Origin of the sequence: Streptomyces sp. NPDC017225 (assembly GCF_044331465.1) — a bacterium.
Lineage (GTDB): Bacteria > Actinomycetota > Actinomycetes > Streptomycetales > Streptomycetaceae > Streptomyces.
Window position 1 is genome coordinate 98672 of record NZ_JBIRNE010000012.1, and the last position, 54466, is coordinate 153137.

Below are 54466 nucleotides of genomic sequence, written 5' to 3' on the forward strand. Positions count from 1 at the left end.
GTACTGCTCGGGGGAGGAGAGATAGACGGCACGGCCGGTGCGGACCACCTCGGCGGCCGGGTAGTCCGTCTCCAGCGGCATGTTCACGAACGGGTTCATGTCGTTCTGCGGCTGTCCGTGGTGGCCGATGACCGTCAGGCGATCGCCCGACACCCCGAAGACCGCCAGCCCGTCCGGGGTGAACCCCGGCATCGACAGGCCCGCCGCGACCCGCAGCACCTCCTCGGTGGACCGCGCCTCGGCCAGCGCCCGGCCCGCGTCCAGCAGGAAGGCCTCCCGTGAGCGGCGCCAGTCGCCGGTGACCGCGCTGCGCCCGGCGGGGGTGCCCGGGGTCGGCTCGGCGACCTCTTGCAGGGTGCCGATCAGCTCGTACGCCTTGCGCACGGGGTCGAACGACGGCTTGGAGCGGCTGCGGACGATCCGGACGATGTGGCCCTGCTCGTCCATGATGCGGATCCGGACCTCGGCGAGGGTGCTCTCGGCGACGGCGAGCTGGACCACCCCGGTGATCTCGTTCCAGTCCACCGGATGCAGCCGGGCCCGTACCTGGGCCTCGGTGTGACTCGCCCGTTCCGGGGGCAGCCCGAGCAGCCGGGCCGCCTCCGCGTCGACCGTGACCGTCCCCGCGGCGGTGTCCCAGTGCCACAGACCGGTCGCGAGGGCGGCAAGGACCTCCCCCACCTCGGGCAGCGGCTCACCAGTGCGCATTCATCCACTGTAGGAAGAGGTGATCGGACACTGCCACCGGTCGACCCCGGGCCCGCGTCGCGTCAATGGGGAGGAGGAGAGCTGTGCCCGGCCGGTACGCTGGGGGTTGTTTCACGCTGGGGTTGTTTCACGTGAAACGCGGAACACCATCCCCGATCCACGAAGGCTGGATGAACGACGATGCATCGGTACAGGTCCCACACCTGCGGCGAGCTCCGCTCCTCTGACGTCGGCACCGACGTCCGGCTGAGTGGCTGGCTGCACAATCGGCGCGACCTGGGCGGCATCCTCTTCATCGATCTGCGCGATCACCACGGCATCACGCAGCTCGTCGCCCGTCCGGGCACCGCGGCGTACGAGGCGCTGGACAAACTGACCAAGGAATCGACCGTTCGTGTCGACGGCAAGGTCGTCTCCCGGGGCGCCGACAACATCAACCCCGACCTGCCCACCGGCGAGGTAGAGGTCGAGGTGGGCGAGGTCGAGCTGCTCGGCGCCGCCCAGCCGCTGCCGTTCACCATCAACGCCGAGGACGGGGTCAACGAGGAGCGGCGCCTGGAGTACCGCTTCCTGGACCTGCGCCGCGAGCGCATGCACCGCAACATCATGCTGCGTACGTCGGTCATCTCCTCGATCCGCAGCAAGATGGTGGCCCTCGGCTTCAACGAGATGGCGACGCCCATCCTCACCGCCACCTCCCCCGAGGGTGCCCGCGACTTCGTGGTCCCCTCCCGTCTGCACGCGGGCCGCTTCTACGCGCTGCCGCAGGCGCCGCAGCAGTTCAAGCAGCTGCTGATGATCTCCGGCTTCGACCGGTACTTCCAGATCGCGCCCTGCTTCCGTGACGAGGACGCCCGCGCCGACCGTTCGCCGGGCGAGTTCTACCAGCTCGACGTCGAGATGAGCTTCGTCGAGCAGGAGGACGTCTTCCAGCCGGTCGAGCGGCTGATGACGGAGCTGTTCACGGAGTTCGGCAACGGCCGTGAGGTCACGTCCCCCTTCCCGCGGATCCCGTTCCGCGAGGCCATGCTGAAATACGGCTCCGACAAGCCGGACCTGCGCGCCAAGCTGGAGCTCGTCGACATCACCGACGTCTTCGCGGGCTCGGAGTTCAAGGCCTTCGCCGGCAAGCACGTCCGCGCGCTGCCGGTGCCGGACGTGGCGGGCCAGTCCCGCAAGTTCTTCGACCAGCTCGGCGACTACGCCGTCACGCAGGGCGCCAAGGGCCTGGCCTGGGTCCGCGTCGGCGAGGACGGCGCGCTGACCGGCCCGATCGCGAAGTTCCTCACCGAGGAGAACGTCGCGGAGCTGACCAAGCGGCTCGCCCTGGCCCCCGGCCACGCGGTGTTCTTCGGCGCCGGCGAGTTCGACGAGGTCTCGAAGATCATGGGCGCGGTGCGGGTCGAGGCCGCCAAGCGCGCCGGGCACTTCGAGGAGAACGTCTTCCGGTTCTGCTGGATCGTCGACTTCCCGATGTACGAGAAGGACGAGGAGACGGGGAAGATCGACTTCTCCCACAACCCGTTCTCGATGCCGCAGGGCGGCATGGACGCCCTGGAGAACCAGGACCCGCTGGACATCCTCGCCTGGCAGTACGACATCGTCTGCAACGGCGTCGAGCTGTCCTCCGGCGCGATCCGGAACCACGAGCCCGACATCATGCTCAAGGCCTTCGGAATCGCGGGCTACGACGCGGAGACCGTCGAGCGCGAGTTCGCCGGCATGCTGCGCGCGCTGCGCTTCGGCGCCCCGCCGCACGGTGGCATCGCCCCGGGCGTCGACCGCATCGTCATGCTGCTCGCCGACGAGCCCAACATCCGCGAGACGATCGCCTTCCCGCTCAACGGCAACGCCCAGGACCTGATGATGGGCGCGCCGACCGAGCTGGACGAGACCCGGCTGCGCGAACTGCACCTGACGGTGCGCAAGCCGCAGCCGAAGTAGTCCGCCGACGGCACGGCACGGCACGGCACCGCGTAGGGCCCGGCACCGGATCGACCTCCGGTGCCGGGCCCTACGTCGTCGTCACGCCTGGTCCTCGCTCCGGTAGAGCGGCAGGTCCCGGGTCGGGATGGTCCAGTCGGCGATGGTGACGTCCTCGCCGTAGACGAAGTCCTTGCGGGTGGCGTAGCGGGGGCCGTCGGGGGTGGTGTGGATGTCGGTGAGGACGGCGCCGGTGCCTGTGCGGGGGTCGAAGACCGCGTAGACGGGGATGCCGAGCAGGGGGTAGTCGCGCACTTTGCCCACCCAGTCGTTGCCCGGGTTGGAGCGGGAGACGACCTCGACGGCAGCGATGAGCGACCGGGGGTCGAACGATCCCTCGATGTCCATGTCCTCCTCGGCGATCACCATCAGATCGGGCCGCCGCATGACGCCTTCGGGCTCGTCCTCCACGTCCGGCTCACCGGTGTGCGCCACGATCTCTTCCGGCATCACCTTCTCCAGGCGCTTCCGGAGCCGCAGTGTGGTCAGCTCGTGCCGACCGCTGGGCGACATCATGTCGTGGACGATCCCTTCCTTGGTGATCTCGAACTTGCCGGGCAGCGTGTCGTCCGAGGACTGAACGAAGTCGCGCATGGCCCGGTAGGGGTGGGAGGCGCCCTGCTGCGCGTTGTCGGGTGCGATGGTCATGGCGCTCGCTCCTCGTCGTGTGTGCCCACGGGCTCGGGCAAGGATCGTCGAGTTCATGCTAGGCGTCCTCCGGGTGATCGGTTCGGCAGTCGCGGCAGCGGCCGGGATCCGGGGCGCGGAAGGGGCGGTCGCAGCCGTCGCAGGTCTGGAACGGGTGCCGGGGCTCGGGGGCCTGCGGGGCCGGTGGCCGGAGCGGTGGTGGGGGCGGCAACTGGGCGGTCAGGCGGTGGGCGAGGAAGGCGGCCGGCCGGATCAGGGGCTCGAGCGGCAGGTTCTCGGTCAGGGCGTGGCGTACGGCGGTGGGGCTGACCTCGCGTTCCAGCCAGGCGGCGACGCCCGGGGCGAGGTGTTCGGCGTCGGTGGCCGAGAGGAGGAGGCGGGGGTCGCGGCGGCGCAGGCCGGTGAGGACGTCGACGGCCGCCTGGAGGAGGGCGGGGGCGGGACACGACGGCTGGGGCACGGCGGGGAGGCGCTTGCGCGGCGGCGGCTTCTCCTGGGCCGCGCGCCGGGCGGAGGGGCGGGATGCCGTCTCCCGTGCGCCGCCGCTGCTGTGTCCGGGCCTGTTGCAGGAGACCGTGCGGGTGACGATCCGGCCGGTGGACGTGCGCGTACACGTGCGTCGCAGGTAGCCGTGTTTCTCCAGCTCGCGCAGTCCGGCGGCGATGCGGGTCGGGCCCTCGGGGAAGCGGGCGGCGAGGCTCTTGATGTCGACGGAGGTGCCCTGCCGCACGGACTGGATGTAACAGGAGAGCCCGATGGCGAGCAGGGACAGCTCCTTGTGCTGGACGAGGTGGTTGCCGACCACCGTGAAGCTCTCGGTGTGGCGGACGTTGTCGTGGACGACGCCCGCGAGCGGCTGCTCGTGGGAGTGGTCTTCGTCCGGGGTTCCGGACGTGGCGGGCATGGGCGCGTTAGGGTGCTGGGCAGTCATCGGGAAGCGATCTCTTCCTTGGTGGCTAGGCCCTCGCATTGGGATCCCACTCCCGGCGAGGGCCGTCGCATGTCTGGTGGTGTGTCGCCGCTGAGCGTAGGGCAGACAACCGGTCCCGAATCCAGCCAAGTTGGCATATTCACTCGCCGGAGTGACCGCGCCCGGCGGGAGGGAGGGGAGGGGCTTGGTGGGTTGCTTTCTCCCCAGTTGGTGGTTCATAGGGGGCGCGGGTGCGACCGGAACCCGCCCCGTCGTGTTCCGGCGTTTTCTGGGGCGGGAGGGCGAGTTCGGCCCAGACCGTTTTGCGGGGCGGCAGGCCGGGGGTCACTCCCCAGCGGTCGGCGAGGGCCGCCACGAGGGCCAGACCGCGACCGGACTCGTCGGCGGGGCCGGTGGGGCGCAGGCACGGCAGCCGGTCACCGCGCGTGTCCGTGACCTCGATGCGGAGGGTCTCGCCGACCACGTAGAGCAGGAGCTGGAAGTTCCGGCCCGGGACGCGTCCGTGGGTGGCTGCGTTGTTCGCCAGCTCGGCGACGATGTGTGCCGCCGGGTCCAATGGCAATCCCCAGGCGCGCAGTTGTTCGGTTGTCAGCAGCCGGGCGAGACGGGCGCCCCGGGGCGTGGGGGACAGCAGGAGGCTGAAGTTGCGGACGCGTCCGCCGGGCTGGGCGAGTTTCTGATTCACGTCACTCAGCGTGGCCGCAGCTGCGTACCGTGAGGAGTGATGACGCCGTTGCGTACGGTGACTGTCTGGCGGTTGTCCGGTGGTGTCCGGGCTTGTCAGGGCGGTGCGTGCGGGTAGGGCGTGGCTGGTACGAGGCGGCACGACGGAGGGGCGCGCGCATGTCGGTGGACGGTGAGGTTCGGCGGCTCAGGACCGAGGCTGACGAGCCCGGGTGGGAGGTGGACCCGGACGACGAGTGGGGCGTGGCGGTGGTCGCCACCGTGGGGCGGCAGCTGAAGCTGCGCCGGGAGGCCGTGGGGATGCGGGCCGGGGAGTTCGGCAGGGCCGTGGGGTACGGCGAGGATCTCGTCTACAAGATCGAGGGCGGGAAGCGGATTCCCCGGCCGGAGTACCTGGAGATGGCCGACGAGGTGCTGGGGGCGGGTGGGCTGCTCGCCGCGATGAAGGAGGACGTGGCGAAGGTCCGGTACCCGAAGAGGGTGCGGGATCTTGCTCAGATGGAGGCGCGGGCGGTGGAGATCGGGGTGTACGAGAACAGCAACATCGCTGGTCTCCTGCAGACTCCGGAGTACACCAGGGCGCTGCTTGAGTCTTGGCAGCCTGCCTACACACCAGAGGACCTGGAACGCCGAGTGGCCGCCCGTATCGCTCGCCAGGCCGTCTACGAGCGGTCTCCTGCGCCCGCGCTGAGCTTCGTCCTGGAAGAGGGGACGCTTCGGCGCAAGGTGGGAGGCACAATGGTTCGACGGCAGCAATTCGAACGCTTGCTGGAGGTGGGGCAGATGAACAGTGTCACTCTCCAGGTGATGCCGATGGAGAGTGGACCGCACCCCGGCATGAGCGGCAGGATCGAAGTGCTGAAGTTCGAGGACGGCACGGCGGTGGGACGCTCCGACGGGGCGTTCAACGGACGCCCGACGCACGATCCGAGGCAGCTTCGCATTCTTGAGCTGCGGTACGGCACCATCCGGGCGCAGGCTTTCCCGCCAGGGGAGTCGCTGTCCTTCATCGAGCAACTGCTGGGAGACACATGATCCGCAAGGCCCTCGCCGGTGACGCCTCCGAACTGGCTTGGTTCAAGAGCAGTTACAGCAGCGGCCCCGACGGCGACTCCTGCGTCGAGGTGGCGACCACCCCCGGCACCGTCCACGTCCGCGACTCCAAGTACCGCGACGCGAGCCCCCGCCTCGCGGTGGCGCCGGAGGCGTGGGCGGACCTTGTGACATACGCGTCCGGAAGCTGATTTCTCAACCGCGCGTTCCCCGGGTCCGGTTGTCACCGGGCGCGGGGCGCGTTGTACGTTCGAGCTCAGTGGACGGTCAGCTGCGAGAAGCTGATCGTGAGGGTCTCCGTCGGTGTGCCGTTCGCTCCGGCCGGGGGCTGGTCGATCCTGGTGACGCTGGGGTCCGCCATCTCGTACCGCTTCACGGGGTTGTTCTGGTAGTCGAGAATGACGAGGGAGACGGTCTCGGGCGTGGTCTCTCCGGCCGTGAACCTGGTGAGCTCCTCGGACCTGGTCTCGCCGCGAACGATCACCGCCTCCCCACCCGCGCCGGCGCCGGGGATCAGGCTGCGACCGGCCCTGCCGTTCTGCGACTGCTGCGTGGTCTGCTCGTCTTCTGCCATGCGCAGGCTGGAGACCTCCGCGAGGTACTCGACGTCTCGGCCTTCCATGTTGAAGGCGAAGTTGTGGGAGGTGAGGGCGTCCCCCGCCAGGATGTCCTTCGTCTTCACCTCCTCGGTCGCGCTGGAACGGGGCTTCGCCTCGGCGTCGGACGAGCTCGCGCCCGACGATCCCGCGTCCGACGAGCCGCTGCCGCATGCGGTCAGCAGCCCCAGGGAGAGCAGCCCCGCGGTGGCCGCGACTGCGATGCGACGGTGGCGAAGGCGGGTGGAGGTGGAGCGGGCCATGGTGAATTCCCTGTGTCGTCGGACGTCCCGTACCGGGCGTCACTGACACTTTCAACCCGCTGTACAGCTTGCATTGTGATCATGTCACGGGCTTGCTATCGAGGCTTCGGACGGTGACCGCTTCAAGGGCGTGGCAGCCGGCCTCGCGGCCTGCCCCGTCTCCTCGTACCGGGCGACCTACCGCGCCACGAACTGGGTCAGGATCGCCTGGACCTCGTAGATGTCGACGCCCTTGGTGAAGGTCTTCTCGATGGGGGTCTGGGAGCCCGAGAGCCAGATCTTCAGTTCGGCGTCGAGGTCGAAGTGGCCGGCCGTCTCGACCGAGAAGTGCGTGATGCTGCGGTACGGGATCGAGTGGTACTCGGTCTTCTTGCCGGTGATGCCCTGCTTGTCGACCAGGATCAGACGCCGGTCGGTGAGCAGGATGGTGTCGCGGATCAGCAGGTAGGCGGCGTGGATCTGCTCTCCGTGGCCGAGCAGACGCGCGTAGTCCTGCTGCGCCTGGGCCGGGTTGATGCTGTGTGCGTTGCCGAACAGTGCCATGGCTGGTGCCCCCTCGTGAGCCGGTGTGCTCGTCCGATCTTCGCAAAACGGAAGGCCCGGGAGAAGGTCTGCCTTCTCCCGGGCCCCGTGCTGTAGCGAGCGCGTTACGCGGTCGGCTTCTCCTCGAGACGCGGGAAGAGCACCGCGCCCTTGGTGACCGTCGAGCCGGCCGGCAGCCGGCCCCAGTCCGCCGCCTCCTGGACCCTCTGGTCCGCGAGGGCGCCGAGGGACGCCTCGGCGCCCAGGGAGTCCCAGAGCTTCTGGGAGGTGTCCGGCATGATCGGGTTGAGGAGGACCGCCACCGCGCGGAGCGACTCGGCGGCCGTGTAGAGGATCGTCGCCAGGCGGGCCTTGCCCTCGTCCGACGTGTCCTTCGCGACCTTCCAGGGCTCCTGCTCGGTGATGTAGCCGTTGACCTGCTTCACGAAGTCGAAGACGGCCAGGATGCCGCCCTGGAAGTCCAGCTCCTCGCCGATCTTCCGGTCGGCCTCCGCGACGGCCTTGGCCAGGCCGTCGTGGATCGCCTTCTCCGCGTCCCCGTCGGCCGCCGAGGCCGGCAGCGCGCCGCCGAAGTACTTGCCGACCATGGCCGCGACGCGGGACGCGAGGTTGCCGTAGTCGTTGGCCAGCTCGCTGGTGTAGCGGGCGGAGAAGTCCTCCCAGGAGAACGAGCCGTCCTGGCCGAACGCGATCGCGCGCAGGAAGTACCAGCGGTACGCGTCCACGCCGAAGTGCGAGGTCAGGTCCTGCGGCTTGATGCCGGTCAGGTTGGACTTGCTCATCTTCTCGCCGCCGACCATCAGCCAGCCGTTCGCGGCGATCTTCCCGGGCAGGGGCAGGCCCTGCGCCATCAGCATCGCCGGCCAGATGATCGCGTGGAAGCGGAGGATGTCCTTGCCGACCAGGTGCACGTCGGCCGGGAAGGTCGCCTCGAACTTCTCCGGGTTCTCGTTGTAGCCGACCGCCGTGGCGTAGTTCAGCAGGGCGTCGACCCACACGTAGATGACGTGCTTGTCGTCCCAGGGGACCGGCACGCCCCAGTCGAAGGTCGAGCGGGAGATGGAGAGGTCCTGGAGGCCCTGGCGGACGAAGTTCACGACCTCGTTGCGCGCGGACTCGGGCTGGATGAAGCCCGGGTTGGCCTCGTAGTGGGCGAGCAGCTTCTCGCTGTACTCGCTCAGCTTGAAGAAGTAGTTCTCCTCGCTGAGGATCTCCACCGGCTTCTTGTGGATCGGGCACAGCTTCTGGCCCGCGTACTCGCCCTCGCCGTCGAGCAGCTCGCCGGGGAGCTTGTACTCCTCGCAGCCCACGCAGTACGGGCCCTCGTAGCCGCCCTTGTAGATCTCGTCCTTGTCGTACAGGTCCTGCACGAACTCCTGGACGCGGTCGGTGTGCCGCTTCTGCGTGGTGCGGATGAAGTCGTCGTTCGCGATGTCGAGGTGCTCCCACAGGGGCTTCCAGGCCTCGGTGACGAGCTTGTCGGCCCAGGCCTGCGGGGTGACCCCGTTCGCCTCGGCCGTGCGCATGATCTTCTGACCGTGCTCGTCCGTGCCGGTGAGGTACCACACCTTCTCACCGCGCTGGCGGTGCCAGCGGGTGAGCACGTCGCCTGCGACGGTCGTATAGGCGTGGCCCAGGTGAGGAGCGTCGTTGACGTAGTAGATGGGGGTCGAGACGTAGAACGCCTTCGCCCCCTGCTTCTCGTTTCCAGTGGCCGCCATGGTCGAAATCCTACTGGTCGGATGGAGATCGACTCACACGCGTTTCGGGGGGCGGACAGGGTGATCGTCCCCTGTCCGCCCTTGTGGGCCTTACGGGCGCCAGGTGGCCAGTACGCCTTCGTAGAGCTCCTTGTCGGTGAGGTCCCTGGGGGTCTCGCCGGCGAGGAAGTGGGAGGCGTTGCCCGTCTTGAGCTTGCGGAGGTAGTCGAAGGCCTTGTTCTCCGGGTCCCCGAAGGCGACGAAGGAGAAGTGGACGTCCGGGTGGTCGGCCGCCGCCTTGGCGAGCGACTGGGTGGCGGGGGTCTTGGCGTCGGGGGCGCCGTCGGTCTGGAAGACCACCAGGGCGGGGGTGCCGGGTGCTTCCTTCCCGTGGTGGGCGAGGACGGCCTCCACGGCGGCGTGGTAGCTGGTACGGCCCATGCGGCCGAGGGCGCCGTGCAGCTCGTCGATCTTGTTCTCGTGGTCCGTGAGGGTGAGGTCGCCGGTGCCGTCCACCTCCGTGGAGAAGAACGTGACGTGGACCGTGGCCTCGGGGTCCAGGTGCGCGGCGAGGGCGAGGGTCTGCTCGGCGAGGGCCTGGGCGGAACCGTCCTTGTAGTACGAGCGCATGGAGGCGGAGCGGTCGAGGACGAGGTGGACCTTGGCGCGGGTGCCGGTGAGGTCGTGCTTCCTGAGGGCGGTGCCGGCGGCCTTGTAGGCGGTGGTGAGGCCGGGGGCGCGGGAGCGGACTCGGGCCGCGGGCGTCGCCGGTTTCGGGGTCTCGGCGGGGGCCTCCGGCTGGGGGTGGGGTTCGGCCTCGGCTTCGCCTTCGGTCCCTGTGTTCCCACCCGCACCATCCGTGCTGGTCTCGTTGTCGGGTACGGGTGGCCCCTGTGGGGCTTCCTCGTCGTCGGCGGCTGCGGGCTCCGGGGTCGTCTCCGGTTCCGGTTCCGGTTCCGCTTCCGGGGTCCGAGGGGGCGGGGTGCCGTCCGGGGACTCCGTCTGTTTCGGGACCGTGATGTTGGCGAAGGCCGCCTTGACGAGTTCGTGCTCGTGCTCGTGCTCGTGCTCGTGCTCGTCAGAGGAGGCCTCCGAGCGGGGCTCGGGGACCTGGGCCGCCGCCTTGGGAGCGGGGTCGGGGCCGGGGGCCTCCGCCTGCTCCGGCGCCGCGGTCCGATCGGGGGCCGGAGTCGGCTCCTGGGGTGCGGTCTGCTCCGGGGCCGTGGTCGGCTCCTGGGGTGCGGTGGGCTGGGACGGGAGCTTCGGCTCCGGCGCGATGGCCGGCGGTGCCGTCTCCTGCGTCGCACCCTCCGCCTGGGCGGTCCGTTCTTTGCGTGACCGGCCGAACGCGTTCCGCAGGAGAGTGAGAATGCCCATGTGCGCAACCCTTCGCGTGAGTTGATGCCGTCAATCCCTGGCCAGGACGGACACGTAAGGTTAGCGGCCCCGGCTTGTGATCTTGTGCAGGGTCTGCCACGAAAGCACGGGCGCGTCAAGGAGGGATCGAGACGCCGTGGCAATTCCCCTCCGGCTTCCGTGGGTTCACTCACCGTTCACCGCGACGCCCGTCTCCCGCACGTATGTGCACCTACGGTCACGCTGACACCAAGGGCATCCAAGGGCTTCTCAGGGGAGAACACGTGCGCAAGCTGCTGCCGTTGATCGGAACGCCGTCCGGCTCGCATCCCGGCGGCCGGTCCGCCATGACCTGCCGTTTCCGGTGTGGTGACGCCTGCTTCCACGAGGTGCCCAACACCAGTTCCAACGAGTACGTCGGTGACGTCATCGCCGGCGCGCTCAGCCGCCGTTCCATGATGCGTGCCGCGGCCGTCGTCACCGTCGCCGCGGCGGGTGCCGGGGCCGTGGGCGTGGCGGGGGCGCCGTCCGCGCAGGCCGCGCCGGTCGCCGGCAGGGGACACGGGCATGGGCATGGGCATGGGAAACCGGCCGCGTCGAAGGGCGCGCGCGGGCTGCGGTTCACGCCCGTCGCGCCCAACACCGACGATGCCGTCACCGTCCCGGAGGGGTACCGGCAGGACGTCGTGATCCGCTGGGGCGAGCCCATCCTGCGCGGGGCCCCCGACTTCGACCCGGAGAAGCAGAGCGCGAAGGCGCAGGCCGGGCAGTTCGGGTACAACAACGACTTCCTCGCGCTGCTGCCGCTGCGCGGGGAGCGGGACCGGCAGGTCCTCGTCGCCAACCACGAGTACACCGACGAGGTGCTCATGTTCCGGGGCTACGACCCCGAGAACCCGACCCGCGAGCAGGTCGAGATCGCCTGGGCCGCGCACGGGCTGTCCGCCGTGGTGGTGGAGGAGGAGCGCCGGAGCGGGAAGCTGACGCCCGTCAAGCGGCACCGCCTGAACCGCCGCGTCACCGCGACGACCGAGTTCCGGCTGACCGGGCCCGCCGCCGGTTCCGACCTGGTGAGGACCTCCGCCGACCGCAGTGGCCGCAAGGTGCTCGGCACCCTCAACAACTGCGCCGGCGGCACCACCCCGTGGGGCACCACGCTGCACGGCGAGGAGAACTTCAACCAGTACTTCGCCAACAGCAGCCGGACCACGGACAAGCGGTACGGCATCGGCACCGGCGCCACCGAGCGCAAGTGGGAGCGGTTCGACAAGCGCTTCGACATCGCCCAGGAGCCGAACGAGGTGCACCGCTTCGGGTACGTCGTCGAGCTGGACCCGTACGACCCGGACTCCACGCCCCGCAAGCACACCCTGCTCGGCCGCTTCAAGCACGAGGGCGCGACCGTGCGGCTGACCCACGACGGGCGCCCGGTCGTCTACACCGGCGACGACGAGCGGTTCGACTACTTCTACAAGTTCGTCGGCAGCAAGCGGATGCGGCACGGCAGCAGCCGCTGGGCGCGCGAGCACAACCTGTCACTGCTCGACGAGGGCACCCTCTACGTCGCCAGGCTCAGCGGTGACTCCCCGGCGATGGAGATCGACGGCACGGGCAAGCTGCCGCGCGACGGCGAGTTCGACGGCGGTGGCCGCTGGATCCCGCTGGTCACCGCCACCGAGGACGGCGCCGTCTCGCACGTCGACGGCATGAGCGCCGAGGAGGTCTGCGTCTTCACGCGGCTCGCCGGTGACAAGGTCGGCGCCACGAAGATGGACCGCCCCGAGGACATCGAGCCCTCGCCGACGACCGGCAAGGTGTACGTCGCCCTCACCAACAACTCCAACCGCGGCGTCGGCTCGAACGCCAGGGCCGACGAGGCCAACCCGCGCAACGCCAACAAGCACGGCCACGTCCTGGAGCTGACCGAGCGCTGGAACCGGGCCGACGCCACCACCTTCGCCTGGTCGCTGTTCCTGGTCGCCGGCGACCCGGAGGACCCGGCGACCTACTTCGCGGGCTTCCCGAAGGACCGGGTCAGCCCGATCTCCTGCCCCGACAACGTCGCCTTCGACGACCACGGCAACCTGTGGCTGTCCACCGACGGCAACGCCCTCGGCACCCACGACGGCCTCTTCGGCGTCGCGACGAAGGGCGACCGGCGCGGTGAGCTGAAGCAGTTCCTGACCGTGCCGAACGGCGCGGAGACCTGCGGCCCGCTCATCCAGGACCGGCGCGTGCTGGTCGCCGTGCAGCACCCGGGCGAGGTCGACGGTGCCTCCGTGGAGGAGCCGGCCAGCACCTGGCCCGACGGCCCCGGCAAGCTCGTACGCCCGGCGGTCGTGGCGGTGTGGCGCGCGGACGGCCGCGACATCGGCGTCTGAGCACCCCTTCCGGGCGACCCTTCCGCACGGGGCCGGTGTCAGCCGGCCCTGTGCAGCGTGAGGTCGACGAGCAGGGCGCGGTGGTCGGTGTCCGCCAGGTCCAGGAACCGGGCGCGGCGTGCGGTGAAGTCCTCCGACACCAGGACGTGGTCGATCTGCACGCCGAACGCCGGGGCGGTCCGGGCCGGCCAGGTGACCGTCCGGTCGGCCCCGTCCAGCCGGGCCGCGTCGCGCATCCCCGTGTCGAGGATGCGGCGGAAGGCGGCGTGGTCCTGGGAGGCGTTGAAGTCGCCGGCGAGGATGGTGGGGGTCCCGTTTCCCTCGGTGCTCCGGGCGGCGACGTCGCGCAGGGCGTCCAGCTCCTCGCGCCACAGGCCGACCTGGTCGGGCAGCGGCGGCATCGGGTGGGCGAGCTGGAGCCGTACGGCGTGGCCGCGCACCTCGGCGACGGCGCCGGGCATGCCCATGGTGCCGGGGACGCCGGAGGTGGCCTTGAGCGGGAAGGCGCTCAGGATGACGGACCCCTCGGAGCCGCCGCCCTCGACGGCCTGCCGGTGGGGGTAGTCGGCGGCGAGGTCGCGCCGCAGCGCCGCGGCACACGTGTATTCACACTCCTGTACGAACACGATGTCGGGCTTCTCGCGCCGCACGGTGGAGATCAGCTCGCCGGTGGCCTGACCGAACTCGACGTTCGAGGTCAGCACGCTCAGCTCGGCGACGGGCAGCCCGACGGGGTCGCCCGTCTTGCCGTACGGCTCGATGAACCACGCCAGCGCTCCGAGCAGCGCCACCCCCCACACCGCGCCGGTCCACCACCGGGCGAGCAGCGTCAGCAGCAGTCCGGCGCCGGTCGGCACGAGCAGCCAGGGGAGGAAGGCGAGCAGCTGCGGCACGGGGGTGACGCCGTCGGTGTCGGCGACACGGCAGCCGACGACCACGCTCACCCCGGCGAACAGCAGCCCCGCGCACCAGGCCCCGAACCGCCGCCCGGTGCGGCGGGCCGTCGGCCGCTCGCGGGAGTCCGTCCACTCACCGGTCGCCGTGTCGGTGTCCAAGTCCGGCCCTTCGCTCGCGGGTGCGGTGCCGTCCCGCGCGGGACCTTCCCGCGCGGTGCCCGCCTTGCGCGATGGCGCACCCTCCCTGAAAGACGGACGACGGCAGCCGAAAGTTGCGCACAGGCCCTCACGCCTGTGCGCGGAACTCCCGGACCACCTCGACGCGCCCCACGACGCGCCGGCTGAACTCCTCCAGCTCCTCGGCCGGGACGCACAGTTCCAGGATCGTCTCGCCCATGGCCGGCGTCGTCCTGGGACATGGTCGGTGGCCCTGGCCGCCGGGCCGCGAACCCGGCCAACGGATATCCCGGTGACCCGCGGGCCCGGTCTCTCAGAACCGGGCCCGCGGTGGCCGGGTGGGCGCCGGGTCGGCGGGGGCTCCCGCGGGGGCCCGGCGGCGGCGCGGCGGATGTCCGTACCGGCCGGTGAGCCAGGAGACCAGGGCGACCGTGAGGCCGAGTCCGACCAGCAGCCAGGAAGCCAGGCGCAGCGTCTCGGTGAGGGCGTCGTAGACGGCGCCCGCGGCCGGGCCGTCCACCGCGCCGTCCACCGCGTCGGGGAGCTCGGCCACGGTGAGCCGGCGGCCGACCACGAGGGCGAGGGCGAGCAGCGCCCCGCCGAGGGCGGTGCCGATCCCGGCGGCCGTGAGGGCGCGCCGGCGGCGGGCGGCGACGGCGATGCCGGTCACCGCGAAGAGGACGGCGGCGAGCGGCAGCCAGACGGCGGCGACGTCGAGCACGTGGTAGCCCTCCCTGAGCCGGTCCGCCCGGTGGGCCGGGAGCACGGTGACCGCGGTGTGCCGGACCGGGATGCGCCTGGCGAAGGGCACGTTGTCCTCGGCGAGGCGTTCCTTGACGCGGGCGGTGACCGGGGCGAGGTCGACGGTGACCGCGCGCCCGGCCGCCCGGTCGTCCCGCAGGGCGCGCAGCACGGCGTCGTGGACGGTGCGGTTGGCCGCGTCCCAGCCCTCGCGGAACGCCTCGGTCCGGGTGAACGAGCGCGCCGCGTCCTGCGCGAAGAGCCGCACGGCGCCGTTCAGGGGGCCGGCCGCGACCTCGTCCACGACCCCGTCGCCCACCGCGTCGGCGACCGCGTCCGCGACCGCGTCCCGTACGTCCGGATCGTCGGCGAGCGGCGCCGTCGCGGCGACGTAACGCCCGGTGTCGGTCAGCCCGTACGCCGCCCAGCCCGCCAGCGTGCCGAACGGTACGGCCAGGCAGGCGAGGGCGATCAGGACGGCCGAGAGGGCGCTCCGAAGACGTGGGGGCACCCTCCCAGGCAAGGCGCCGGCAGCGGGCCGGGCGACCGGCGTGACTGCATATGGCCCCCCGGGACGAGCCGAACGGGCGCCCCGCCCGGTGGAGGGGACTTCGGGAGGTCGTGTGCCGCGCGTGGCGTTCTCCGCCGTCCGGGGAGGGGGCCGTGCGTTGCCGTCTCAGCCCCCGGTCGCGCGGGCCGTCGGCGTCAGGTGACGCGGAGGCCCCGGGCGTCCTCGTGGGTGTAGTAGTGGTAGAACATGGCCCCGGCCACCCCCGCCCCGACCAGCAGGGACACGAGGACGCACGTGAACATGGCGACCCCGCTCTGCGCGTACAGGAAGCCCAGCGCGCTGCCCGCGAGCGCGCCCCACAGCACCGCGTGACCCTCGCGCGGCAGCCGTCGGCCCACGGACCGGACCACCGCGTAGAGCACGACGAACCCGAGTGCGCTCAGGAACCCGAACAGCACGTTCCAGCCGGTGATGGGACCGCCGTAACGGCGGATGGACGCGGCCCAGTAGCCGTACACCAGCCCGGCCGCGACGAGCAGCGTCCACCTCGCCACCAGGTGGGTCCGCTCGCTGAAGACATCGGGCGGCCCGGTGCGCCCGCGCACGCCCGTGCCGGTGGACGGCGCACGTGTGGACGGCGCAGGTGCGGACGGCCCGCCTGTCGGTACCGCGTGAGCCATGAGAGCACTCCTTTCGCCTCGCCCCCGTCTACCAGGGCACACCCGGGCAGGCCGACCGGCAAGTCAGGATGCGGGCCGTGGGGACGCGTGTTTCGCTGGGCCCCGTGAGGGGTCGCGACCGCAGACCGGTGCGCGGCCGGTGGCGGCTGTTCGGCCGGCTCGTCCACGCCGCCGGCCGGGGCGACGCCGTGTCCCGGCACGAGCTGATCAGTGTCCGCGGCCACAGCGTCGCCTGGGTGTTCCCGCTGCTCCTGCTCGTCGGCATCATCGCGACCGACATCACCACCGGCGCGTTCCAGATCATCGCCTGGACGGTGCTCGTGCCCGGCGTCGCCGCCGCGATCTGCGGGGTGCGGGCCACGGCCCTGTACGCGGTGGTCGCCGTCGTCGTCTACGTCCTCGCCGACACCGTCTGGCAGCACCGCGAGGAGACCGGGCTGCCCGGCCTCTTCCTCGTCGCCCTCGGCGGAGCCATCGCCGTGGTCGCCGCCGCGCTCCGGGTCGGCAGCGAGTCCCGCATGCTGCACATGCGGGACATCGCCGACACCACCCGCCGCACCGTGCTGCGCCCGCTCCCGGTGGGCTTCGGCGGCCTGGACCACGCCGCCGTGTACCTCGCCGCGGACTCCGAGGCCCGTGTCGGCGGCGACTTCTACGACATCCAGCCCGGCCCGCACGGCACCCGCGTCCTCGTGGGCGATGTGCAGGGCAAGGGGCTGGGCGCGGTGGAGGCGGCGGCCGCGCTGCTCGGCAGCTTCCGCGAGGTCGGCTACCACGAGCCGGACCTCGCGACGGTCGCCGAGCGCCTGGAGATCCGTATGGTGCGCCACCGCGCGCACACCGCGGCCCTCGGCCGCCCCGACGGCGACCGTTTCGCCACCGCGGTGCTGATCGGCTTCTCGGACGACCTGCCCGACGCCGTGGACGCCGTCGTCTTCGGCCACGAGCCCCCGCTGGCGGTCGGCCCCCAAGGCGTGCGGTACCTGCCGGCCGTGGGCGGTCTGCCGCTGGGCATGGGTGACCTCACGTCCGGCCCGCCCGCGTCGGTGCACCGGCTGGCACTCGCCGAGGACGAGACGCTGCTGCTGGTCACCGACGGGGTGACCGAGGCCCGGGACCCCGACGGATGCTTCTACCGGCACGCCGAGGACGTCGCCCGCGCCGTCGCCGCCGACCCCTCGAACGCCGCGCCGGCGCGGCTGGTGGCGCTCGTAAGGGAGGGCACGCTGCGGCACTGCCAGGGGCGGGTGGCCGACGACACCACCGTCTTCGCGGTACGGCGCCGGAGAGGGACAACGGGCGGCTGAGTGCCCCGCATCGCAGCCGCAGCGGTTACGGTGCTGCGGTACGTGATCGACAGGGGGAGGGGACATGCCCGGAACCGTGCTGCTGCTCGCGGCGTCGCCCGTGGGCCGGGGGTGCCTGGTGGACGCCGCCTCCGTGCTCCCCGTACTCGCGGCCGTGCCGCCCGCCGTGCTCTCCGGAACCGACACCGCGAACGTGGTCGAGCTCGCCGACCCGCTGGAGCCGCAGGCCGTCCTCACCCGGCTGCGCGCCGCCGCCGCGGCCCCCGGACCGCTGACCGTCTACGTCGCCGGGCAGCTCCAGCTGGACCGCCGCCAGCGCCTGCCGCATCTGGCGCTGGCCCGTACGACACCGGCGACCGTCCGCTACACCGCCCTGCCCTGGCACTGGATCCGCGAGGAGCTGCGGCTGCGGCCGAGCGGCGCGACGACGCTGCTGCTCGACCTGCACGCCGACCAGGAGACCTGGCAGTGGCTGCGGGCGAACCCTCTGGACTCGGGGCGCAACAACGCCGTCTACGGGCGCATCGCGCCGCCGCCCTCGCGGCGGACGGTGGCCACCCCGTCGTACATGCGTGCCGTCGCGACGATCCTGCGCAGCGGGCACCGGCCGCCGCCGGACCAGCTGCACGAGCAGGCGCTGGCCCGTGGCGCGGCCGAGGGCGCGGGGAACGGGACGGGCGGCGGGTTCGCCGGTACGGACCTGGTGCTGACGTCGCCCGGGCCGGTGGCGGGCGACCCGCACGCGGTCATCGCCGCCGCCGTGCAGTCGGGGCGGCACGCCGACGCCGACGCGCTCGCCGCCCGGCACGAGCGGGCCGCCGCCGACGCGCACGGGCCCGCCTCCGAGGACGCGCTGCACTGGACGGAGGTCCGGGCCGACCTGGCGATGTTCGCGGGGGATCCGGCGCGCAGCTGCCGGGCGTGGCTGACGGTGGCCGAGGCGCGCCTGGGCGCGGGGCAGCCGCCGCAGGCGCCCGCGGTGGAGGCGGCCGTCGACCGGGCCCATCACCAGTGGGGGCAGGTCCGCGACGCCGGGCGGGCCCGGGAACTGGGGGCGGCGCTCGCCGCGTTGCGGGGCCGGGTGCCAGGTCCCCGCGAGGGCGCGCTGGACCATGTGCAGCGGGAGCTGAGCCGGTTGCAGACCCAGGGCTGAGACGGACCCGGGCCTCAGGACCGCTGACGGACCCGGTCCGTCAGCGGTCCACCGTGGTCAGGGAGTCCATGCCGGAGGTGGTGTCTTCCGTCTCGGAGGTGGTGTCTTCCGTGTCCGGGACGGTGTCCCCCGGCGGTGCGGGCACCGGGGGGTGTGCCGTGTCCGTCGGGCTCGCGTTCGCGGCCAGCAGCAGGCAGGCCACGGCGGCGACGGCGGCGGTGAGGGCTCTGGCGTAACGTTCGGCGGTGCGGGCGCGTCCGGGCACGGCGTCCTTCTGCGGAGGGGACGAGGATGGCGCCAAGCGCGGTTAAGTGCGCTTAACCCGCGGTTTAACCTAGAGCCGTCGGAGTGGAACGGCAAGAGCCACAGGGGGAGTTGGCAGTGGGGGACCGGGACGGCCGGGAGGCCATCGGGCGCCGGGTGCAGCGGCTGCGGGCCGAGCGCGGGATGACCCAGCGCCAGCTCGCGGAACCGGCCTACACGCCCGCCTACATCTCCACCCTGGAGGCCGGCCGCGTCCGTCCCTCCGACGAGGCACTGCGGCATCTCGCCGAGCGGCTCGGCGTCGGCTACGAGGAGCTGGCCACCGGGCGTCCGGCGCGGCTCGCCACCGACCTGCGGCTGAGGCTCACCGAGGCGCAGCGCACGCTCGCCACCGAGGGCGCCGAACGGGCGGCCGGGCAGTACGCCGAGCTGCTCGCCGAGGCCGAGGCGTACGAGCTGCCCGAGGAGCGGTCCGCCGCGCTGCTGGGCCTCGGGGAGTGCGCGGTGGAGACCGGCGAGCTGGTCACCGGCCGGAGCTACTTCGAGCGGGCCGAGCAGTGCCTCGCCGACGCCGGAGCCCCGCTGCCCGCCCGCGTCCCCGCCCTGCGCGGACGCGCCCTCGCCCACTACCTCGCCGGTGAACTCCGTTACGCCGTCTACCTCCTCGAGTCCACCCTCGACGAGCTCAACCGCGGCGGCCTGCACGACCCCGACGCGCTGCTGATGCTCTACGCCAGCGCCATCGGCCCGTACATGGACATGGGCGCGCACGCGCGCGCCGCGCAGGCCGCCGAGCTAGCCCTGTCCCTCGCCCCCAGCGTCGGCGACCCCGCCCTGGTGGCCCGCATGCACCGCTCCGTCGCCCGCACGCTGCTCGCCGAGGGCCGTCTCGCCGAGGCAGACGCCTCGCTGGCCAAGGCGGCCGAGCTGTACCGCACGCTCCAGCTCCGCACCGAGCTGGCCAACTGCCACTGGATGCGCGGCTACGTATGCGCCCAGAACGGCGAACTGAGGCGCGCCGAGGACGAGATGCGGGAGGCCCTCGGCATGCTCTCCGCCACCCGCGCCGCCCTCTACAGCAGCCAGGTCGCCGTCGAGCTGGCCGACGTACTGCACCGGCGCGGCAAGTCCCAGGAGGCCGCCGAACTGCTGCACGGCGTCCTGGACGACCTCTCCTCCGAACGCGGCGCCGTGCACTCCGCGGGCGCGCACCGCCTGCTCGGCATCATCGCCGAGGACGCCCGGGACACCGAGGCCGCCGAGGAGCACTACGTCCGCGCCCTGAGCCTGCTGGAGCGGGCCGGAGCCGCCGGTGACCTGGCCGACCTGTGCCGGCTCCTCGGTGATCTGCTGCGCCGCACCGGCCGCGTGGAGGCGGCCCTGGACGCCTATCGCACCGGCCTCGGACACCGCACGGCACCCGGCACGACCACCCTGGGCCCGGCGCCCGCGCAGCCGCCTCTGTAGACGGCGTCAGGACCCGCGAACCACCCGAGTTTCCACTGGTCGGGTACGGGTAGTCGATCCTGCGGCCGCGTGAGTGAAGGAGGCGGTGCGCATGCGGCCCAGTGACGAATCCGGGCGGTCCTCCGACGGGGCTCGCGCCGCCGAGGTGATCGCCGCGGAAGTGATCGCCGCGGAGGTGCGGGGCGCCCCGCCGGGCGAGGTCCCGGGACGACTGTGCGAGGCGGCCGTACGGCTGCTCCCGGTGACCGGCGCGAGCGCGTCGCTGCGCGGCGAGGGAGTGCCGGTACGGCTGTGTGCCAGCGGTGACCGGGCGTCGTACCTGGCGGAGATCCAGAGCACTCTGGGTGACGGCCCTTGTGTGAGCGCCGCCGAGTCGGGCGCCCCGGTGCTCGCCCGCGACCTGACGGCCGGTGCCGACGTCGGCCGGTGGCCGGTCTTCGCCCAGCAGGCGACGGCGGTCGGCGTACGGGCGGTCTACGCGCTGCCGCTCGGCAACGACGCCGTGTGCCTGGGCACCCTCGACCTCTACCGCGACACCCCCGGCGGACTGACCGGCCCGCAGCTGAGCATGGCGCGGCTCGTGGCCGGTGTCATGACGGTGGCGCTGATGGCGATGTCGAGCGGGGAGGAGCGCGGGGAACGGACGGCCTGGCTGGACGAGCTGGCCGGTGACCACGACGAGGTCTACCAGGCCGTCGGCATGATCATGGCCCAGCTGGGGGCCGGTGCGGACGAGGCCCTGGCCCGCCTGCGCGCCGACGCGTTCGCCCGCGGCCGCACCGCCCACGAGGCGGCCCGCGACGTACTCACCCACCGCCGACGCTTCGATCGCGACGGTTAGACGTACGGACGTACGGACGTACGGACGTACGGACGTGGGGAGTGGGGTGACGTGGGGACGTGCGGGAGTCCGTCCGCCCGCTAGACCTGTGCCCGCCCCTGCCGCCGCACCTCGGTCAGCCGCTCCGCCCCGACCTCGACGGACGTGCGGACGGCGTCGTCGGGTGGTTCGCCGAGGCCGCCGCTGGTGAGGCTGATGGCGTCGTCGCCGACGCGTACGGCGACGAGGTCCACGGTGAGGACGGCGCCGTCCTCGGCACTCACCGTCACCCGCAGGCCCTGCCGGGCGTCCCCCGACTCCGGCAGCGTCACGTCGGTGACCCGGACGGCCCGGGTGGCGCCGCGAGGGGACCGGGCCGTGAAGCGCCCGCACGCCTCCGGCAGCGTCGCGAGCCAGGCCAGTGCCCGGTCGATGTCGGCCGCGCGGTGCGAGGTGATCCGGTAGTGCAGCTGGGCCCCGCCGGCCGTGTCGTCCAGGGCGACGAAGGCGCGGGGCGCGGTGGTGGCGCCGAAGAGTTCCTCGGTGTAGAGGACGTCCAGCAGCCGACCGCAGTCGGGCCGCTCGGCGGTGGCCTTGAGCACCTCGTCCCGCCAGGTCGCGGCACCCCGCGTCGGCCGCCACGCCTGCCCCAGATCGGCCTCTGTGATCAGGGCCGCCCGTGCCTGACCCCGGGTGAGCGCGGGCGGCACGGCGGGCGACGGCAACGCGGCCGGGGACTGCTCGGTGGCCGGCGTGGTGCCGGCCGGCCGGTCCGTTCCCCGCCGGTCGCTGGAGCAGGCCGCCGCCGTCAGCGCCAGTGCCGCCGAGAGCGTGGCGGCGAGCACGGGGCGGGCGGCGGGGGCGGCGTGCTGCATCGGGGGTGCCTCCTGAAGGCCGGGGCGACCGGCGCCGTACGGGCCAGGTCACACCCTCCACGGCACCACCGCCACCGCCCCACCACCAGCGTGCCGGGCCGTCCGGGTGAGGCGCGACGGGACCGGGCGTACGGCCGCGTGCGGAGGCCGCCGCAGACAGGAACGGCGGAGCAGACCGGAACCGGCGAAGGCCCGCCGCCGACCGGGCCGGTGGGGGGTCGTCGTGGAGCGGACCGGTGAGGACCCGTCGCCGACCGGACCCGGGGCCCGCGGCCCGAGCCGCGGGTCTCCGGGTGTGCCCGCCCGCGTAGGGTCGCCGGGGCCCACGCCCCCACCAGCCCGCCAACCCGAGGAGCCCCGCCGTGACGACCGCCCCTGACCGGCAGCCCATTCCGGTGATCATCGACTGCGACACCGGCATCGACGACGCCCTGGCCCTGCTGCCGGCGGCCCGCCACCCCGGGCTCGACCTGCGCGCGGTCACCTGCGTGGCCGGGAGCACCGACGTGGAGGGGGTGGGAAATGTTCGTGGGGGAGCGTGCGCGAGGTCGGTTTAGCTCGATCGTGTGATGGTGTGCTCGCGCGCTTGCGCTGTCGTGGGCCGACTGGGCTGACGTAATCAGCACGATCTGGGACGCCGGGTACGGCGCCAGTGTGCGGGGCCCCCGCTCCACCGGAGTGATGGTTCGGGGCCTCCCCGCCGCCTCTGGCCGTACTCAACTGGCCAGGTCGTGAGGGAACTGGCCTCCCGGGATTGGACCACGGACAGGATCCGTGTCGCCGCCCGGGGCGCCGAGCATCCGCTGATCGAGGACATGCATACCGCCCGGCACGCACCGGGGCCCGGCCACCGACGAGTCCGACCCCGGCGGCGGCCTCGGTGACGCGGGCGCGGTCTGTGCGGTGATCGACCCGGAGGGCCTGACCACGCACCGGCTGCCCGTCGAGGTGTCCCTGGCCCCCGGCCCGGCCCGCGGCCAGACCGTCGTCGACCGCCGCGCCCGCCCCGGCGAGTCCGAAATGCACCGGGGCACGCGCGAACAGCCCCTGGTGGACGTGGCGTTGGGCGTGGCCGTGGCCCGGTACGTGAATCTGTACCTGGAGGCGGTCGAGCGCACGGGTTCGTAACCCCGGCGCGTCGCGGGCGCACGGGTTCGCTTTTCGGGTGATGTGGACAGATCTATTCGTGTCGCCCGCACGCATCGCGAAGGAGACCGCGTGACCGTACGCAGCACCACCCGCACGCCCGACCTGTCGTCCAAGGACCCCAACTGGTGGCGTCAGGCCGTCATCTACCAGGTCTATCCCCGCAGCTTCGCCGACGCCGACGGCGACGGGCTCGGTGACCTGCGCGGCATCACCCAGCGCCTGACGCACCTGGCCGCCCTGGGCGTCGACGCGCTGTGGCTCAGCCCGTTCTACCCGTCCGAGCTCGCCGACGGCGGCTACGACGTCGACGACTACCGGGACGTGGACCCGCGCCTGGGCAGCCTGGACGACTTCGACGCCATGGCCGCCGAGGCCCACCGCCTGGGCCTCAAGGTCATCGTCGACCTGGTCCCCAACCACACCTCGCACCGCCACGCGTGGTTCCGGGAGGCCCTGGACGCGGGCCCCGGCTCGGCGGCCCGCGACCGCTACGTCTTCCGGGACGGCCGGGGCGAGCACGGGGAGCTGCCGCCCACCGACTGGCAGTCCGTCTTCGGCGGCAGCGCCTGGCGGCGGGTGCCCGACGGACAGTGGTACCTGCACCTCTTCGCGCCCCAGCAGCCCGACCTGAACTGGGAGAACGAGCAGGTCCGCGCCGACTTCCGCACCACGCTGAAGTTCTGGTGCGACCGGGGCGTCGACGGCTTCCGCGTCGACGTGGCGCACGCGCTGGTCAAGGACCTGACCGAGCCGCTGCGCGACCTCGGCGCCCCCGAGCTGAGCAGTGAGGCGGCGCTCGACCGGTTCGCTCCGGGCACCCACCCGTTCTACGACCGCGACGACGTCCACGAGGTCTACCGCGACTGGCGCAAGATCCTCGACGCCTACACCCCGCCCCGCATGGCGGTGGCCGAGGCCTGGGTGCCGGGCGCCCGGCGCGCGCTGTACGCCCGTCCGGACGAACTGGGGCAGGCGTTCAACTTCGAGTACCTCCAGGGCGGCTGGGACGCGGCGGAGCTGCGTGAGATCATCACCGGTTCCCTGGCCGACGCGCACGCCGCCGGCGCCTCGGCGACCTGGGTGCTGTCCAACCACGACGTGGTCCGGCACGCCACCCGCCTGGCCCTGCCGCCGGGCACCGACACCGACGCCTGGCTGCTGTCCGGCGGCCACGCGCCGTCCGTCGACGAGCCGGCCGGCCTGCGCCGGGCGCGCGCGGCGACGCTGCTGATGCTGGCGCTGCCCGGATCGGCGTACGTCTACCAGGGCGAGGAGCTGGGCCTGCCCGAGGTGGCCGACCTGCCCACCGAGGTCCTCCAGGACCCGATCTGGGAGCAGACCGGGCACGTCCGCAAGGGCCGCGACGGATGCCGGGTGCCGCTGCCGTGGACGACGGGCGGACCGTCGTACGGCTTCGGCGCGGGCGGGGCGTGGCTGCCGCAGCCGCCGGACTTCGCGTCGTACGCCGTCCAGGCCCAGGACGGGGTGGCGGGCTCGACCCTGGAGCTGTACCGCACGGCCCTGCGACTGCGCCGCAAACTGCTCGACGGCGAGGCGCTGACCTGGGCGGACGACGTCCCGGCCGGGGTTCTTCAGTTCGACCGCTCGGACAGCTGGCGGTGCGTCACCAACCTCTCCGGCACGACGGTCGACCTGCCGGCCGGGGAGGTGCTGTTGAGCAGCGCACCGCTGGACGACGGCCGCCTGGGCCCGGACACGACGGTGTGGCTGGGGCTCTAGACGGCCCTGCCCCGGGGCCGCGGGGCCCTGGGGCAGCGGGGCCGGCGGACCAGTGCACGACCGCCGGTTCGCGCGAGGCGGTGCCGAGCCGGCGGCCCCCGTCCTCCGTGCGGGGCACGGCCTGGCAGGACACCCCCGGGCGCCGCACCGCCTCGAAGGCCGCCCGCTGGGCGGCCCGGACGGTCTCCGGGGCCGGCGTTCCCCGGCCGTGGGCGCGCCGACGGCGGCGTCCGGGCCGCTCGTGGCGTCAGTAGCGCACGGCCCTGGCCACCACCGCGCGCACGTCCCCCGACAGGTCGTGGGTGCTGCGGGCGGTGGCGCGCGCGGACTCTCCGGCGGGGACGTCGGAGACGGTGACGACGGCCGTGTCGATCAGGCTGCCGCCGGCGTCCGTGAAGTTCACCTGCACCGCGAAGGACTTCGTGGAGTCGGCGGTGTTGTCGACGGTGGCTCGGACGGTGGTGCGGCCGTCGGTGTCGGTCTTCGGCGCGCCCAGTTCCACATCGTCCTTGACGTCGGCGCCCTCCTGGATGTCCTCCAGCCACCGCCCGGCCTCCGCCGTGGCCGACGCCACGGCGTCCGAACCCCGCGAGGCCAGCGAGGAGGCCGCCGACGCGGCCCGGCTGGCCGCGGCGCTGCCGGCCTCCGACGGCACGTCGGCGGCGCTGCCGTCGCCGTCGGAACACCCGGCCAGCACGGCGCCCGCGAGCACCATCACGCCGACCGCCCGCAGCACCCGCCGACCGGCCATGTCGCCTCCAGGGACCTGGTGAGTACACACCCCGCGAGAGCACGCGGGTCTCCTCCAGTGAAGGTCCGCGGACGCCGCCGCGCACGCCGGCGCTCGGCCGGACGGGGACGCGCTCGGGCGGACGGGGACGCCGGGGCGCTCCGGTGGTGACGGGCGCCTCCGGTGGTGCCGGAGGCCCCTGGTGGTGCCGGGCTGCCCGGTGGTGCCGGGCTCCGCCGGGCCGGAGCCCGTCAGGGCTGCCGCCAGGGGCTGTTCGGGGCGGCGGAGACCGCCCGGGCCGGGTCGGAGGAGGCCGCCCGGGTCAGACGTGCCCGGGCCCGCCGCCGCCGAAGGAGCCGCTCGACCCCGGCAGCCAGCGGCGGCGGATCTGGTCCTCGCCCCGGCGGCTGCCCGAGTGGTGCAGTTGGTACGGCATGAGCCGTGGGCTTCCGTCCGTCGTCAGCGGGATCTCGTCGGGTTCCCGCATCTCCCGTTCCTCGTGGACGGCACCGGTCGGGGGGAGCTTGGGCTGCTCGTCGGCGTGGGGCCGTTCGGATTCTCGTTCCATGACCCTCATGCCCATACGTACGGCCCAGATCAGCGCGCCGGCGATCACCAGCCCGCCGATGAAGGCCATGGTCACGTTGAGCGCGTGCGAGGACGCGGCCAGCAGTTCATACGTTGCCGTACTCATGTTCTGATTATGTACCCCCAAATGGGATAAAGCGCCAGGAATGCCCGAGTGGGTTCCGGTGACCCCTCGCCCTGATTGAGAAGGGCCGGTGCCTGGTACCCGGCCGGCAGCGCGGCGGCGTCGGTGTCGAGCCCGCCGCCGCCGTGCCCCTCACGTCGCCGGTGGAAGGAGCGCCCCATGACCGCGCCGTTGACGGCCGACGCCCATGCGTACGGCCTGGTCGGGGACGGCACCGCCGACGACCGGCCGGCCCTGCAGAAGCTGGTGGACGCGCTGGGCGACGCCACCGCCGCCGACGGGCGGCCGCGCACCGTGCGGGTGCCGGCCGGGCGGTATGCGATCCGGGACCGGCCCGTGCTCTGGCGCAGCGGCGTCTCGCTGATCGGCGCCGGCCGCGGCGCCACCTGCTTCGCGCTCGCCAACCCGGGCGCCCCGACGCGGCCGGTCCCGCTGGCCTGGTTCACCACCGCCCAGCACGGCGCCGACCGGGACCACCACATCGCCGACGTCACCTTCGCCCACTTCGAGATCGACGGCTCGCAGGTGGAGACCGAGGAGTACGAGGTGCTGGCCAAGGGGCTCGGGCTCCAGTACGTGCTGCGCGGGCGCTTCACCGACCTGTACATCCACGACACGGCCGCCACCGGTTTCGGGTGCGACTTCCTCCAGGACACCGTCGTCGAGGGCGTGCTGGCCGAGCGGTGCGGACGGCAGGACCCCGGCGAGGAGATGGGCGGCGCCGGCATCGGGATCGGGGTCGGCGGCTGGGGCCCGGTCGAACGGCTGGCGGTGACCGACTGCACGGCCACCGGCAACGGCACCAACGGCATCTTCCTCGAACTCCAGCAGGACGACTGGGCCCCGCCCCGCGGCATCCGCGTCACCGCCTGCCACACCGAGGACAACCGCTACGGCATCTCCGACTGGGGCGCCGACGGCCTGCTGGTCACCGGCTGCACGATGCTCGGCAACCACGTCGCCGGGTTCGACGTGTCGGCGCAGGGCACGACGAGCGTCGGCGGACGCGGCGGCATCGTCACCGGGTGCGTGATCGACGGCAACGTGGGGGACGGCATCGCGCTCGGCAACACCCCGGGGCCGTACGCCTTCCGCGGCAACCGCGTCAGCGGCAACGGACGGTACGGCTACTGGCAGCACAACCTGGCCGGGGGCGACCAGGAGCCCGCCACGGACATCGTCCTGGAGTCCAACGACATCCACGACAACGCCCTGGACGGCATCCGCGTCGACGCCCCGCTGCACGAGCCGGCGTTCTTCGGCAACCGGATCCGGAGCAACGGCCGTCGCGCCGCGCCGGCGACGGACGGGGGCGGCGAGGGCGTCCACTGCGGGCCGCTGTCCCTGACCGACGAGAACGCCGACTGGCTCCCCGGCGGCCACCGCGGCAAGGAGCTGACGGTCGGCGACGGCCGGAACGCCGTGGTCCGTGACAACACCGCCACCGAACTCACCCTCGCCCCCGGGCGCCCCGGCGCGGACACGGCCTGGCCCGGCGGCACCCCCGCGCCGGGCACCGCCTACCGCCTCCCGGACTGCCCGGCCCCGCGCACCGGCCTCACCGCCGCCGCCGCCGTGGCCCACCCGTACGTGCACGGCAACCGCGTCCGGGACGACGGGCACCCGCGCACCCAGACCCACGCCCTGTGGATCGCGCACGAGGCCACCTGGACCGGCGGCCGGGTCTCCGGCAACGACTTCGGTGGCAACGCCTCGGCGGCGACCCGCTTCGACTCGGCCCCGAGCGGCGGGCGCTGGCGCGACAACGACGGCTGACACCGCCCCCGTTCCCGTCCCCCGTCCCCCGTCCCCGTCCCCCGTCGCCGTCGCCGTCGCCCGAAGGGGCCGCGCCGCCCGCCGCTTCCGTCTCACGGTGCCCGCAGCGCGTCCACGGCGATCCGGGCCGCCGTGCCGATCACCGCGTCCGCCGCGGGGAGGACGGTGGCCGTGTGGGCGGTGCGGGTGAAGACGGCCACGGCGTAACGGCCGCCGTCGGGGTATTCGACCACGCCGACCTCGTTGCGCAGGGTCGGCAGGCTGCCCGTCTTGCCGGCCACGTGGACGTCGTCGAAGGGGAAGCCCGAGGCCAGCCGGTGCGGCCACACCTGGAGGCCCATGATGCGGCGCATGGCGGCGCCGTACTCGGGCGGACACGCCTCGTCCCGCCAGAGGGCGGCCAGCAGACGGGTCATGTCGCGCGGGGTGCTGCGGTTGGTGCGGGCCGGGTCCAGGGCGCGGAGCCGGGTGATGACGTGCGGGTCGGCCAGTGCCTGGGCACCGGCCGGCCCCGTGTCCTCGCGCATCGCGGCGAGCACGTCGCCGAAGCCGTACACCGCCCGCGTGCGGGTCAGGCCGAGCCGGGCCGTGGTGCGGTTGACGGCGTCCAGACCGACCCGGCGCAGCAGCAGGTCGGCGGCGGTGTTGTCGCTGACGGACATCATCAGGAACGCCGCGTCGCGCAGCGACAGCCGGACCGGGTCGAGCATGGCCGCGAGCCCCGTGGGCCCCGGGGTGCGCCCGGCCGGCGGGCACTCGACCCGCTCGGTGAGGTCCAGCTCCCCGGCCGCCGCCAGCTCGTGCAGCGTGACGAGCACACACACCTTGTGGACACTGGCCGTGCACACCGGCTGGTCCGGCCCGGCCCCGACCTGCGCACCCGTGTCGATGTCCACGGCGTGCAGCCACCCGGTGACCCCGGCGTCGGCGAAGGCCGCGTCCAGCCGGCCGGTGGTCGCGGTGTCGGTCATAGCCAGAACTCCGATGCCGGGCGAAGGTGCAGTGGCCGGGCGGGCGCCTCGGAGCGGGCGCCGGCCGTGGCGCGCAGGGCGTGCGTGGCCGCGTCCGCGAAGGCGCCGACGGCGGCGTCACCGCGCCCCTTGGGCCAGGCCACCGAGTGCCGCCAGGCCAGCGGGGCCCCGGCCAGCGGACGCCAGACCAGGTCCCCGTCACCGGCCGCGGCGGGCCGGGTGTCGAGTGGACCGAGGGCGACGGCCCCGGACGACAGCACCAGTCCGCGTACGAAACTGGCGCCCTGGCCGTGCCGTACGGCGGCGGGGGTGTAGCCGCCCCGGGCGCAGGCGGTGAGCAGGTCGTCGTAGACCGCCGGGGCGCCGGCGCGCGGGAAGAGGACCAGGTCGTAGCCGGTGAGGGAGGCGAGCGGCACCTCGTCGAGCTCCGCCTGGGCCGCGCCGCGCGGCAGCAGCACGCCGAGGTCGCGGCGCAGCACCGGGCCCAGCTCCAGGCCGGTGACGTCGCACGGGTGGTGGATGAGGCCGACGTCCAGCTCGTGGGCGGCGAAACCGGCGAGCTGCTGGGCGGTGGACAGCTCGTGCAGCTCCAGTTCCAGGCCGGAGTGCCGGCGCCGGAAGTCCGCCAGCAGCGCGGCGACGGTCTCGCCGGAGATGTCGGGGGACAGGGCGGCGCGCAGCAGGCCGGTCTCGCCGTCCCGGATGCGGCGCGCGGCGGCCAGGAAGGAGTCGGAGCGGGCGAGCAGCTCCCGGGCCTCGGCGAGCAGCAGCGTGCCCGCCTCGGTGATGGTCACCCGGCGGCTGGTGCGCTCGAAGAGCCGGACGCCCAGCTCCTTCTCCAGCCGCTGGACGCGCTGCGACAGGGGCGGCTGGGCCATGCCGAGACGGGCCGCGGCACGCCCGAAGTGTGACTCTTCTGCAACAGCCACGAAGCACTCCAGGTGCCGCACCAGGTCCACGACCAGTAATCATATCGGGGATTGATCGAACCGACATCCATATCAATCTTGGACAGGGGCCTCACAGGGTTGCTCTCCTCGGGCCATGCGCTCCTTCCGTGACCCCTCCCACCCCACACCTCACCCCACACCTCACCCCACACCCCGCCCCGCGTCCGGCTTCTCCCCGCGCCTCCGCCGGTGGCCCGCCGCGCTCGTGCTCGCCCTCGCTCTTCCGCTGGCCGGCTGCGCCACCGACTCCGGGGGCCCGGACTCGGCGCCGGCGGCGAGCAGCCCGTCCCGGGCCTCCGGGGGCACGGACTCGGCGGCGCCGGACGTCCGCGCGCGGCTGCGGGTGGACGGCCACACCCGCCAGTACCTCCTGCACCGGCCCGCCGCCACCGCCGACGGCCCGAGGCCTCTCGTCATCGCCTTCCACGGCCGCGGCGCCGACGCGGCGGAGATGCGCGAGAAGAGCCGGCTGGAGAAGGCCGCCGGGGAACGCGGCATGCTCGTCGCCTACCCCGAGGGCCTCGACGACGGCTGGGGCGCGGGCACGCGGGCGACCGAGCGGCGCCCGGACCCGGACCTCGACGTCCGCTTCACCGAGGCACTGGTCAAGCACCTCGTACGCACCGAGCGGGCCGACCCCGAGCAGGTCTACGTGGCCGGGTTCTCCAACGGCGGCTCGATGGCGCTGCGCGTCGCCGCCCAACGTCCCGACCTGCTGGCGGGAGCGGCCTCGGTGTCCGGACAGCTGCCCGCGGGCGATGCCGCTGTCGAGCCGACCGGCCCCGTCCCCGTCATGGTCGTCTACGGCGCCGACGACCCCGTACGCCCCCTCGAGGGCTGGCCCTCCCCGCCGCCGGACCCCGAGGAGCCGATCCTTCCCAGCCTGTCGGCCCGGGACAGCGCGGAGGCGTTCGCCGCCGAGGGCGACGCGGGCGATCCGGTCACGGAGAACGAGAAGGGCTACGACCGCACCGTCTGGAGCCTGAAGAACGCCCCGGAGGCCGGTGGAGGGGCCACCGTCCAACTGCTCGTCGTCGACGACGCCGGTCACACCTGGCCGGGCTCGACGATCGCCCCGCCCAAGGGATTCGGCCCCACGAGCAAGGCCCTGAACGCCACCGACACGATCCTCGACTTCTTCGACGGCACCGGCACCGGCACCGGCAGTGGCGGCAGCACAGGCGCCGGTCGCTGACGCGAGACGACGTACAGCCCGCCATGCGCAGGCCGCCACGGACAGCCCACCCCGGACAGCCCGCCCCGGACAGAAAAGGACCTTCCGATGCCTGACGACGCCTCCTACCTCGCCTCCCCCCGGCGCCGCGGCCCACGCAAGGGCGTGCGGGCCGTCGCCGCGGTGGGGGTCGTACTCGCGATCGCCGCAGGCGGCTCGTACGCCGCCGGGTTCGGACCCTTCGCACGTGGCGACGACGGTCCCGACCCCGCCGCGATGAAACAGGCGCGCGCCTTCCTCGCCGACTGGGCCGCCGGGCGGCTGCCGAGCGCGGCCGGCCGCACCACCAGTCCCGACACGGCGCAGGAGGTGCTGCGGAGCTTCACCGCCGGACTCGACATCAGTAAGCCCGAGCTGACGGCGGCGCCGGACGTGAAGGAGGAGGCCGAGGACGGCACCCTCGGCGTCCCCTTCACCGCGAAGATGCCGATCACCGGCCTGGGCACCTGGACCTACGAGTCGCGACTGCCGCTGCGCGAGCAGGACGACGGCGGCTGGAAGGTGGACTGGCGGCTGTCCCTGGTCCATCCGCGGCTGAGCGACACGGCGAAGTTCCGGCTGGAGCGCGAGGAGACGACCCCGCCCGAGGTCACCGACCGCGAGGGGACCTCACTCTCGGGCGGCGACCACCCGTCCCTGACCCCGCTCCTGGGCCGGCTCGCCGGCGGCGCCGACGGCGGACCGCGCGGCGCGGTCGAGCTGATCGACCGGGCGACCGGCGAGACCGTGCGCACCGAGGCGTCCTTCGGCGAGAAGCCCGACCCGGCGAAGGACGGCAAGCCCGTCCGCACCACCCTGGACGCCACCTGGCAGTCCGCGGCCGAGCAGGCCCTCGCCGAGGCCGACGGCAAGAACGCCGCCCTCGTCGCCCTGCGCATCGACAACGGCGAGGTCCTCGCCCTCGCCAACTCCCCCTCCAGCGGCTTCAACCGCGCCGCCTCCGGCACCTACGCGCCCGGTTCCACCTGGAAGATCGTCACCAGCACCGCGCTGCTGCTCAAGGACGCGGTCGCGCCCGACGAGGTCGTGGACTGCCCCAAGTACCTGACGGTCGGGAAGGAGTTCCACAACGTGGAGACCTCCGAGTACCCCGGCGCCACCTTCCGGAAGGACTTCACGGAGTCCTGCAACACCGCGTTCATCAGCCTGCGCGGCAAGCTCGACGACGGCGAGCTGGGCGAGGTCGCCCGCACCTACTTCGGGGTCGGCCAGGAGTGGCACATCGGCATCCCGACGTACGACGGGTCCGTGCCGGTGCCCAAGGACGAGACGGAGAAGGCCGCGTCGATGATCGGGCAGGGCCGGGTCCAGGCCAACCCCCTGATCATGGCGTCGGTGACGGCCACCGCGGTCTCCGGCGAGTTCCACCAGCCGTCCGTCACCGCCGGGAACACGGACGAGACCCGTACCGAGCCGCTCCCCGACGAGGTCGTCACCCAGCTGCGCGAACTGATGCGGGACACCGTCACAGACGGCACCGCGCACGTCCTGGCCGGCCTGCCCGGGGAGATCGGCGCGAAGACCGGCACCGCGGAGGTCTCCGACGACCAGGACAACAACGGCTGGCTCGTCGCCCACCGCGGCAACGTCGCCATCGCCGTCGTCGTCGAGGAGGGCGTCACCGGTGGTGGCTCGGCGGGCCCCGTCGTGCACAGCCTGCTGTCCGCCGTACCGGAGGACCCGTCCTGAACCCGGGCGGACCGTCCTGTGCCCGGGCGGACCGTCCTGCACCCGGTCCGGTCAGCCCTGGGAGGTGCCCCGCGCGCCGGGCGCCGTACCGGGGTCGCCGTCCCCCGCGTCGTCGCGGCGGACCGCCTCGCCCTGGATGACCCGGGGCGCCTCCCGGTCCTCCGGCGGCGTCCGCTCCTCGTCCTTCATCGCGCGGGCCTCGGCCTTGAGGATCCGGGCCGACTTGCCCGCCGAGCGGGTCAGCTCGGGGAGTTTCTTGGCGGCGAGAACGGCTATGACGACGATGAGAATGATCGCGAGCTCGCTCAGTCCGAACACGGCGCTCTCCTGGTGGGCGTACGGTGCGGACCCGCGGCACGGGCCCGCACGGAATCTACGGCAAAACCGGCGAACGTCAGAGGTCGAACTCGTGCGGCGGCAGGTCCAGGGCGAAGCACGCCTCGCGGACGACGGCCCGCTCGTCCTTGTCGAAGTCCCCGTCGGCACCGCCGATCACGATGCCGATCTGCACCACGGCCCGCGCCTCGGCGGGCTTCTTCTTCGCCTTGGCGATCTCCTGGAGGACACCGACCTTGCCGAAGGCGAAGTCGGCGGTCAGCTTGTCAAGGTTGGCCTCGAAGCGGCGGCGCAGGTCGTCGGCGGGGAAGTTCTGCAGCACCTCGTTGGTGGCGATGAGCTGGGCCACCCGCTGCCGCTCCGACGCGTCGACCGTGCCGTCGGCCGTGGCGACCAGCGCGCACATCGCCATGCTCGCGTCGCGGAAGGCGCCGCTCTTGAGGTCGTTCTTCTTCGCGAGGAGCTGCGTCTGCATCTGCGACGCGGACTCCTTGAAGCGGTCCCACAGGGCCATGAGAACTCCGTACGGGTCGGGTTACGGGTCGGGAGGAGTCGACTTCTACACTTCTGTAGAAGTTATCAGGCTTCCTTCGCCTCCACGACGGTGCCGGAGCCGGCAGGTGTGTCCATGCCGGTGCCGGCCAGGCGCCCGGACTCGTGGCCGTACACCGCGTGGGAGCCGTACGACTCCCGGTGCTCCACCAGCTCCCGGACCCAGCCGTCGACGAGGGCGTTCCAGTCCAGGGGTCCGGCCGGCCCCTCGTGCGGGACGGTGAAACGGCTGAGGGCGTCGTGGCCGTCGAAGGACGGGCCGCCGCGCTTGTCCGCCTCCAGCACCACCTCCAGGGCGCCGGGCACGGCCAGGAAGGTCAGCTCGATCTCGTCGACCTGGTGGGCGTAGGGCGGGGCCGGGGTGAGCGCGATCTCCTGGTGGAAGGGGAGCCGCTGCCCGGTACCGCCGATGCGGCCGGACTCCAGACCGGCGGAGCGCAGGCCGAAGCCGAGCCGTCCGAAGGCGTCCAGGATGGCCTCCTGCGCGGGCAGCGGAGCCACGGTCAGCGGGTCGGCGTCGCCCCTGTCGCCGTCGCCGTCGCCGTCGCCGTCGCCGACGCCCGCGCCGGAGACCGCCAGCTCGGTGCGCACGCCGAGCGCGATGCCCAGCGGGCGCCCGTTCCGCTCGGTGACCGGCGTCTCCCAGGGCAGCGACAGCGCGAACGGCACGCTGTGGTGCTCGCCCGCCGCGAGCCGGAAGGCCCCGCCGACGGTGTGCCGCCCGAAGACGACGCCACCCTCGCCCTCCCCGGCGTGTCCGGCCTCGACGTGGGCCACCAGCTCCAGCGCGACGTGCTCGACGTCCTGGTCGGCGGTTCCGCCGACGAGCCGTACCCGGCCCGACAGCGTGCCTCCCGGCCGGGCGGCGCCCGGGTCGAGGACCGTGTCCACCGTGGGACCGCCCACGCCGAGGGAACCGGGCAGCCGCTTGAACACCATCGAGGCGTTCTCTCCTTCACGTTCGTGCGGGCACATCCGCGCGGGGAACAACCGGAACCGTACGGCCGTTCTCTACAGGCGGGTAGAAGCATAGGGGTCCGAGGACATTTGGGGACTCCCCATGCTTTTGCTCGTCCTTTACCATGAGTGGGAAAACCTCGGGTGCCGGCTGGTACCGGCGCCCGCCGACCCCGTTAAGGAGTCTCGTTCCGTAATGGAGCCTCCCAGTACCGGCCGTGCCATGGCCGGCCCGCAGTTCCCCCTGTACGCGCGTGCGCCGTACATGCGTGAGGGAAGCGGGGTGGCACGGTGACCGAGGTCCTGCTGCTCCTGCTGGCCCTCCTTCTCACCCTGGCCTGCGCCGTCTTCGTCGCGGCCGAGTTCTCTCTCACCACCGTCGAGCGCGGTGACCTGGAGCGTGCCGCCGAGTCCGGCGAGCGCGGCGCCGACGGCGCCCTGAAGGCCGTCCGCGGCCTGACCCTCCAGCTCTCCGGCGCCCAGCTCGGCATCACCGTGACCTCACTGGTCATCGGCATGCTGGCCGAGCCGTCGCTGGCCGTGCTGCTGCGCGGCCCGCTGAAGGCGATCGGCCTGGGCGGCGCCGCCTCGACGGTGGCGACCGTGCTCGGCGTGGTCCTCTCCACCATCGTCCTGATGGTCATCGGCGAGCTGGTCCCCAAGAACTGGGCGATCTCCCGCCCGCTGGCCGTCGCGAAGGTCGTCGCGGGCCCGCAGCGCGGCTTCACCACCGCGTTCGGCCCCTTCATCCGTCACCTGAACAACACGGCGAACCGTTTCGTACGCCGCTTCGGCCTGGAACCGGCCGAAGAGCTGGCGTCCGCCCGCAGCGCCGAGGAACTGGTCGCCCTGGCCCAGCACTCGGCGGCCGAGGGCGCCCTGGAGGCGGACTCGGCGGAACTCTTCGTCCGCACCCTGCACCTGGGCGAGCTGACCGCGGAGAACGTCATGACCCCGCGCGTGGACGTCAAGGCGCTGGAGGCCCACGCCACCGCCGCCGACGCCGCGAACCTCTCGCACGCCACCGGCCTGTCCCGCTTCCCGGTCTACCGGGACAGCCTGGACGAGGTCATCGGCACCGTGCACATCCGTGACGTCCTGGCCCTGGAGCCGGACCGGCGCGTGGTCACCCCCGTCACCGAGCTCGCCACCGCGCCGCTCCTGGTGCCGGACAGCCTGCCCGCCGACCGTCTCCTGGAGCGCATGCGCGCGACCCGCACCATGGCCGTCGTCATCGACGAGTACGGCGGTACGGCGGGCGTGGCGACCGTCGAGGACATCGTGGAGGAGGTCGTCGGCGAGGTCCGCGACGAGCACGACCCGGTCGAGATCCCCGACCTGCTGCCCGCCCCCGCCGAGGCGGACGGCCGCGCGGCCTGGGAGGCCGACGGATCGCTCCGCCTGGACCGGCTCGCCCGCATCGGCCTGATCGCGCCGGACGGGCCGTACGAGACCCTGGCCGGCCTGGTCGCCACCCACCTGGCACGCATCCCCGCCAAGGGCGATGTCGTCGACCTGGAGGGCTGGCGCCTGGACGTCCTGGACATCGACCACCACCGCGCCGACCGCCTGCGGGTCACCGCGCCCGCGCCGGCCGTTGTGCCGGCCGGACAACGGGACCACAAGCAGCGGGACCACAAGGAGCGGGACCACAAGCAGCCGGAGCACGAGCAGCGGGAGATGGCCCGATGACCGCCGTACAGCTCTTCATCGGCGCCCTGACGCTGCTGACCAACGCGTTCTTCGTCGGCGCCGAGTTCGCCATGATCTCGGTGCGCCGCAGCCAGATCGAGCCGCGCGCGAAGACGGGCGACAAGCGCGCCCGGATGACCCTGTGGGGCCTGGAACACATCTCCGCGATGATGGCCACGGCCCAGCTCGGCATCACCGTCTCCTCCCTCGTCCTCGGCGCGGTCGCCGAACCGGCCATCGCGCACCTGATGGAGCCGGTGTTCGAGGCGGTCAACATGCCGCACGCGCTGGTCCACCCGATCGCCTTCGCGATCGCCCTGGCCCTCGCGACCTATCTGCACATGCTGATCGGCGAGATGATCCCGAAGAACATCGCGCTGGCCGCCCCGGCGACCACCGCACTGGTCCTCGGCCCGCCGCTGGTCGCCCTGACCCGGGCCCTGAAGCCGTTCGTCTTCGGCATCAACGCCTTCGCCAACACGCTCCTCAAGCTGCTGCGGGTGGAGCCGAAGGACGAGGTGGAGGCCGTCTTCACCGACGACCAGCTGGCCCGCATGGTCGTCGACGCCAGCGAGGCCGGACTGCTCACCCCGGCCGACGGCGAGCGGCTGCGGGACGCGCTGGAGCTGGGCACCCGCCCGGTCGGCGAGATCCTGGTCCCGGCCCAGAAGATGCGCACGGTCGGCCACACGGTCACCCCGGCGGAGCTGGAGCGCATGGCCGCCGAGGCGGGCTACTCCCGCTTCCCGGTCACCGGACCCGGCGGCACCGTCCTCGGCTACCTGCACATCAAGGACACCCTGGGCCTCACCGACCGCGACCGCCCCTTCCCGCGCGCGTCCCTGCACCGGGTCACGCGGGTCCGCATCGACACCCCGCTCGACGACACCCTCACCGCCCTGCGCACCGAGGACAGCCACCTGGCCGCCGTCACCGGCGAGACCGGCGCGGTCCTGGGCTTCGTGACGATGGAGGACGTCCTGACGGAACTGGTGGGCCCGACGACGCCGGTGGCGTGACCCGGGGAACTACCGCGTGACCATGGGCGTCTCCCACAGCGACACCGCTGCGGGAGGCGCTCATGGCCATGGTCGGCCTGTTCTGGATCACCGAGGATCACGTGTACGTGGGCGCCGCGCCCACCGGAACGGCGTCCGGAGTACGGCTGGCCAAGGACGGGGTCGAGATCCTCGGACTCGGCCGGGGCCGGTCCTGGGGCTGGGACGAGGTCCGTGGCATCGACGTACGGGACGTGGCCGTGCGCTCCCCGGCGCGACGGCTGGCCTCGATGGCGTTCGACTCGCTGGTCGTCCTGGTCACCGGTGACGGCGAGCACCCGCCCGCCTTCACGGTGCTGGTGGAGACCGAGGCCGACGGCACGGTCGAGGCCGACGCACGGGTCGCCGTCCCCGGCGGCATCCACACTCCGGACGAGTACGACCTCTCCCGCACCCTCCTCACCCGCCTCGTCGACGGCGCCACCCCCCTCGAGGACCTCCTCGTCTGGCGCCGGGACGAGCCCGAGGACGTCGCCCCGACCAGGGACGAGCGACTGGCCCTGTTGCGGCAGTGGACGACGGCCTCCGCCTGACCCGTCGTGGTCCCACCCGAAGAAGTCGCGGAGAAGCCGCACCACGGTGACCGCGGGGTGCTCATCGACGACGCCCCAGGCCACGCAGCACGAGGGTGCCCGCGGCGAGCACGGTGACCACGCCGCAGGCCAGGTGCACCACGGTGCCGGCGCCGGCGATGGAGGCGGCCGTGTTGGCGACCACGCTGACCACGACGACGGCCCACAGCAGCGTACGGAGGACGTTCCCGCGGGAGACCGCGTCCGGGCCCTCGGCGGGGGTGTGGGTCGGGGTGGTGCTCAGACGGTAGGGGTCCTGGTACGTCATGACGGCCTCCTCCGGGACTTCGCTCTCGATCCGCCACCGACGCTACGGAACCGGCTCCCTCCGGCCGATCCCGTGGGCCGCCCGGTCCGGGGTACAGCAGGCTGTACCTTCCGGGGGCGGTGGTCCGGGTCGGGACACGAGGACGTGGGACACGGGCACGTGGGCCGTGGGACACGGGGACGCGAGAGACGGGCACGCGGGACAAGGGGACGTCGGGCGTGCGGCCGCCGAGGAGGGTCCGCCGCGGCCGAAAGAACCGCGCCGACGCCCGGAGTACCGTGGAGGAACCGGGAGCCCGCCGCGCACCGGCCCCGACACCGGTGCCGCTTCCGGCGACCGACGACACCGGGCCGGATCCGCCCGAGCCCGGAGCAGGGCTGGTCCCATGACCATGAACGTGCCGGTGCGGCCGACGACCACGGAACGCGACGCGCGGCAGGCCGGCCCGGACCGGCCGGGCCCCCGGAAGCCGAGGTCGGAGCGGGGTTGCTCACCCCTCGCCGGAGAGCGTGTCCGGCCGCTGACCCGCCGTCAGGTCGAGGACCGCTTCGGGGACCTGGGTGACCTGTACGCGCAGACCTCCGGCGGCGGACCACGTGCGTGGAACGAGGCCCGCGGCGCCTTCCTGCGGCAACTGGCGGCCGACGTACGGCGGCCGGGGTTCTCGCTGCTGATCGCGGAGACCACCACCCTGACCGGCTGCGCCTACGGCTATCCCGTACCCGGCGGCGGTACTCGCGGCGTGCCGTGCCTGGACGCGTACCTGCCGGGCAGCGTGCTGCCCGTCGCCGCGTCCGGACGGCTCTTCCTGATCTCCGGGATCATCGTCCCGGCGCGCGTGCGCCGGCGGAACCAGGACCGTGCCTGGAACCTCGCCCGCCGCCTGCAGAGGCGACTGCTCGCCGAGCACGACGCCGCCCTCGGCGTCACGCTGGTGGACCGGGCCGACGTCGCGACCGTCCAGGCGCTGCGCTCCTGGGGCTGGCGCTACGCCGAGGGCGACACCCTCCAGGCGTCCCTGCTCGGACGGTACGGCGTCCTGCTCCTCGGCCCGTGAGACCGCCGCGCCCCTGAGCCGTCCGTGAGCCGCCCCGCGTCACGGCGCCGGCAGGCGCAGGGCGAGGAGGGCGATGTCGTCGGTGTTGCCGGGCGGCATCCGGGCCAGCACCTCGTCGCACAGCGTGTCCAGTGGCTCGTGGGCGACCGCGAGGGCGTTGCGGCGCAGCCGGCCGAGGCCGGTGTCCAGGTCGCTGCCCGGCACCTCGACCAGCCCGTCGGTGTAGAGCAGCAGCGTGGACCCCGGAGGCAGCGGCACCGTGGGGTCCGGCCGGTGGCCGTCGGTGCCCAGACGGGCGCCGAGCAGCAGACCCTGCCCCTCCTCCAGGTAACGCGCGTCTCCCTCCGGGGTCAGCAGGAGGGGCGGTGGGTGCCCGGCGCTGGTCCACCGCAGGGTCCACGGGCCGGTGGGCGGGCCTTCGACCCGGGCGAGGACGAGGGTGGCCATGGAGACGGTCGTGATGGCCGGCAAGGCGTCGTCGAGGCGGTCGACGACGGCCCCGGGCGGTTCGGTGTGGTCCCAGGCCAGTGAGCGCAGGATGCCGTGCAGCTGGGCCATGCCCGCGGCGGCCGTCAGGTCGTGGCCGACCACGTCGCCGATGACCAGGGCGAGCGCGCCGTCCTTCAGCTCGAAGGCGTCGTACCAGTCACCGCCCACCTGTGAGCCGGCCGGGGCGGGCTGGTAGCGGGCGGCCAGCCGCATACTGCCGTGCCGGGGCAGCGGGGCGAGCAGGTTGCGCTGCATGGCCTCGGCGACGGCGCGCTGGCGCCCGAACCGGCGCGCGTTGTCGATGACCCGCCCGACCCGGCGGCCGATGTCGCCCACCACCTCCAGGTCGTCCTTGTCGAAGGGATGCGCCGGGTTGGTGCGCACCAGGGTCAGGGCGCCGGTGACCTCCCGCTGAGTGCCCAGCGGCACCGTGAGGACGGAGGTCGCGCCCACGGACCGCAGGAAGTCGCTGTGCCCGGCGGCGAGCGGGGACTCGGGCCCGGTGGCCGTCTCCTGCCGCCCCTGGAGCACGGGCTCGCCCCCGTTCAGCACCCGTTCCAGCGGCGACAGGCCTGCCGTCCCGGTCGCCGGGAGCGGGCCGTGCCAGTCCTCCCGCGCCGTGTCCCTGCCCGCGGGCCCGGTCACCGCCCCCCGGTGGACCTGCCCGGACTCGGCCAGGAGGTCCACCGCCGCCCAGTCCGCCAGCCGGGGCACCAGGAGGCGGCCCAGCCGGGCCAGGGCCTCGTCGGTCTCCAGCGTCTGCCCCAGTACGTCCGTGATCTCCGTGACCAGCGTCAGCCGCTCGGTGAGGTCCTCCAGGGCGCTGGTGTAGGCGGCGCGCTCCCGGCGTGTCCCGCGGTCGGCCGCGGTCTCGGCCGCGGTGCCGGTGCCGGGCTCGGCGTCGGTGAACAGTACGGCCGTGCCTCTCGGAAACCCGTCGTCCGTCAGCGGGGACGCGGACCAGGACACCGCGGCCAGACCGCCGTCCCCCCGCAGGTAGCAGTCGTTCTCGCCGCGTGCGGCGGTCCCCCGGGCCAGTGCCTGGAGCAGCGGGCACTGGTCGCGCGGAACCCTGCCGCCGCCCGGGCCCCGGTGGAGCAGGTCATGGAAGTCCGCACCGCGCATCGTCACCGCCGACCGGCCCAGCAGCAGCTCGGCGGCCCGGTTGACCTCGACGATCCGCCCGGCCGTGTCCGTCACGGCCAGGGCGGCGCCCAGCTGCTCGGCGACCCGCGCCCAGAAGTCCGGCTCCGCGGCCCACCGCTGTCCCGCGTCTGTCGCACCGGGCCCCACACCGTTCGCCACGTCGCCCCTCCAGTCACGCCACCAGCGGTGGTCCGATGGCCCGATCGTCCCCGGACCCGAGCCCGGCCGCACCGCCGACACCCCGCCCGCACCAACCCGTCGGCTGCCCCGGCACGACCGCCGGAACCCTGCGGATATATGTTCGCCGCGGCAGGTATCCGACGGGCGCGACTAGAGTTCAGGTGCGGGGGAACCGGATTCCCTGCGGCGGGCCGTGTCCCCAGCGGTCCGCAGGAAGGTATGCATGCCCCCGGAGAGCAGGCTGGACGCCGAAGGTCGGCCGCAGGCCGCCGACCGGCTCGACGACGACCAGTACCCGGCGTACACCATGGGCCGGGCGGCCGAGCTGATCGGTGCCACGCCCGGTTTCCTCCGCGCCCTCGGTGAGGCGGAGCTGATCAGCCCGACGCGTTCGGAAGGCGGCCACCGCCGCTACTCGCGCCAGCAACTGCGCCGCGCCGCGCGCGCCCGTGAGCTGGTCGACCAGGGAACGCCCATCGAGGCCGCCTGTCGTATCGTCCGCCTGGAGGACGACCTGGAAGCGGCCCTGCGCATGAACGAGGAGCTCCGCCGCGAGGCCGAGCGGTCGCCCGGCGGGAACGGAGAACGGCGCGGCGTGTGAAAACCTGACTCCGGCGAAACAGATATTCGCCGGACGCCGGAAAAACTATCCTGCGGCAAATCGAGGACGCTTTATCCGGGCGTTTCCTTTCCCGTGCGGCCGATTCATTTCGTGCTAGGCTGAACGTTAGTTGCAGTTGTGGTTGCCATTTGTGTTACCGGTTTTCCGGGCAGGTGATCATCGCAGCGATGTGAAGGCCCGCACGGTGCGGGCCTCCAGCACTGCCTAGGAGTAAAAGACATGGCTTCCGGTACCGTGAAGTGGTTCAACGCCGAAAAGGGCTTCGGTTTCATCGCGCAGGACGGCGGCGGCGCCGACGTCTTCGCCCACTACTCGAACATCGCCACCCAGGGCTTCCGTGAGCTCCAGGAGGGCCAGCGGGTCAACTTCGACGTCACGCAGGGCCAGAAGGGCCCGCAGGCGGAGAACATCGTTCCCGCGTAACGCGTGGACCGCACATGAGGGCCCGCACCGCAAGGTGCGGGCCCTCATGTGCGTGTGCCCGGAAGCGGTGGCGGACGGCCTCGTCCACGCCCGTGAGCCCCCTCCGGCTCTGCCCGGCCCGTCGGCTTTGCCATCTCTTTACAACCCGCCTCGCCGCCGCCTCGTCTCTCCGTCCGATCCCCCCGCACCCCGTGCGGCATGCACCGCGCCGATCGACGAGAGAGAGCGACCCGATGCGCCGAACCATCCTCAGTGCCGTGGCACTGGCCTGCACCGCCGTACTGGCGGGCACCGCGCCCGCCTTCGCCGACGACCCCAGCCCGGTCCCCTCCGCTCCCGCGGCCGCGAGCGCCCCGAGTCCCGGCACCGAACCGCGCGAGGCGCCGACGCCGGTCCCCAGCGTCCCGGTGAGCGAGCCGGCCGAGGCACCGGCCCCCGCACCGGCCGACGGCCAGGTCTCCGTCGTACCCGAGGGCGCGGCCGACACCGGAGTGGCGGCGCCCGCGTCCTCCGGGACCGACGAGGGACTCATCGGCGCGGGCGCCGGTGCCGTGCTCGTGGCGGGCGGCGCTGCCCTCTTCGTCGTACGCCGTCGGCGGGCGGCGACCGGGGCGTGATCCCGCCGGCCGGACGCGCCCTCGCCGCCGCCGCACTGGCCGTACTCCTCGTGGGGTGCGGCGGCGGTACCGCCCGGCAGGGCGATGGCGGCACTCCCGCGCGGTCCGCGACCACGGCGCCGCCCGCGCACCCCTCCGCGAAGTCGCTCCGCCCTCCGGAGCGGTCGGTGCCGGTCGGCCTGCGTATCCCGGCCATCGGGGTCGACACCCCGGTGATACGGCTGGGGCTGGCTTCGGACGGCACCGTGGAGGTGCCGCCCGTCACGGACGACGACCGCGCGGGCTGGTACCGGCACTCGCCGGCCCCGGGTCAGGTCGGGCCGTCGGTCCTCCTCGGCCACGTCACGGTCGGCACCCATGGCGACGGCGTCTTCCGTCACCTCGCGAGGCTGCACCGGGGCGACCGGATCGAGGCGCGTCTGGAGAACGGCACGGCGGCCGAGTTCACGGTCACCGCCGTACGGACGGTGGCGAAGGCCGACTTCCCGACGGACGACGTCTACGGGGACGTGGACGGCCCGGAGCTGCGGCTCATCACCTGCGGCGGCCCGCGGGCCGGCGAGGAGTACCGGGACAACGTCATCGCCTTCGCCGAGCTGAGCGGCTGAGCACCGCCGCGTTCCGCATACCCTCACGACCATGGAGAGCGTTGAAACGGTCCCGTGACAGGGCGGCGTCCGAACTGTTCGCCGCCCTGTATCCGCGCCTCGCAGGCTGGTGCCGCCGGCTCGTCGACGACGACGAGACGGCCCACGAGATCGCCTCGGAGGCGTTCACCCGGCTCTGGGCCCGCTGGACGTCCGTCGAGGAGCCCCGAGGCTTCCTCTACGTCACGGCCGCCAACCTCGTACGGGACCACTGGCGCAAACTGGAGCGCGAGCGCCGGGCGGTGCGCCGGGTCACCGCGGAGGTCGCCGTGCGCCCGCACCCCGAGCAGGCGGACCCCTCGGTACGCCTGCTCGTGCAGTCGCTGCCGGAGCGACTGCGTGTGCCGATCCTTCTCCACTACTACGCTGACATGCCGATCCGCGAGGTGTCCGTGCTGACCGGGCGCAAGGAGGGAACCGTCAAGGCCGACCTCCACGCGGCCCGCGAACTGCTCCGCGTCCACCTGAGGAGAAGCCTTGACCACACGCCTTGAGGACGGCCACGGCGACCGGGACGATCCGTGGTCCGAGCGGGACGACGACGATCCGCTGCTGGTCGTGCTGCGACCGGGCGGCGACTGTCTGAGCCCGCCGCCGGGCCGTTACGAGGCGGTCCGCCGGGCGGCGTCCCGCCGGCGCCTGCTGCGCGCCGCGGCGGGCGCCGCCGCGACCGCTGCCGCCGCCGCGCTGATCGCACTGCCGTTGGACTGGACGGCCCCCGCGTCACCCGCGCGCCCGGCGGTTCCCCAGGCCCCGGCTCCCGCCGACCCCACGCCGACGACTTCACCGAGCCCCGCCCCGCCGCGCGAACCCTCGAAGGCGCCCTCACCCGAGCCGTCCGTGTCCCCGGCGGAGGAATCCACGCCGCCGGCCGCGCCGAGCCCCGTGCCCACGCCGTCGGAGGCAATGGCGGAGGGCGGGGACTGAAGCTTCCGCTTCCGTCCCCGCCCTCTCCTCACACGTCCCCGCGTCTACACGTCCAACGGTGTCGTACCGCCGAGCAGCGCCGACGCGGTCTCGACCGGCGTGGCGGCGGGCGCCGGAGCCGGCGCGGCCTCCGGGTCGGCGTGGCAGGTGAAGCCGAGGCGGGTCATGGCCCGCGTGACCTCGCCGCTGGAGAAGTCGCGGCGGTCCTGCCGGGTGACGACCTCGCCCACCTGCTTGACGGGGTAGCGGCGGCGGCCGATGGTCACGGACTCACCCTTGATGGGCTCGGGAGTGACACCCTTCATCGAATCCAGCACCCCACCCTTGGTGAGGTCGAACGGGAACCGGGCGATGACACAGCGCATGATGCCTCCACAAGGGGGAGATGGGACGGGTGGATTGCCGTTCGCGGATTGGTCTGGAGCAGGGCAGGCCGGGGGCCTCTAGGCCGCCGAGCCACCGGCGGACTGGCGCCGCGGCCTGCGGCGCGGGGCTTCGCCGGCGGGCCGGCCGCCCTGGGTGCCGCGGCCCTGGCCGGTGCGGGGCTGCTGGGTGGACCCCTGGCCGGTGCGGCCCTGCGCGGAGCGGCTGCGGCGGCCACGGGACGAGGAGCCCCCGCCGGACGCGGCGCGACGCGGGCGCTCCACGACCGGTACGGCGATGACGACCGGGACACCGGACGGGGCCTGCGCACCGGTGATGCGGGACAGCTCGGCCTCGCCCGAACGGACCGGCGTGACCAGCGGGGTGATGCCGGCCGAGGCCATCAGCCGGGTCATCTCGCGCCGCTGACCCGGCGTCACCAGGGTGACGACGCTGCCGGACTCGCCGGCGCGGGCCGTACGGCCGCCGCGGTGCAGGTAGTCCTTGTGGTCGCTGGGCGGGTCGACGTTGACGACCAGGTCGAGGTTGTCGACGTGGATGCCGCGGGCCGCGACGTTGGTCGCCACCAGGGCCGTCACGTGCCCGTCCTTGAACTGGGCGAGGGTCCGCGTGCGCTGCGGCTGGGACTTGCCACCGTGCAGGCCCGCGGCGCGGACGCCGTTGTTCAGCAGGTGCTTCACCAGCCGGTCCACGGCGTGCTTGGTGTCCAGGAACATGATCACCCGGCCGTCCCGGGCCGCGATCTCCGTGGTCGTGCGGTGCTTGTCAGTGTCGAGCACGTGCAGCACGTGGTGCTCCATCGTGGTGACGGCACCGGCCGACGGGTCGACGGAGTGCACCACCGGGTCCGACAGGTAGCGGCGGACCAGCCGGTCGACGTTGCGGTCCAGGGTGGCCGAGAACAGCATCCGCTGGCCCTCGGGACGCACCTGGTCGAGCAGGGCGGTGACCTGGGGCATGAAGCCCATGTCGGTCATCTGGTCGGCCTCGTCCAGGACGGTGATGGCGACGTCGCCGAGGTGGCAGTCGCCCCGGTCGATGAGGTCCTTGAGCCGCCCGGGCGTCGCGACGACGACCTCCGCGCCGCCCCGCAGCGCGCCGGCCTGCCGGCCGATCGACATGCCGCCGACCACGGTGGCCGACCGCAGGCCCAGGGAGCGGGCGTACGGGGCGAGCGCGTCGGTGACCTGCTGGGCCAGCTCACGGGTGGGTACGAGGACGAGGGCGAGCGGACGTCGCGGCTCGGCGCGCTGTCCGGCCGTACGGGCCAGCAGGGCGAGGCCGAAGGCGAGCGTCTTGCCCGAGCCGGTGCGGCCTCGGCCGAGCACGTCGCGGCCGGCCAGGGAGTTCGGCAGGGTCGCCGCCTGGATCGGGAACGGGCTGGTCACTCCCTCGCCCGCGAGGGCGGTCAGCAGGCGGGCCGGCATGTCGAGCTCGGCGAACGACTCGACGGCGGGCAGCGCCGGCGTGATCGTCTTGGGCAGCGCGAACTCGCCGCCCTGGGGGGCGGCCGGCCGGCGACCGGAGGTCTGGGAGCGACGGGGGCCGCCACCGTTGGAACGTCGGCGGTCGTTGGTGCGTACGCGGTTCAATGGGGAACCTTCCTTGATATGGCACGTATCAAGGGAGACCCGCAGCAAGAGAGCGGCGCAGGGAATCGCAAGAACGAGCCGGCCCCGGCCGGTTTCGGCGTATGGAGCCGAGCGGACCGAGAGAATTGATGAAAACGAGTGAATTGAACGCGCGGGGGAGAATCAGAACCCCGCAGGGCGCTCAGCGCCCGGAAACGCGGCGAGCTGGGGCCCGCACCCCTAGGCGCGGGCCCCAGCTGCGAAGTATGCGTGAGCGTCAGGCGGGAACGATGTTCTCGGCCGTCGGGCCCTTCTGGCCCTGCGCGATGTCGAAGGTGACCTTCTGACCTTCGAGCAGCTCACGGAAGCCCTGGGCGTTGATGTTCGAGTAGTGGGCGAAGACGTCGGGGCCGCCGCCGTCCTGCTCGATGAAGCCAAAGCCCTTTTCCGCGTTGAACCACTTCACGGTGCCGGAAGCCATAATTTTCTCCTTCGGTACGGTGCTCGGAGTTCACCCTGTGTGAACTCCGGTCGCCGTGATGATCACCCCGTCGGAAAAAACCTTCAGGCAACCACAACTGCAACTTCCAACGACAGTAGCACGCCGTGATCGCCCGGGAGCTGGCAATAATCTTGCTCCGTCTGGCGGACAGAGGAATATTCCAGGGGCGTCCGGTCGATTTCTCCTGTCATGGCACCAGATATTGCTCCCTGTGGGGCGCAGTCTTGGCGCCCGGGATCGTGACCGCACCTCCATGACCTGCCCTGATGGGGGGCTGCGCGGCCTCGGGGCTGCTGGGTGGGGGCGAAAACGGCATAAGTGTCGATACCAGTGTACCGAGACAAAGGACACGTCAGGCGTCGCGGGTGACGGGGGAGCGGCGAGCAGCCGGGCCAGGGCGGTCTGCGGGACCGTGGCGCCGTGCCGGCCGGCGCCATGGCGGCACGGCGCCCGGCGAGGTCGCCCAGGCCGCCGCCCCAGCGGGAAGAGCGGCGTTCAGCGGGAAGAAAGGAGGCGGGGTCACGTTCCAGGCGGGGGTACGCGTGGGTGAAACCGGGTCTGAGCGGCTGAGGGAGACGGCTCGGTCGACGGCATCCGCGCAGCACGAACCACCGGCTCTGCCGGACGTCCCGCGCCAAGGCGCCGGCCGCCCGACTCGTCGGTGCGTGCATCCCGTCGGGGCGGGGCGGGGCGGGCGGTCCTAGAGCTTGCTCATCCTGGCGTAGGGCACGGTGATCCGCTCCTGCGCCGAGCCGAAGTCCACGAGCACCGCGATCCCGCCCTCGAGGGCGATGACCCGGCCGAGGCCGAACGTGTCGTGGGTGACTCGGTCGCCCACCTCGAAGTGCTTGGGAGGCAGCGCGACCGGGGCCTTGAAGGGACTGGTGGGCAGCGAATGACGCTTCGGTACGGCTGGCTTTGTCATTGCCACCAGTATGCGCCCGCGCACCGGGAGCCGACCACAATCACCGGGGACCGGCTTGGGAACGATCCTCGCGCCGCTACCGCTTGCCGTCCGCGGCCCGTGCGGTGACGTCCTGGATGGCCTCCAGGGCGAGGTCGGGCCGGTCCTCGTAGATGTAGTGGCCGGTCCCGGCGGCGGTGGAGAGCTCGCTGCGGCTGGACAGCGCGAGCCACTCCCGCTGGCCCTCCGTCCACATCTTCTCCAGGGCGGGCCCGTGTTCGGGGACCGCGGCGTACTGGGACTCGTGCTTGACGATCTGCACGGGGATGTCCCCTGCGGAGCGGACCTTCGCGTCGGCGATGACGAGACGCTCCGGGTTCTGGCCCTGGCTCATCGCGGCGAACTGCGCGCGCAGTTCGGCACCCGGGCCGGTGGCCGGCTCGGGGATCGCCTTCGAAAGGCCCGCGTTCAGGTTCGGGATGGTGGCGTCCATCAGCACCAGCCCCGCCACCCGGTCCTGGTGGTCGGGCGCGTACCGGGCGGCGACGAGCCCGCCCAGCGAGTGGCCGGCCAGGACGACCGGACCGTCACCGGCGACCCGGTCGAGTACCGCGGTCAGGACCCTCCCGCTGTCGTCCATGCTCCGGGGGCCGTCCGGCTTGTCGCTCGCGCCCTCGCCGAGCCGGTCGTAGGAGCAGACCCGCTCCTTCTCGCTCAGGGCCTTCTGCAGGCCTGCCACCCTGGTCAGTCCGTCGCCCGCGCCGGCCATCAGGACGACGACCGGCCTGTCGTCCGCGGCGCGGCCGGAGCAGGAGACGTTCACCGAGCGGCCGTCGACGGTCATCTTCCCGGTCCCGGAGAACGGGCCCTCTCCGGCATCGCCCGCGGTGGTGGAGGACGCCGTCGCGGGGGCCGCCCCGGGGTCCGCCTCGGGGGATTCCTCGCAGCCGAGAAGCCCCGCGCCGCCCACGGTGCAGCACAGTACGGCCATGGCGGTTGCCCTGATGGCGCGGTTCATGAGGTTCTCCAGGAGGATGAGGCGCTGGGTGCGGACGAACTGGTCCTCGACGACCTGGACCGAACGCTACGGAGACGCCGAGCCGGAATCGTCACCCCGTGGTGGGCACCTGTGCGTAGCTCGCCGGAGGGACGGCGTCATACTTCCGGCCGGGCGTCGATCTCGGCGACGAGGGCCTCGACACGGGCCCTGATCGCGTCGCGGATGGGGCGGACGGCCTCGACGCCCCGGCCGGCCGGGTCCTCCAGGGCCCAGTCGAGGTACGTCTTCCCGGGGAAGACCGGGCACGCGTCGCCGCAGCCCATGGTGATGACGTAGTCGGACGCCTGGACGGCCTCGGTGGTCAGGATCCTCGGCCTGGCGCCGGCGATGTCGACACCGGCTTCCCGCATCGCCTCCACGGCGGCCGGGTTGACCCGGTCGCCGGGGACGGAACCGGCGGAGCGGACCTCGACGCGGTCGCCCGCGAGGTGCCGGAGGAATCCGGCGGCCATCTGGGAACGGCCGGCGTTGTGGACGCAGACGAACAGCACGGAGGCGAGCGGAGCGGAGGACATGCGGGGGACCCTTTCGTATCAGCGCTGGGTGATGTGAAAGTATCAGTCCATGATGACGTCAGTCGACACTGACCTGATCCGGGTGCTGGCCGACCCGCTCAGGCTCCGGATCGTGACCCTGCTCGCCCGCGAGACGCTGTGCACCACCCACCTCGTCGAGGAGACCGGTGCGCGGCAGACCAACCTCTCCAACCACCTCAGAGTGCTGCGCGAGGCGGGGGTCGTGGAGACCGAGCCCTGCGGCCGGTACACGTACTACAGGCTGCGTCCCGACGTCATCGCCCGGCTCGCCGGACACTTCGCCGACCTGGCCGAGTCCGCGCGCAACGCCGCCGGAAACAAGAGGGCCTGCCCGTGACCCGCGCCGAAGCTCCCGTGACAGGCGTCGGCGAGGACTCCTCCGTCGTCGCGAAGCTGTCGACGCTCGACCGGTTCCTCGCCGTCTGGATCCTCGTCGCCATGGCCGTCGGCCTCGGCCTCGGCCGCGCGGTTCCCGGTCTGAACGACGCCCTGGCGAAGGTCGAGGTCGGCGGCATCTCGCTGCCGATCGCGCTCGGGCTGCTGGTCATGATGTATCCGGTCCTGGCCAAGGTCCGCTACGACAGGCTGGACGCGGTCACCGGCGACCGCAGGCTGATGGTCTCCTCGCTGGTCGTCAACTGGGTCCTGGGACCCGCGGTGATGTTCGCGCTGGCCTGGATCTTCCTGCCGGACCTGCCCGAGTACCGCACCGGCCTGATCGTCGTCGGCCTGGCCCGCTGCATCGCCATGGTCATCATCTGGAACGACCTCGCGTGCGGCGACCGCGAGGCCGCCGCCGTGCTCGTGGCCCTGAACAGCGTCTTCCAGGTGGTCGCGTTCGGCCTGCTGGGCTGGTTCTACCTCGACCTGCTGCCCGGCCTGCTCGGCCTGGGCGACGGCGAGCACCTGGACATCTCCATGTGGAAGATCGCCCTGAACGTCGCCGTCTTCCTCGGCGTCCCACTGCTGGCCGGCTTCCTCACCCGTCGCGTCGGCGAGAAGAGGATGGGCCGCGAGAGCTACGAGCAGAGGTTCCTGCCGAGGATCGGCCCCTGGGCGCTGTACGGCCTGCTCTTCACGATCGTCGTCCTCTTCGCCCTCCAGGGGAAGACGATCACCTCGCAGCCGCTCGACGTCGTCCGGATCGCGTTGCCGCTGCTGGTGTACTTCGCCGTGATGTGGTTCGGGACCTTCGCGCTCGGCAAGGCCATCGGCCTCCCCTACGACCGCACCGCGACCCTCGCCTTCACGGCCGCCGGCAACAACTTCGAGCTGGCCATCGCGGTCGCCATCGCCACCTTCGGCGTCACCTCCGGACAGGCGCTGTCCGGGGTGGTCGGCCCGCTCATCGAGGTTCCGGTCCTGGTCGCCCTGGTCTACGTCTCCCTGGCCTGGCGCCGGAAGTTCACCGCCGCGCGGCCGGGTTCCTGATGCGGCACGGCACGGCTCGGTGCGGTCCGTGCCGGTTCGCCCTGGTCCGTGCGGACGCGCCCCGGTCCGGTCCGGCGCGCGCGGGGTCAGCCGCGCCGGTCGAGCATGGCGGCCATGGCCGCCACCACGGACGGGGCGACCCGGTAGTAGACCCAGGTGCCGCGCCGTTCGGAGGTCAGCAGGCCGGCCTCGCGCAGCTTCTTCAGGTGGTGGGAGACGGTCGGCTGGGAGACGCCCACGTCGGCGATGTCGCACACGCACGCCTCCCCGCCCGGATGCGAGGCGATCCTGGAGAACAAGCGCAGCCGCACCGGGTCCGACAGCGCCTTGAACATGGCGGCCGTCTTCTCCGCGTCCGCCTGGGACAGCTCCCCGGCCGTGATCGGCGGACAGCACGGCACCACGGCGCCGTACTGAGGGGCGGGCGGCTCCGCGATCTCTGACTTCGACATACGTCTATGTTGACGTCTGTCGATGCGAGTGGCAACCTCCGATGTATCGACAACCGTCGAATCAGGGGGTCGCCGTGGCGACCGCCTCCGCCCTTCCGCCCCGGAGGAGACCGAGCGCCATGAACACCCAGCAGCTCCCCGTCGTCGTCGTGGGAGCCGGCCCCGTCGGGCTCGCCGCCGCCGCCCACCTCGCCGAACAGGGCATCGAGCCCCTCGTACTGGAAGCGGGCGACAGGGCCGGCGCCGCCGTGCGCGCGTGGAGCCACGTGCGGCTGTTCTCCACCTGGGGCGAAGTCGTCGACCCGGTCGCCGAGAAGCTCCTCGCCCCCACCGGCTGGACCAGGCCCGACCCGGCGACGTACCCGTCCGGCGGGGACTGGGCCGAGCGCTACCTCCAGCCGCTCGCCGACGTCCTCGGCGACCGGGTCCGTACCGGCGCCACCGTCACCGGTGTCTCCCGGGCCGGCCGCGACCGGATCGTCGACGCGGACCGCGAGACCCAGCCCTTCGTCGTCCACGCCACCCACGCCGACGGCCGCGAGGAACGGATCCTCGCCCGCGCCGTGATCGACGCCTCCGGCACCTGGGGAGTCCCGGCCCCGGCCGGCGGCAGCGGCCTGCCCGCGCTCGGCGAGAAGGCGGCGGCCGACCGCGTCACCTACCGCGTCCCCGACCTCGGGGATCCCGCCGTACGCGCCCGGTACGCGGGCCGGCGCACCGCCGTGATCGGCTCCGGCGCCTCCGCCTTCACCGCGCTCGCCCACCTCGCCGAGCTGGCCGGGTCCGAGCAAGGCGCGGGGACGCACGCGGTGTGGATCCTCCGGCGGGGCATCTCCGGTTCGACCTTCGGGGGCGGCACCGCCGACCAGCTCCCCGCCAGAGGAGCCCTCGGCCTCGCCGCGAAGGCCGCCGTCGACGACGGGCACGCCGACGCGGTCACGGGCTTTCGCACCGAGGCCTTCGAACGCGACGGTGACGGCCGCCTGGTGCCGGTGGGCGAGGACGGCCGGCGCCTGGAGCCGGTGGACGAGGCGATCGTGCTGACCGGCTTCCGCCCCGACCTCTCCTTCCTCTCCGAGGTCCGCCTCCACCTCGACGAGCGCCTCCAGGCCCCGGTGGCGCTCGCCCCGCTGATCGACCCCAACCAGCACTCCTGCGGCACCGTCCACCCGCACGGCCACCGCGAGCTGTCCCACCCCGAACAGGGGATCTACCTGGTCGGCATGAAGTCCTACGGCCGCGCCCCGACCTTCCTGGCCATGACCGGCTACGAGCAGGTCCGCTCCGTCGTCGCCGCGATCACCGGCGACCTCGCCTCCGCCGACCGCGTCGAACTCACCCTCCCCGAGACCGGAGTCTGCGGCGGCTCGGGCCTGTTCGACACCCCCGACGCCCAGCAGGCCGACGGCGGCGGCTGCTGCGCCGCGCCGGAACCCGAGCTCGTACAGCTGGGCACGTCGGTGGCCGGGCCGCCCGCCGCTCCCCGGTCCGGGGATGCCGATCTCGACAACTCGGGCCCGGAACCCGCAATGTGACTCTTCCGTCTCCTCTGCCGAGGGGCTGCTGTTCCGGATCCATGAAGATTGAAGACATATGCCATCACCGGTGCGTTCACGAATAAAGTGGAGAACCAGGTTCTCCGCGTGGGGTCGACCACGTTCGAGACTCTGGGCCGTGGCGGGTGTGGCGGCCCTCGGGTTCATCATCGTGCTGGAGATCGCCGCGCGTCGCTACGGCCTGCCGGGGCCGATGACCAACCAGGCGAAAGAGGTGATAACCGCCCCCGCCTCGGGACCGCTTCTGTACGCGAGCATGGCGCTGACGATGGTGGTGCTCACCTGGCGTCAGCGGTTCGTCGCGGCCGGCGTCGCGATCGGGATCGACCTCGTCTTCCTGCTGGTGCGGTGGGTGTTCGACGCCGGGGTGACCGAGGGCCACTCCTTCGGCAACGGCGCGTTGTGGGTGATCCTGGGGTGTGCGGTCATCGCCGTCACGCGTCGCACCGGCCAGGAACGGGTCCTGCTGCTGAAGGGTGTCGGGCTGGGCCTGCTGCTGGTGGCCGGCCGCAAGACCGGCGACACCTGGCTGCTGATCACGTCGAAGGCCCACCCGTCGGTGCTCGACCCGTACGTGGCGGTCGCCGACCACGCGCTGGGCGACCCGTCCTGGCTGGCGGGCCGGCTGGTCGCCGCCACGGGCCCGGTCGGTGAGCACGTCCTCGACTGGGTCTACGCACAACTCGCGGTGGCCGCGGTCGTCGTCGCCCTGTACCAGCTGCGCAACGTGGCGGCCGAGCGCAGGTTCCCGGGTCACCACCTGGTACGCACCTTCCTGGTGATCGGCCTCCTCGGGCCCGCCGTCTACATGATCTACCCGGTGGTCGGACCGGTCTTCACCTACGGCACCGGCGCGTTCGGCACCGGCGGCGAAGAGTGGGCGGTGGCCAACCTGTGGCCGGACACGCTCCCGCCGATGAGCACGCCGCAGCCGTGGACGTACGACGACATCACGCCCCGCAACTGCATGCCCAGCCTGCACACGGCGTGGGCCACCGTGATCTTCATCCACTCCCGGAAGGCCCCGCGCGTCCTGCGATTCGCAGGAACGTTTTGGCTTATCGCCACGCTGTGCGCGACGCTCGGATTCGGTTACCACTACGGAATAGACATTCTCGCCGGAGTGGTTTTCGCGGTCACGATCGAGGCGGGGCTGCGTTCGTTCGACCGCGGCTGGGACCGGCCGGGAATCCAGCTGGTCGCTCACGGGGCAGTGGTCTTCGCCGCGCTCCTGGCGTCGGCTCGCTGTCTCCCGACGGAAATGGCCGCCCGCCCCTGGGTGTTCGGCCCTCTTCTCGTTCTGGCGATGGCCTCGGTGGTGTACGGCTATGCGCGGACCGTCAGACTGTGGGAGCCGCGGGCCGCGACACCGGTGCCGAAACCGGAACCGCGACTCGAACTGATCTGACGGTCCTCGCCGACGCCGTGGTGGCCGCTCCGCCGCCGTCCCCGGGCCGCGAGCGGAGGAAGCCTGCCCCCGGCCCCCCAGGGGCGCGCCGGGCCGCCGGCGTCAGGATCCGGCTCGCATCCGGCTGCGCAGGGTGGCGGCGAAGTCCTCGGCCATGGCCAGGCGGGACCGCAGGGCCTCGCAGCGGGCGTCGGCCGTCTTCCGGTAGGCGTCCAGCCGCTCCCGCAGGCGCTCCAGGTCCTCGCCGGCGGGCGGGCCGTCGACGGAGGCCAGCCGGTCGGTGATGTCCAGCAGGTCCCGCATCTCCTCCAGGGAGAAGTCCAGCGGCTTCATCCGGCGGATCACCATCAGGCGCTCGACGTCGGACTCCGTGTAGAGCCGGAAGCCGCCCTTGCTGCGGGCCGAGGGGACCACCAGGCCGACTTCCTCGT

Annotated in this window: 56 protein-coding genes and 2 pseudogenes (2 of these 58 cut by a window edge); 27 read left to right on the forward strand and 31 right to left on the reverse strand. The window is 72.9% G+C overall.

The window, feature by feature from the left end:
- Nucleotides 1-708, reverse strand: partial view of a SpoIIE family protein phosphatase gene (locus ACH4NX_RS24980; protein ID WP_351387389.1) — the beginning only. Its footprint begins 1467 nt before the window's first position; 708 of the gene's 2175 nt are visible here — the first part of the coding sequence; its start codon is at nucleotides 706-708; its stop codon lies off the left edge, out of view.
- 180 nt (nucleotides 709-888) lie between these two features.
- On the opposite strand from ACH4NX_RS24980, the gene aspS reads away from it, so the two are divergent.
- Nucleotides 889-2652 carry an aspartate--tRNA ligase gene (gene aspS, locus ACH4NX_RS24985; RefSeq protein WP_398128743.1) on the forward strand — a complete coding sequence of 588 codons (1764 nt, stop codon included), beginning with the start codon at nucleotides 889-891 and terminating at the stop codon, nucleotides 2650-2652.
- Nucleotides 2653-2733: 81 nt separating this feature from the next.
- Here aspS and ACH4NX_RS24990 read toward each other — a convergent pair whose 3' ends face one another.
- The 3 genes from ACH4NX_RS24990 to ACH4NX_RS25000 all read right to left on the reverse strand — a co-directional run bounded on the left by ACH4NX_RS24990 (nucleotide 2734) and on the right by ACH4NX_RS25000 (nucleotide 4955).
- The gene (locus ACH4NX_RS24990) at nucleotides 2734-3339 is read right to left on the reverse strand and encodes a Uma2 family endonuclease (RefSeq protein ID WP_351387384.1); all 606 of its coding nucleotides are present in this window, start codon (nucleotides 3337-3339) and stop codon (nucleotides 2734-2736) included.
- A 58-nt stretch (nucleotides 3340-3397) separates the two neighbouring features.
- The gene (locus tag ACH4NX_RS24995) at nucleotides 3398-4270 is read right to left on the reverse strand and encodes a helix-turn-helix domain-containing protein (protein WP_398128742.1); all 873 of its coding nucleotides are present in this window, start codon (nucleotides 4268-4270) and stop codon (nucleotides 3398-3400) included.
- A gap of 139 nt (nucleotides 4271-4409) precedes the next feature.
- Nucleotides 4410-4955: an ATP-binding protein gene (locus ACH4NX_RS25000; protein ID WP_398128741.1), complete on the reverse strand. Its 546-nt coding sequence runs from the start codon at nucleotides 4953-4955 to the stop codon at nucleotides 4410-4412.
- A 158-nt stretch (nucleotides 4956-5113) separates the two neighbouring features.
- Here ACH4NX_RS25000 and ACH4NX_RS25005 point away from each other — a divergent pair, with 158 nt between their 5' ends.
- Together ACH4NX_RS25005 and ACH4NX_RS25010 are read left to right on the forward strand one after the other, a co-directional pair.
- On the forward strand, nucleotides 5114-5989 hold the full coding sequence (locus ACH4NX_RS25005) for a helix-turn-helix transcriptional regulator (protein ID WP_351387377.1): 876 nt from the start codon (nucleotides 5114-5116) through the stop codon (nucleotides 5987-5989).
- The gene (locus tag ACH4NX_RS25010) at nucleotides 5986-6198 is read left to right on the forward strand and encodes a DUF397 domain-containing protein (protein WP_351387375.1); all 213 of its coding nucleotides are present in this window, start codon (nucleotides 5986-5988) and stop codon (nucleotides 6196-6198) included. Before ACH4NX_RS25005 ends, ACH4NX_RS25010 begins: the two co-directional genes overlap by 4 nt.
- 65 nt (nucleotides 6199-6263) lie before the next feature.
- On the opposite strand, the gene ACH4NX_RS25015 is transcribed toward ACH4NX_RS25010, so the two are convergent.
- From ACH4NX_RS25015 to ACH4NX_RS25030, 4 genes are all read right to left on the reverse strand, one after another.
- A complete protein-coding gene (locus ACH4NX_RS25015; RefSeq protein ID WP_398128740.1) occupies nucleotides 6264-6866 on the reverse strand; it encodes a hypothetical protein in 603 nt (200 codons plus the stop codon).
- A gap of 177 nt (nucleotides 6867-7043) precedes the next feature.
- Nucleotides 7044-7409, reverse strand: coding sequence for a PH domain-containing protein (locus tag ACH4NX_RS25020; RefSeq protein WP_279564350.1), 366 nt, complete (start codon nucleotides 7407-7409; stop codon nucleotides 7044-7046).
- A 104-nt stretch (nucleotides 7410-7513) separates the two neighbouring features.
- On the reverse strand, nucleotides 7514-9130 hold the full coding sequence (metG, locus tag ACH4NX_RS25025) for a methionine--tRNA ligase (RefSeq protein WP_351387369.1): 1617 nt from the start codon (nucleotides 9128-9130) through the stop codon (nucleotides 7514-7516).
- Nucleotides 9131-9220: 90 nt separating this feature from the next.
- Nucleotides 9221-10486, reverse strand: coding sequence for a VWA domain-containing protein (locus ACH4NX_RS25030; RefSeq protein ID WP_398128739.1), 1266 nt, complete (start codon nucleotides 10484-10486; stop codon nucleotides 9221-9223).
- A 263-nt stretch (nucleotides 10487-10749) separates the two neighbouring features.
- Between ACH4NX_RS25030 and ACH4NX_RS25035 the strand changes: the two genes are divergently transcribed.
- Complete coding sequence (locus ACH4NX_RS25035; protein WP_351387363.1) at nucleotides 10750-12846, forward strand: PhoX family protein; 2097 nt, start codon at nucleotides 10750-10752, stop codon at nucleotides 12844-12846.
- Nucleotides 12847-12884: 38 nt separating this feature from the next.
- On the opposite strand, the gene ACH4NX_RS25040 is transcribed toward ACH4NX_RS25035, so the two are convergent.
- The 4 genes and pseudogenes from ACH4NX_RS25040 to ACH4NX_RS25055 form a co-directional block, all read right to left on the reverse strand.
- Nucleotides 12885-13901 (reverse strand): endonuclease/exonuclease/phosphatase family protein, encoded by a 1017-nt coding sequence (locus ACH4NX_RS25040; protein ID WP_398128738.1) that lies wholly within the window; start codon nucleotides 13899-13901, stop codon nucleotides 12885-12887.
- Between the two features lie 127 nt (nucleotides 13902-14028).
- Nucleotides 14029-14142: pseudogene (locus ACH4NX_RS25045) on the reverse strand (ADP-ribosylation/crystallin J1); the annotation flags it as partial.
- Nucleotides 14143-14232: 90 nt separating this feature from the next.
- The gene (locus ACH4NX_RS25050) at nucleotides 14233-15171 is read right to left on the reverse strand and encodes a hypothetical protein (RefSeq protein WP_351387357.1); all 939 of its coding nucleotides are present in this window, start codon (nucleotides 15169-15171) and stop codon (nucleotides 14233-14235) included.
- Nucleotides 15172-15365: 194 nt separating this feature from the next.
- Nucleotides 15366-15851 carry a hypothetical protein gene (locus ACH4NX_RS25055; RefSeq protein WP_398128737.1) on the reverse strand — a complete coding sequence of 162 codons (486 nt, stop codon included), beginning with the start codon at nucleotides 15849-15851 and terminating at the stop codon, nucleotides 15366-15368.
- A 68-nt stretch (nucleotides 15852-15919) separates the two neighbouring features.
- On the opposite strand from ACH4NX_RS25055, the gene ACH4NX_RS25060 reads away from it, so the two are divergent.
- Together ACH4NX_RS25060 and ACH4NX_RS25065 are read left to right on the forward strand one after the other, a co-directional pair.
- Nucleotides 15920-17158, forward strand: a complete 1239-nt coding sequence (locus tag ACH4NX_RS25060) for a PP2C family protein-serine/threonine phosphatase (RefSeq protein WP_398128736.1) — start codon at nucleotides 15920-15922, stop codon at nucleotides 17156-17158.
- Nucleotides 17159-17222: 64 nt separating this feature from the next.
- Nucleotides 17223-18311 (forward strand): hypothetical protein, encoded by a 1089-nt coding sequence (locus ACH4NX_RS25065; RefSeq protein WP_351387351.1) that lies wholly within the window; start codon nucleotides 17223-17225, stop codon nucleotides 18309-18311.
- Nucleotides 18312-18351: 40 nt separating this feature from the next.
- Here the strand turns inward: ACH4NX_RS25065 and ACH4NX_RS25070 are convergent, their stop codons facing one another.
- Nucleotides 18352-18576 (reverse strand): hypothetical protein, encoded by a 225-nt coding sequence (locus ACH4NX_RS25070; protein ID WP_398128735.1) that lies wholly within the window; start codon nucleotides 18574-18576, stop codon nucleotides 18352-18354.
- A 116-nt stretch (nucleotides 18577-18692) separates the two neighbouring features.
- Here ACH4NX_RS25070 and ACH4NX_RS25075 point away from each other — a divergent pair, with 116 nt between their 5' ends.
- Together ACH4NX_RS25075 and ACH4NX_RS25080 are read left to right on the forward strand one after the other, a co-directional pair.
- The gene (locus ACH4NX_RS25075) at nucleotides 18693-20042 is read left to right on the forward strand and encodes a helix-turn-helix domain-containing protein (RefSeq protein WP_351387346.1); all 1350 of its coding nucleotides are present in this window, start codon (nucleotides 18693-18695) and stop codon (nucleotides 20040-20042) included.
- 91 nt (nucleotides 20043-20133) lie between these two features.
- Nucleotides 20134-20883 carry a GAF and ANTAR domain-containing protein gene (locus tag ACH4NX_RS25080; RefSeq protein ID WP_351387344.1) on the forward strand — a complete coding sequence of 250 codons (750 nt, stop codon included), beginning with the start codon at nucleotides 20134-20136 and terminating at the stop codon, nucleotides 20881-20883.
- An 80-nt stretch (nucleotides 20884-20963) separates the two neighbouring features.
- Here the strand turns inward: ACH4NX_RS25080 and ACH4NX_RS25085 are convergent, their stop codons facing one another.
- Nucleotides 20964-21737 carry a hypothetical protein gene (locus ACH4NX_RS25085; protein ID WP_351387341.1) on the reverse strand — a complete coding sequence of 258 codons (774 nt, stop codon included), beginning with the start codon at nucleotides 21735-21737 and terminating at the stop codon, nucleotides 20964-20966.
- Nucleotides 21738-22099: 362 nt separating this feature from the next.
- On the opposite strand from ACH4NX_RS25085, the pseudogene ACH4NX_RS25090 reads away from it, so the two are divergent.
- A pseudogene (locus ACH4NX_RS25090) lies at nucleotides 22100-22865 on the forward strand (nucleoside hydrolase).
- A 90-nt stretch (nucleotides 22866-22955) separates the two neighbouring features.
- A complete protein-coding gene (locus ACH4NX_RS25095) occupies nucleotides 22956-24626 on the forward strand; it encodes a glycoside hydrolase family 13 protein (protein WP_351387339.1) in 1671 nt (556 codons plus the stop codon).
- Nucleotides 24627-24873: 247 nt separating this feature from the next.
- Here the strand turns inward: ACH4NX_RS25095 and ACH4NX_RS25100 are convergent, their stop codons facing one another.
- Together ACH4NX_RS25100 and ACH4NX_RS25105 are read right to left on the reverse strand one after the other, a co-directional pair.
- The gene (locus ACH4NX_RS25100; RefSeq protein ID WP_398128734.1) at nucleotides 24874-25377 is read right to left on the reverse strand and encodes an FxLYD domain-containing protein; all 504 of its coding nucleotides are present in this window, start codon (nucleotides 25375-25377) and stop codon (nucleotides 24874-24876) included.
- A 301-nt stretch (nucleotides 25378-25678) separates the two neighbouring features.
- Nucleotides 25679-26050: a DUF6479 family protein gene (locus ACH4NX_RS25105; protein ID WP_351387334.1), complete on the reverse strand. Its 372-nt coding sequence runs from the start codon at nucleotides 26048-26050 to the stop codon at nucleotides 25679-25681.
- A 177-nt stretch (nucleotides 26051-26227) separates the two neighbouring features.
- Here ACH4NX_RS25105 and ACH4NX_RS25110 point away from each other — a divergent pair, with 177 nt between their 5' ends.
- Complete coding sequence (locus ACH4NX_RS25110; protein ID WP_398128733.1) at nucleotides 26228-27844, forward strand: right-handed parallel beta-helix repeat-containing protein; 1617 nt, start codon at nucleotides 26228-26230, stop codon at nucleotides 27842-27844.
- A 92-nt stretch (nucleotides 27845-27936) separates the two neighbouring features.
- Here the strand turns inward: ACH4NX_RS25110 and ACH4NX_RS25115 are convergent, their stop codons facing one another.
- Nucleotides 27937-28815: a serine hydrolase gene (locus ACH4NX_RS25115; RefSeq protein ID WP_398128732.1), complete on the reverse strand. Its 879-nt coding sequence runs from the start codon at nucleotides 28813-28815 to the stop codon at nucleotides 27937-27939.
- Nucleotides 28812-29744, reverse strand: a complete 933-nt coding sequence (locus ACH4NX_RS25120; RefSeq protein ID WP_398128731.1) for a LysR family transcriptional regulator — start codon at nucleotides 29742-29744, stop codon at nucleotides 28812-28814. The genes ACH4NX_RS25115 and ACH4NX_RS25120 overlap by 4 nt, the downstream gene beginning before the upstream one ends.
- Nucleotides 29745-29859: 115 nt before the next feature.
- On the opposite strand from ACH4NX_RS25120, the gene ACH4NX_RS25125 reads away from it, so the two are divergent.
- Both ACH4NX_RS25125 and ACH4NX_RS25130 read left to right on the forward strand, forming a co-directional pair.
- Nucleotides 29860-30960 (forward strand): alpha/beta hydrolase family esterase, encoded by a 1101-nt coding sequence (locus ACH4NX_RS25125; protein ID WP_398128730.1) that lies wholly within the window; start codon nucleotides 29860-29862, stop codon nucleotides 30958-30960.
- An 87-nt stretch (nucleotides 30961-31047) separates the two neighbouring features.
- The gene (locus tag ACH4NX_RS25130) at nucleotides 31048-32688 is read left to right on the forward strand and encodes a penicillin-binding transpeptidase domain-containing protein (protein ID WP_398128729.1); all 1641 of its coding nucleotides are present in this window, start codon (nucleotides 31048-31050) and stop codon (nucleotides 32686-32688) included.
- Between the two features lie 51 nt (nucleotides 32689-32739).
- Here the strand turns inward: ACH4NX_RS25130 and ACH4NX_RS25135 are convergent, their stop codons facing one another.
- The 3 genes from ACH4NX_RS25135 to ACH4NX_RS25145 form a co-directional block, all read right to left on the reverse strand.
- Entirely contained in the window at nucleotides 32740-33006 is a 267-nt protein-coding gene (locus tag ACH4NX_RS25135) for a twin-arginine translocase TatA/TatE family subunit (protein WP_351387318.1), read from the reverse strand.
- Nucleotides 33007-33082: 76 nt separating this feature from the next.
- Complete coding sequence (locus ACH4NX_RS25140) at nucleotides 33083-33538, reverse strand: TerB family tellurite resistance protein (protein ID WP_351387316.1); 456 nt, start codon at nucleotides 33536-33538, stop codon at nucleotides 33083-33085.
- Nucleotides 33539-33603: 65 nt separating this feature from the next.
- A complete protein-coding gene (locus tag ACH4NX_RS25145) occupies nucleotides 33604-34515 on the reverse strand; it encodes a sporulation protein (RefSeq protein WP_398128728.1) in 912 nt (303 codons plus the stop codon).
- Nucleotides 34516-34824: 309 nt separating this feature from the next.
- On the opposite strand from ACH4NX_RS25145, the gene ACH4NX_RS25150 reads away from it, so the two are divergent.
- The 3 genes from ACH4NX_RS25150 (at nucleotide 34825) to ACH4NX_RS25160 (ending at nucleotide 37816) form a co-directional block, all read left to right on the forward strand.
- Nucleotides 34825-36225: a hemolysin family protein gene (locus tag ACH4NX_RS25150; RefSeq protein WP_351387311.1), complete on the forward strand. Its 1401-nt coding sequence runs from the start codon at nucleotides 34825-34827 to the stop codon at nucleotides 36223-36225.
- Nucleotides 36222-37244 carry a hemolysin family protein gene (locus ACH4NX_RS25155; RefSeq protein ID WP_351387309.1) on the forward strand — a complete coding sequence of 341 codons (1023 nt, stop codon included), beginning with the start codon at nucleotides 36222-36224 and terminating at the stop codon, nucleotides 37242-37244. The genes ACH4NX_RS25150 and ACH4NX_RS25155 overlap by 4 nt, the downstream gene beginning before the upstream one ends.
- A 62-nt stretch (nucleotides 37245-37306) precedes the next feature.
- On the forward strand, nucleotides 37307-37816 hold the full coding sequence (locus ACH4NX_RS25160) for a hypothetical protein (protein WP_351387306.1): 510 nt from the start codon (nucleotides 37307-37309) through the stop codon (nucleotides 37814-37816).
- Nucleotides 37817-37877: 61 nt separating this feature from the next.
- On the opposite strand, the gene ACH4NX_RS25165 is transcribed toward ACH4NX_RS25160, so the two are convergent.
- Complete coding sequence (locus tag ACH4NX_RS25165; protein WP_351387304.1) at nucleotides 37878-38123, reverse strand: hypothetical protein; 246 nt, start codon at nucleotides 38121-38123, stop codon at nucleotides 37878-37880.
- Between the two features lie 385 nt (nucleotides 38124-38508).
- Between ACH4NX_RS25165 and ACH4NX_RS25170 the strand changes: the two genes are divergently transcribed.
- A complete protein-coding gene (locus ACH4NX_RS25170; protein WP_398128727.1) occupies nucleotides 38509-39180 on the forward strand; it encodes a hypothetical protein in 672 nt (223 codons plus the stop codon).
- A 39-nt stretch (nucleotides 39181-39219) separates the two neighbouring features.
- On the opposite strand, the gene ACH4NX_RS25175 is transcribed toward ACH4NX_RS25170, so the two are convergent.
- Nucleotides 39220-40974 (reverse strand): SpoIIE family protein phosphatase, encoded by a 1755-nt coding sequence (locus ACH4NX_RS25175; RefSeq protein ID WP_398128726.1) that lies wholly within the window; start codon nucleotides 40972-40974, stop codon nucleotides 39220-39222.
- A 244-nt stretch (nucleotides 40975-41218) separates the two neighbouring features.
- Here ACH4NX_RS25175 and ACH4NX_RS25180 point away from each other — a divergent pair, with 244 nt between their 5' ends.
- The 6 genes from ACH4NX_RS25180 to ACH4NX_RS25205 all read left to right on the forward strand — a co-directional run bounded on the left by ACH4NX_RS25180 (nucleotide 41219) and on the right by ACH4NX_RS25205 (nucleotide 44231).
- Nucleotides 41219-41596, forward strand: coding sequence for a MerR family transcriptional regulator (locus ACH4NX_RS25180; RefSeq protein WP_351387299.1), 378 nt, complete (start codon nucleotides 41219-41221; stop codon nucleotides 41594-41596).
- A 240-nt stretch (nucleotides 41597-41836) separates the two neighbouring features.
- Complete coding sequence (locus tag ACH4NX_RS25185) at nucleotides 41837-42040, forward strand: cold-shock protein (RefSeq protein WP_003975194.1); 204 nt, start codon at nucleotides 41837-41839, stop codon at nucleotides 42038-42040.
- Nucleotides 42041-42273: 233 nt separating this feature from the next.
- A complete protein-coding gene (locus ACH4NX_RS25190; protein WP_351387297.1) occupies nucleotides 42274-42657 on the forward strand; it encodes a sortase-dependent protein in 384 nt (127 codons plus the stop codon).
- A complete protein-coding gene (locus ACH4NX_RS25195; RefSeq protein ID WP_351387294.1) occupies nucleotides 42654-43265 on the forward strand; it encodes a class F sortase in 612 nt (203 codons plus the stop codon). Before ACH4NX_RS25190 ends, ACH4NX_RS25195 begins: the two co-directional genes overlap by 4 nt.
- 41 nt (nucleotides 43266-43306) lie before the next feature.
- A complete protein-coding gene (locus ACH4NX_RS25200) occupies nucleotides 43307-43798 on the forward strand; it encodes an RNA polymerase sigma factor (RefSeq protein ID WP_003975205.1) in 492 nt (163 codons plus the stop codon).
- A complete protein-coding gene (locus tag ACH4NX_RS25205; RefSeq protein ID WP_351387292.1) occupies nucleotides 43782-44231 on the forward strand; it encodes a hypothetical protein in 450 nt (149 codons plus the stop codon). Before ACH4NX_RS25200 ends, ACH4NX_RS25205 begins: the two co-directional genes overlap by 17 nt.
- A 44-nt stretch (nucleotides 44232-44275) precedes the next feature.
- On the opposite strand, the gene ACH4NX_RS25210 is transcribed toward ACH4NX_RS25205, so the two are convergent.
- The 6 genes from ACH4NX_RS25210 to ACH4NX_RS25235 form a co-directional block, all read right to left on the reverse strand.
- Nucleotides 44276-44596, reverse strand: coding sequence for an SCO5918 family protein (locus tag ACH4NX_RS25210; protein WP_398128725.1), 321 nt, complete (start codon nucleotides 44594-44596; stop codon nucleotides 44276-44278).
- A 78-nt stretch (nucleotides 44597-44674) separates the two neighbouring features.
- Nucleotides 44675-46207, reverse strand: coding sequence for a DEAD/DEAH box helicase (locus tag ACH4NX_RS25215; protein WP_351387287.1), 1533 nt, complete (start codon nucleotides 46205-46207; stop codon nucleotides 44675-44677).
- A 256-nt stretch (nucleotides 46208-46463) separates the two neighbouring features.
- Complete coding sequence (locus ACH4NX_RS25220) at nucleotides 46464-46667, reverse strand: cold-shock protein (protein WP_055418803.1); 204 nt, start codon at nucleotides 46665-46667, stop codon at nucleotides 46464-46466.
- Nucleotides 46668-47388: 721 nt separating this feature from the next.
- Nucleotides 47389-47613, reverse strand: a complete 225-nt coding sequence (locus ACH4NX_RS25225) for a hypothetical protein (protein WP_279566356.1) — start codon at nucleotides 47611-47613, stop codon at nucleotides 47389-47391.
- Between the two features lie 76 nt (nucleotides 47614-47689).
- On the reverse strand, nucleotides 47690-48610 hold the full coding sequence (locus ACH4NX_RS25230; protein ID WP_351387283.1) for an alpha/beta hydrolase: 921 nt from the start codon (nucleotides 48608-48610) through the stop codon (nucleotides 47690-47692).
- 137 nt (nucleotides 48611-48747) lie between these two features.
- Complete coding sequence (locus ACH4NX_RS25235; protein ID WP_351387280.1) at nucleotides 48748-49167, reverse strand: arsenate reductase ArsC; 420 nt, start codon at nucleotides 49165-49167, stop codon at nucleotides 48748-48750.
- A 49-nt stretch (nucleotides 49168-49216) separates the two neighbouring features.
- Here ACH4NX_RS25235 and ACH4NX_RS25240 point away from each other — a divergent pair, with 49 nt between their 5' ends.
- Together ACH4NX_RS25240 and arsB are read left to right on the forward strand one after the other, a co-directional pair.
- Nucleotides 49217-49525, forward strand: a complete 309-nt coding sequence (locus ACH4NX_RS25240; RefSeq protein ID WP_351387278.1) for a metalloregulator ArsR/SmtB family transcription factor — start codon at nucleotides 49217-49219, stop codon at nucleotides 49523-49525.
- Nucleotides 49522-50619 (forward strand): ACR3 family arsenite efflux transporter, encoded by a 1098-nt coding sequence (gene arsB, locus ACH4NX_RS25245; protein WP_351387275.1) that lies wholly within the window; start codon nucleotides 49522-49524, stop codon nucleotides 50617-50619. Before ACH4NX_RS25240 ends, arsB begins: the two co-directional genes overlap by 4 nt.
- A gap of 86 nt (nucleotides 50620-50705) precedes the next feature.
- Here the strand turns inward: arsB and ACH4NX_RS25250 are convergent, their stop codons facing one another.
- The gene (locus ACH4NX_RS25250; RefSeq protein WP_398128724.1) at nucleotides 50706-51071 is read right to left on the reverse strand and encodes an ArsR/SmtB family transcription factor; all 366 of its coding nucleotides are present in this window, start codon (nucleotides 51069-51071) and stop codon (nucleotides 50706-50708) included.
- Nucleotides 51072-51190: 119 nt separating this feature from the next.
- On the opposite strand from ACH4NX_RS25250, the gene ACH4NX_RS25255 reads away from it, so the two are divergent.
- Together ACH4NX_RS25255 and ACH4NX_RS25260 are read left to right on the forward strand one after the other, a co-directional pair.
- Complete coding sequence (locus ACH4NX_RS25255) at nucleotides 51191-52606, forward strand: FAD-dependent oxidoreductase (protein ID WP_398128723.1); 1416 nt, start codon at nucleotides 51191-51193, stop codon at nucleotides 52604-52606.
- 139 nt (nucleotides 52607-52745) lie between these two features.
- Nucleotides 52746-54035, forward strand: a complete 1290-nt coding sequence (locus ACH4NX_RS25260) for a phosphatase PAP2 family protein (protein ID WP_398128722.1) — start codon at nucleotides 52746-52748, stop codon at nucleotides 54033-54035.
- Nucleotides 54036-54137: 102 nt separating this feature from the next.
- On the opposite strand, the gene ACH4NX_RS25265 is transcribed toward ACH4NX_RS25260, so the two are convergent.
- Nucleotides 54138-54466, reverse strand: partial view of a MerR family transcriptional regulator gene (locus ACH4NX_RS25265; protein ID WP_351387266.1) — the 3' portion only. The gene runs 76 nt beyond the window's last position; the window shows 329 of its 405 coding nt (coding positions 77-405); its start codon lies beyond the right edge, outside the window; its stop codon occupies nucleotides 54138-54140.

Coding starts and splice junctions, on each gene's coding strand:
- aspS (WP_398128743.1), top strand. CDS start 889: ATGCATCGGTACAGGTCCCACACCTGCGGCGAGCTCCGCTCCTCTGAC.
- ACH4NX_RS24990 (WP_351387384.1), bottom strand. CDS start 3,339: ATGACCATCGCACCCGACAACGCGCAGCAGGGCGCCTCCCACCCCTAC.
- ACH4NX_RS24995 (WP_398128742.1), bottom strand. CDS start 4,270: ATGACTGCCCAGCACCCTAACGCGCCCATGCCCGCCACGTCCGGAACC.
- ACH4NX_RS25005 (WP_351387377.1), top strand. CDS start 5,114: ATGTCGGTGGACGGTGAGGTTCGGCGGCTCAGGACCGAGGCTGACGAG.
- ACH4NX_RS25010 (WP_351387375.1), top strand. CDS start 5,986: ATGATCCGCAAGGCCCTCGCCGGTGACGCCTCCGAACTGGCTTGGTTC.
- ACH4NX_RS25015 (WP_398128740.1), bottom strand. CDS start 6,866: ATGGCCCGCTCCACCTCCACCCGCCTTCGCCACCGTCGCATCGCAGTC.
- ACH4NX_RS25020 (WP_279564350.1), bottom strand. CDS start 7,409: ATGGCACTGTTCGGCAACGCACACAGCATCAACCCGGCCCAGGCGCAG.
- metG (WP_351387369.1), bottom strand. CDS start 9,130: ATGGCGGCCACTGGAAACGAGAAGCAGGGGGCGAAGGCGTTCTACGTC.
- ACH4NX_RS25030 (WP_398128739.1), bottom strand. CDS start 10,486: ATGGGCATTCTCACTCTCCTGCGGAACGCGTTCGGCCGGTCACGCAAA.
- ACH4NX_RS25055 (WP_398128737.1), bottom strand. CDS start 15,851: ATGGCTCACGCGGTACCGACAGGCGGGCCGTCCGCACCTGCGCCGTCC.
- ACH4NX_RS25060 (WP_398128736.1), top strand. CDS start 15,920: ATGCGGGCCGTGGGGACGCGTGTTTCGCTGGGCCCCGTGAGGGGTCGC.
- ACH4NX_RS25065 (WP_351387351.1), top strand. CDS start 17,223: ATGCCCGGAACCGTGCTGCTGCTCGCGGCGTCGCCCGTGGGCCGGGGG.
- ACH4NX_RS25080 (WP_351387344.1), top strand. CDS start 20,134: ATGCGGCCCAGTGACGAATCCGGGCGGTCCTCCGACGGGGCTCGCGCC.
- ACH4NX_RS25085 (WP_351387341.1), bottom strand. CDS start 21,737: ATGCAGCACGCCGCCCCCGCCGCCCGCCCCGTGCTCGCCGCCACGCTC.
- ACH4NX_RS25100 (WP_398128734.1), bottom strand. CDS start 25,377: ATGGCCGGTCGGCGGGTGCTGCGGGCGGTCGGCGTGATGGTGCTCGCG.
- ACH4NX_RS25105 (WP_351387334.1), bottom strand. CDS start 26,050: ATGAGTACGGCAACGTATGAACTGCTGGCCGCGTCCTCGCACGCGCTC.
- ACH4NX_RS25110 (WP_398128733.1), top strand. CDS start 26,228: ATGACCGCGCCGTTGACGGCCGACGCCCATGCGTACGGCCTGGTCGGG.
- ACH4NX_RS25115 (WP_398128732.1), bottom strand. CDS start 28,815: ATGACCGACACCGCGACCACCGGCCGGCTGGACGCGGCCTTCGCCGAC.
- ACH4NX_RS25125 (WP_398128730.1), top strand. CDS start 29,860: ATGCGCTCCTTCCGTGACCCCTCCCACCCCACACCTCACCCCACACCT.
- ACH4NX_RS25130 (WP_398128729.1), top strand. CDS start 31,048: ATGCCTGACGACGCCTCCTACCTCGCCTCCCCCCGGCGCCGCGGCCCA.
- ACH4NX_RS25140 (WP_351387316.1), bottom strand. CDS start 33,538: ATGGCCCTGTGGGACCGCTTCAAGGAGTCCGCGTCGCAGATGCAGACG.
- ACH4NX_RS25145 (WP_398128728.1), bottom strand. CDS start 34,515: ATGGTGTTCAAGCGGCTGCCCGGTTCCCTCGGCGTGGGCGGTCCCACG.
- ACH4NX_RS25155 (WP_351387309.1), top strand. CDS start 36,222: ATGACCGCCGTACAGCTCTTCATCGGCGCCCTGACGCTGCTGACCAAC.
- ACH4NX_RS25160 (WP_351387306.1), top strand. CDS start 37,307: ATGGCCATGGTCGGCCTGTTCTGGATCACCGAGGATCACGTGTACGTG.
- ACH4NX_RS25165 (WP_351387304.1), bottom strand. CDS start 38,123: ATGACGTACCAGGACCCCTACCGTCTGAGCACCACCCCGACCCACACC.
- ACH4NX_RS25170 (WP_398128727.1), top strand. CDS start 38,509: ATGACCATGAACGTGCCGGTGCGGCCGACGACCACGGAACGCGACGCG.
- ACH4NX_RS25180 (WP_351387299.1), top strand. CDS start 41,219: ATGCCCCCGGAGAGCAGGCTGGACGCCGAAGGTCGGCCGCAGGCCGCC.
- ACH4NX_RS25185 (WP_003975194.1), top strand. CDS start 41,837: ATGGCTTCCGGTACCGTGAAGTGGTTCAACGCCGAAAAGGGCTTCGGT.
- ACH4NX_RS25190 (WP_351387297.1), top strand. CDS start 42,274: ATGCGCCGAACCATCCTCAGTGCCGTGGCACTGGCCTGCACCGCCGTA.
- ACH4NX_RS25210 (WP_398128725.1), bottom strand. CDS start 44,596: ATGCGCTGTGTCATCGCCCGGTTCCCGTTCGACCTCACCAAGGGTGGG.
- ACH4NX_RS25220 (WP_055418803.1), bottom strand. CDS start 46,667: ATGGCTTCCGGCACCGTGAAGTGGTTCAACGCGGAAAAGGGCTTTGGC.
- ACH4NX_RS25225 (WP_279566356.1), bottom strand. CDS start 47,613: ATGACAAAGCCAGCCGTACCGAAGCGTCATTCGCTGCCCACCAGTCCC.
- ACH4NX_RS25230 (WP_351387283.1), bottom strand. CDS start 48,610: ATGAACCGCGCCATCAGGGCAACCGCCATGGCCGTACTGTGCTGCACC.
- ACH4NX_RS25235 (WP_351387280.1), bottom strand. CDS start 49,167: ATGTCCTCCGCTCCGCTCGCCTCCGTGCTGTTCGTCTGCGTCCACAAC.
- ACH4NX_RS25240 (WP_351387278.1), top strand. CDS start 49,217: ATGATGACGTCAGTCGACACTGACCTGATCCGGGTGCTGGCCGACCCG.
- ACH4NX_RS25250 (WP_398128724.1), bottom strand. CDS start 51,071: ATGTCGAAGTCAGAGATCGCGGAGCCGCCCGCCCCTCAGTACGGCGCC.
- ACH4NX_RS25255 (WP_398128723.1), top strand. CDS start 51,191: ATGAACACCCAGCAGCTCCCCGTCGTCGTCGTGGGAGCCGGCCCCGTC.